The following is a 56,746-nucleotide window of genomic DNA, read 5'->3' on the forward strand; positions in this document are numbered from 1 at the left end:
GACCGCGCCGCGCGCGAGCGCGCCGGAGGCGCCGCGCGCGAGCGGCTCGCCGCGGCACAGACGGAAACAAAAAGCTGGAAGAATCGCGCCGGAGACGCCGCCCGCCGCATCGCCGACATGGCGAAACGCGAGCGGGAGATCGCGCAGGATCGCGAAACGCTCGCCCCCCGCCCGTCCGTGCTGGCGGCTGAAATCGCTGATCTTTCCGCCCGGCATGACGCCGCGCGCACCGCCGCCGACACGCTTGCCGCAACCGAGCGCGAGGCCGAAGCCGCGCTCCGCCGTTGCGAGGAAGCCGCGCGTATCGCGGGCGAGGCGCTGGCCGCGATGCGCGAGGCCCGTGCGGGGGCATTGGCGCGGGCCGAGAATCAGGAAATGCGCCGGGTGGAACTGGGCCGGCTCGCGGGGGAAAGGTTCGAATGCCCCGCCCCCGTGCTGCCCACCAGGGCCGGGTTCGACAGCGCGACCGTCCGCACGCCGCAGGATGAATCGAGCGCGCACGAAAAGCTGACGCTCGATCGCGAGCGGATCGGCCCGGTCAATCTCGTCGCCGAGCAAGAACTCGCGGAACTGGAGGCCGGCGCGGTCGGCAATGCGGTGGAGCGCGAGGAATTGGGTCAGGCGGTCAATCGCCTGCGCGGATCAATCGGCACGCTCAATCGCGAAGGGCGCCAGCGGCTGCTCGCCGCGTTCGAGGCGGTCGACGGGCATTTCCGGCGGCTGTTCACCACATTGTTCAACGGCGGGCAGGCGCATCTTGAGCTGGTCGATTCGGATGATCCGCTCGAAGCCGGGCTGGAGATCATGGCGCAGCCGCCGGGCAAGCGCCTGCAATCGCTCACTTTGCTATCCGGCGGGGAACAGGCGTTGACGGCGGTGGCGCTGATCTTCGGGCTGTTCCTCACCAATCCCGCGCCGATCTGCGTGCTGGATGAGGTCGATGCGCCGCTCGACGATGCCAATATCGAGCGTTTCTGCGATCTTCTCGATCGCATGACGCGCGAAACGCAGACCCGCTACCTGATCGTCACCCATAATGCGGTGACGATGAGCCGGATGCATCGGCTGTTCGGCGTAACCATGGTCGAGCGCGGGGTCAGCCGCCTGGTCTCGGTCGATCTTCAGGCGGCCGAAACCCTGCTCGCGGCGGAATGAGGGCGCGGCCTGGCCATCCGCGGCGGCCCATTCATCCCCGGATCCCCCGGCCTCGCCGTCAGGCTGATCCGGTTCCTGCCGTCGTGCTTGGCGCCGTACATCGCGAAGTCCGCGTTGCGCAGGCTCTCGCTCACCGCCATGCGGCGATCGGCTTGCGCCAGCCCGATGCTCACCGTCAGCGTGATGCCCATCGCGGCGAACTCGGCGGCGCTTTCCACGTTGCAGCGGACACGCTCGGCGATCTGCATCGCCTTTTCCCGCCCGGCGCCGGGCAGGTAGATGCCGAATTCCTCGCCGCCCAGCCGACCGACAAGATCGCCCGAACGCAGCGATTCGCGCAACACGTCCGCAACATGCCGTAGCGCGCGATCGCCCATTTCATGCCCGAAACCATCATTGATCGCCTTGAAGTGATCTATGTCGAGCAACAGCATCCAGCCATCGGTATTCGTGTGATGCGCCTCGGCGCGCTTCAGGAAAGCGGTGCGGTTCAGCACGGCGGTGAGGTGATCGGATTCGGCGGCGCGCTTGAGCTGCGCTTCGGCCGATTTCAGTTCCTCGTTGAGCCGGCGCAGCCGCTCGCTCTGCACCGTAAGGCGCAAGGCAACCAGGAACGAGACCCCGCCCGAGGTGAAGCTCGCGAAAATCCAATAAGGCAACGGAACCCTCAGCCCCGGAATATGCGACAGACCGTACATCGGAATCACGGTAACCAGGAGCGATACAACCGCCCAGAACAACGCTTTACGAACCGCCCCCATGGCCTCCCCGCCTAGCAAATCATGCCCATCATCCTCCGACAACGAGCGATCGCGGATTCAGTCGCATCAGTTTGATCTAATATTATCGAATTCCCCCGTCCGATCCGGCTTTTCGGGATGAGAAGCGGCGGATTCGCGATATGTCGCGCCAAATTCACCACTTTTCGCGCACGCCAAGATTGTTACCGTTCGTTGCCGCGCACCGCCGGCGATTGACCGACACGAGCCCTTCGCCCATGCGCAATGCCCATGATCGAAAAGATTCTGGCCATACTCGCCACCTTTGCCGTCACCGTCATTTCCGCAATGGGTTACTGGGGCATCGTGCTGCTGATGGCGATCGAAAGCGCGTGCATCCCGCTGCCTTCGGAAATCATCATGCCGTTTGCTGGCTATCTCGTTTCAACCGGCCAGTTCGATCTCTATCTCGCCGCGACCGCCGGGGCGATCGGATGCAACCTTGGCTCGATCGTCGCTTATGAGATCGGCAAGCGCGGTGGCCGCCCGGTCGCCGAGCGTTGGGGCCGCTATGTCCTGATCGGGCCGGGGGAACTGGACATGGCCGATCGCTTCTTCAATCGCTGGGGGTCGCTTGCGATCCTGATCGGGCGAATGCTGCCGATCATCCGCACGTTCATCGCCTTCCCCGCCGGGGTCGCGCGGATGAAGCTGATCCCGTTTCACCTCTATACCTTCATCGGCTCATGGCCATTCTGCTTCCTGCTGGCCTGGGTGGGCATGAAGCTCGGCACCGCGTGGAACAGCGATCCGCGGCTCAAGGCGTTCTTCCATCAGGCGGATCTCGCGATCGGGCTGGTGATCGTTGCCGCCGGCGGCTTCTATCTGTGGCATCGCGTGCGCGGGCTGAAGAAGCGCTCTCAGGCGTAACCGCGCATCGCCGCCAGCCGGCGCAGCTTTTCCTCCCGCCCCGGCGCCAGTTCGGCGACACGGCGCTGATAGGCGGCGACCAGCGCCGCATCCGCGCGATCGGGGGAGCCCGAATCGAACGGCGGATCGGGATCATATTCGAGGCTGAGCTGCACGAACCGCGCGCGCTCCTCGCCCCGGATCAGCGCGATCAGGCGGAAGGCGAAATCTATCCCCGCCGTCACGCCCGCGCCGGTCACCCGGTTGCGATCCACCACCACCCGCTCGGCGACGGGCGTGGCGCCGAACAGCGGGAGCATGTGGCGCTGCCCCCAGTGGCAGGTCGCGCGATAGCCCTCGAGCAAACCGGCAGCGCCGAGCACCAGCGATCCGGTGCAAACGCTCGTCACCCACTGCGCGCGCGTCCCCACGTCGCGCACCCAATCCATCGTCCGATCGTCCGCGATCGCAGCATTGGTGCCAAAGCCGCCGGGAACACACAGAATGTCCGCGCCGGTCACATCATCGAAAGTGGCGGTGGGCAGGATCGCGAAGCCCGCGTCGGTCGGCACGGGATCGGGCGTGGCGGCGACCAGATCGAGCTGCGTACCCTCGCCCATCCGCGACAGTACCTGCGCCGGCCCGGTCAGATCGAGCTGGGTGACGTTCGGAAACAACAGAAAAGCGATACGCATATAGCCGGCTCCTTTCGCAAATCGAAGGGTGCCCAGGCGCGCGGCGTCTATCGGGTCGCGCTCCCTCGTGGTGCTCCACGGCTGCGCCAGTCACGCGACGGGCGGGAAACTAACGCATAACGCGCCCGCCCGCCATCCCCGTCAGTTCGGCAGATCGGGATTGGCCTCCTTGGCGCGCGCCTTCGATTCGGCCTTTGCCTGCCGCGCGCTCTGGATGAAGCAGCCGGATGCTCCCCCGACGCCGACCGCCGAACAACTGCCGATACCCGCCGCGCCGACATCGGCGTTGCCCTTTTCGCGCACCGCCCAGGCCGCGTTTTCCGGCGTCACTTCGAAATTGCGCAATTCCTTGGGGATACGGAACTGCTCCTCGGCGGAGCGGCGGACACACACCACCACCTCCGCGCCTTCCTTGTTCGTCGGGCAGCGTTCGTTGCCATACAGCGTCAGCACGCCGTTGATCGGCGCATTGCGCGAGATGGCGGTGGAAACACTCTGGTGGCTGACGCGCGGCGCACCGGGCAACGCCACCTCCTTCGCGGAGGGCGGCGGGATGATGAGCGGCGGCGGCGCGGGGTTCGCTGGCGCGGGCGCGGTCTGCGCCGCGAGCGGGGCGGCGACAGTTGCCAGCACCGCGATGATGATCGAACGCACAGGCATCCTTCTCTCCCGTCAGATGCGTTTTGCCGTGGCGATTGCGATGCGACAACCGAGCCGGATCACGCCCGACAACAAGGGGTAGGCGGGCGCGTTTTCCGCGCCGCTGGCAAGCGCGGTTTCCTTGTGTTCGACCTCCTCGGCCTGAAACTCGCGGATCGCATCGGCAAGCTCGGGATCGTCGTCGCCCAGCCCCTCCAGTTGCTCCTCATAATGCCTGTCGATTTCGGTTTCGACCGCCGCGGTGCACGCCATCGCGGCTTCCGGCCCGATCGCCGCCGTCGCCGCCCCCAGCGCGAAGCCCGCGACATTCCAGAATGGCTGGAGCAACGTCGGCCGCACGCCGCGCTCGGCGATCAGCCGGTCGAAGAAGGCGCGGTGGCGCTCCTCCTGCATCGCCATCCCGCTGATCTTGCGCGCGGCGGGCGAACGATGCCCCATGATCGCGAGTTGCCCGGCATAGATGCGGGTCGCGCCATATTCACCCGCCTGATCGACGCGGATCATTGATCTGGTGTCGTGGCGGCGATCGCCCGGTTTCCAGCTCATCCCCGCCTCCGGATCAGCCAGGCGATCACCCCCGCGCCGCCCAGCGAGAAAAGCGCGTTGAACCCGGCGAGCGAAACGCCGAACAACGTCCATTGCGCCGCGTCGCAGCGCACCACCGGCGCGGCGAGAATTCGGCGCAGCATCTCATCGGTGCTGATCCCCTCACCCGTCACGCTGGTGGAACACGCCGTGATCCCCTGCCACCAATGATATTCGACACCGGCGTGAAACACGCCGATCATGCCCGATACCGCGATCATCGCCGCCGCGCCCGCGATGAGCGTGAGCTTCACCGATCGCCCCGGCACGATGAAGGCGAAAGCGGCGGCGGCGAGCGCGCCGTAATGCGGCCAGCGCTGCCAGTGGCACATCTCGCACGGTTGCAGCCCGCCGATCAGTTGCGATCCCCATGCGCCGGCGAGCAACGCCGCGGGAAGGAGCAGCGCGATGGCGCGGGCCAGATTTTGGGAACGGTTCACTTGGCCGCTACGTCCTTCGTGTTCTTGAAATCTTTCTGCAACGCGGTGGTCGCGGCGGCAACCTGCGTGGGGCCGCCCAGCCGCGCGATCGTCTTCAACGCATACCAGAGCTGGAAGTCGTCGATCCGTTCCTTCTTCAGCATATCCGGCGTGGCGGAGAGGCGCGGATCCTCCTTGGTATCCTCCTCCAGCACCTTGTTGTCGGATTTCACCTCGTTGATGAGGTGACGCCGCAGATCGGCTTCGCGGAACACCGGGCGCGCCTTGTAATCCGGATCGGAAAGCTGCGGCACGATGATATCCGGCTCGATCCCGCCTTCCTGCACCGACCGGCCCGACGGCGTGTAGTAACGCGCCGTGGTGAGCCGCAGCGCGGTGGTCGGGCCGAGCGGCAGCAGCGTCTGGACCGAGCCCTTGCCGAACGTGCGCTCGCCCATGATGAGCGCGCGATGATTGTCCTGCAGCGCGCCCGCGACGATCTCGCTCGCGCTCGCGGTGCCCGAATCGGTCAGCACGATGACCGGCAGGCCGTGCGCATCGTCTCCGGGCTTGGCGAAATAACGCTGGTTCTCGCGCGGATCGCGGCCCCGCTGCGAGACGATCTCGCCATGATCGAGGAAGGCATCCGACACTTCGATCGCCTGCGTCAGCAGCCCGCCGCCGTTCGAGCGCAGATCAATGACATAGCCCAGCGGGCGATGCCCCAGCGCCTTGTCGATCGCGAGCAGCGCGGCGCGCGTATCGGCGCCGGTGGTTTCGGAGAAGGTGTTGATATCGACATAGCCGACATCGCCCATCAGCTTCCACTTCACCGGGCGCTGGACGATGATTTCGCGCGTCAGCGTCACGTCGAACGGTTTGTCGCGGCCAGGCCGCACGATCGTCAGCGTAAGCTTGGTTCCCGGCTTGCCCCGCATCTGCGCGACGGCATCGTCCAGCGTGCCGCCATACAGCAGCTTGCCGTCGATATGGGTGATGTAGTCGCCGGGCTTGATCCCCGCCTTGCCCGCCGGCGTATCCTCCTGCGGCGCGATCACCTTCACCGCGCCGTCTTCCATCGTAACGGATAGGCCAAGGCCGCCGTAATTACCCTCGGTCTGGATGCGCAGATTGTCAAAATCGCGCCCGTCGACATAGCTGGAATGCGGATCGAGCGAGGCCAGCATCCCGTCGATCGCGCCGCGAATAAGCTGTTCGTCGCTCACCTTGTCGACATAATCCGCCTTCACGCGGTTATACACGTCGAGGAACTTGTCCATCTGCCGATAGGTGTCCGTATCGACAGCGGCCATCGCGCCGGTCGCGACGGGCACCAGCGCGAGGGTCGCGACAAGGGCGGTGGCCTGAAACAGCTTGAACTTCATCTGGACGTCCTGACGAGAGGGGCCTTGCGTCATTAGCCCCATATCGCGAGGCGAGCAAAGCGCCAGCGCGACTGAACAAGGGCTGAGCGGCGGGTGGGCAATCGCGGTCAGCCGATCAACGCGGTGATATCGACCGGCTGGTCGCGGCGACGCAGTTCCACGGTGACGCGCGGCTCCTCGCCATCGCCCGCACGACCGAGCAACTGCCCGGCGGCGAGCGCCTGCCCGCGCTTCACCGCGATCGTGCCGAAGCCGGTGACGAGCGTGCTCCAGCCCGCGCCGTGATTGATGATGACGATGCCGCCATAACCACGAAACGACCGGGCGAAGACCACGATGCCCGCCGCCGGCGCCGCCAGCGCGGCAGCGGGCGGAACGGCGAAGGTGAGGCCGCGCGCGCGCACGCCATTGTCGGAAATCTCGCCCAGCCCGGTCACCAGCCGCCCCACCGCCGGCAGGCGATACGCAGCCGGCGGCCCCGCGGGTGCCGGATCGGTCACCGGCGGGCCGGGCAAACGCGCCAGTGTCGCCAGCGTCAGCCGCTCGTCGCTGATCGCCGTCATGCGATCGACCAGATCGCGCGCTTCCTCGCCCATTGCGATCGCCTGGTCCGTAGCGGCGCGGGAATCATGATCGAAGCGGCTGGCGGCGCTGTCGTGGCGGTCGCGCAGCGCCGCCAGCCGCCCGCGTTCGGCGATCAGGCTCGCGCGCCCATCGCGCAATCCGGTCTCCGCCAGCGCCGCCGCGCGCTCCAGCCGGCGCGATTCCGCCAGCCCGGCGCGAACCGCCGCGGTGCGCGCGTCGATCGCCGGCACGGCGGTGGCGAGCGCGGCGCGAAGGTGCACCATGTCGGTGATCGACCCCGGCTGTGCCACCGCGACGATCGCGGGTCGCCCCGCCAGTGAGGCGAGCGCGGCAAGCAAGCGTGCGACCGGCTCCTGCGTGCGGGCCAGTTCATCGCGCTGACGTTCCCGCAGCCGCGCGACGATCGCGACTCGCGCCTGTGCGGCGGAAAGATCGGCCTCGGCCCGCGCGATCCGCGCCGAAACCGCCTGTTCCTCCACCCGGAAGCGCGCGGAGGCATCGCGCTCCGCCGCCGCTTGCCGATCGAGCGACGCTGCGCGCTTGTTCGCCTCGTCAGCAGCCGCGCGGGCTTGCGCCAGCCGCGCGCGCGCGACCGCCAGCGAATCCTCCGCCGGCGCGGCCACCGGCGCGGCGAGCAGCATCGCCGCCAGCGCCCCCAGCATCGCCCCCCTGCCCCTCATGCGTTCAACCTTCGCGATGATAAGGGTGATTGGCAAGGATCGAGGTGGCGCGAAACAATTGTTCGGCCAGCATCGCGCGCGCCAGCAGGTGCGGCCAGGTCGCGCGACCGAAGGAGAGCAGCAGATCCGCCCCGCGCCGCGCACTGTCGTCGAAGCCGTCCGCCGCGCCGATCATGAAGCGCGTCTCGCGCACGCCATCATCGCGCCAGCGCCCGATGAGGGTCGCGAAGGCCAGCGAACCCATCACCTCCCCGCGCTCGTCTAGCAGCACGCGGCGCGTCTGCGGCGGCACATCCGGCACGCGACCACCCGTATCGGGCAGTTCGGTGATCTTCGTCGGCCAGGCGATCCGCTTCAGATAGCGATCGACCAGTTCAGCCTCGGGCGAGCGACCGATCCGGCCGCGCGCGACGATATGCAGCAGCAGATCAGGCGTTCCCGGCTGGCGCCGGCGGCGCATCCCCGAACGACCACATACGTTCCAGATTATAGAAGGAACGCACCTCGGGCCGGAACAGGTGAACGATGATGTCGCCCGCGTCGATCAGCACCCAGTCGGCGGTCGGCAGCCCCTCTATCCGTGGCGAGCGCCCCGTCGTGCCCTTGATCTTCTCGGCCAGCTTGGCCGCCATCGAGGCGACCTGGCGGGTCGAGCGGCCGGACGCGATCACCATATGATCGGCGATCGACGATTTCCCGGCGAGCGGGATGGAAATCATATCGGCGGCCTGATCGTCGTCCAGGCTGTCGAGCACGAGCTTATGGAGCACCGCGACGCTGTCTGCGTCGGGCGACCTATAGGCGTTGGCGGATGCGGGCAAGTTTACTCCTGGGTACGGGGTTTGGCGTTGGCGCCGGTATAGCGGCGATGCCAGGCAGGGTCAGCAGCGCGAAGCTGCGTCGCGGAAGTCGGGTCGGGTCGGAAACGCAGCAACACCAGTGCTGGTACACTCCACTCGGTCCAGTTCCTCGCCTGGCTCGCGGGCCTCTGGAAGCGCCGTAGCCAGCCCATCGCGGGGGCCGCGTGGGCCGGGGCATCATATCCGGGTCGGGCGATCACCGCAATCGGAACCGTCCGCGCGATCCGTCGCCAGTCGCGCCAGCGGTGAAACTGGGCGAGATTGTCCGCCCCCATCACCCAGATGAACTGCCGACGCGGATAGCGGCGGACGAGTGCGGCTAGCGTATCCACGGTATAGCGCGTGCCGAGCCGCGCCTCGATATCGGTCGGCCGGATCGGGGCGTGGCGCGCCATCGCGCGCGCCGAAGCGAGTCGCGCGGGCAGCGGCGCCATGCCGTCCGCCGGCTTCAGCGGGTTGCCCGGCGAAACCAGCCACCACATCTCATCCAGCCCCAGCGCCGCGATCGCCGCGAGACTGATCCCACGATGACCGCGATGCGCCGGGTTGAACGACCCGCCGAGGAGGCCGGTGCGGATCAAACGCCGCACCGCAACCGGCCATCCATCATGTCAGAGCGGCTCGCCGGTGATCGGCGGCGCAGGCGGCGGATTGCCGGCAAGGCTGCGATAGAAAATGCCCGCCAGCACCGCGCCGACAATCGGCGCGATCCAGAACAGCCAGAGTTGCTGCAAGGCCAGCCCGCCCACGATCAGCGCCGGGCCGGTGCTGCGCGCCGGGTTCACCGACGTGTTAGTCACCGGGATGCTGATAAGGTGTATCAGCGTCAGCCCCAGCCCGATCGCGATCGGCGCGAAGCCGCTCGGCGCGCGGGTATCGGTCGCGCCCATGATGATGGTGAGGAAGCCGAAGGTCATCACCACTTCCATGATAATGGCTGCGTGCAGGCCATAGCCGCCGGGCGATTGCTCGCCATAGCCGTTCACCGCAAGGCCGTTGGGCGCGAGCATGTAACCCGCCTTGCCGCTGGCGACGCAATAAAGCAGCCCCGCCGCGATGATCGCGCCGATCAGTTGCGCGATGATATAGGGGATGATGTCCTTCGTCGGAAAACGCTTGCCGGCCCACAGCCCGAGCGTCACCGCCGGGTTGAGGTGGCAGCCGGAGATATGGCCGATCGAATAGGCCATGGTGAGGAGCGTCAGCCCGAACGCAAGCGCGACGCCCGCGAACCCGATGCCGACTTCCGGGAATTTGGCGGCGAGGACGGCGCTGCCGCAGCCGCCGAACACCAGCCAGAAGGTTCCGAACAATTCCGCGATGCAACGCTTGTGAATTGGCACCATATCCCCGTCCTCCTTGCGATAGTTAAATCCCACCTCTTTTGAGCGAGGCAGAGGATAGTGCGGGAACATGATCCCTGACAAGCGTGCAGCGCCGCGGGCTTTATCGCCTGTTATCAGCGATGTGCGCAGCGAAGGAAAGAATGCGCCTCAACCGCGCACCTGCCCCGTGCCCAGCCCGATCCATTTATAGGTGGTGAGCCCCTCCAGCGCGACAGGCCCGCGCGCGTGCAGCCGCCCGGTCGCGATGCCGATCTCCGCGCCCAGCCCGAATTCGCCGCCGTCGGCGAATTGGGTGGAGGCGTTCCACAGCACGATCGCCGAATCGACCTCGGCGAGGAAGCGGTGCGCGATATCCTCATCGGCGGCGACGATCGCATCGGTGTGATGGGAGCCGTGGCGCGCGATATGCGCAAGCGCGCCCTCCAGCCCGTCCACCACCGCCGCCGAGGCGATGGCATCCAGATATTCGGTATCCCAGTCCGCATCATCGGCCTGCGCGATCCCCGGCGTCATCGCGCAGGCACGCCCATCGCCCCGCACCTCGCAGCCGGCTGCCGACAATGCCGCGAGCAGTGCCGGCGCCGCGGGATAGGCGGCGTCGACAAGCAGCGTCTCCATCGCGCCGCAAACGCCGGTGCGCCGCATCTTCGCATCCACCACGATCCGCTCGGCCATCGCCTGATCGGCGGAGGCATGGACGAAAATATGGTTGATCCCATCGAGATGCGCGAGCACCGGCACGCGCGCTTCTCCCTGCACCCGCGCGACCAGGCTCTTGCCGCCGCGCGGCACGATCAGGTCGATCAGCCCGTCCGCCGTCAGCATCGCGCCGACCGCCGCGCGATCTGTGGTCGCGACACGCTGTACCGCGCCCGCCGGCAACCCGGCCTCCGCCAGCCCGGCGACGAACGCCCGGTGGATCGCCGCGTTGCTCTCCACCGCTTCGGAGCCGCCACGCAGCACCACCGCGTTGCCGGACATCACACACAGGGCCGCGGCGTCAGCCGTCACATTGGGGCGGCTTTCGTAGATGATGCCGATCACCCCGATCGGCACGCGCACGCGGCGCAGCACGAGGCCGTTGGGCCGTGTCGCCTCGTCGATCACCGCGCCCACCGGATCGGGCAGCGTCGCGACGGTCGCCACGCCATCCGCCATCGCCGCGACCCGCCCGGCATCGAGCCGCAAGCGATCGAGCATCGCCGGGGTCAGCCCGTTGGCGGCGGCGCGCGCCATATCCGCCTCGTTCGCGGCGAGGATGGCTGGCGTCGCGGCGCGCAAGGCCCCGGCGGCGGCGCGCAGCCCGGCGCGGCGCTGTTCGGTCGAAAATTGCGCGAGCGCATGTGCGGCGGCACGCGCTTCGGCGGCCATGGCGGCGATCATCGCGGCGGGGGAAGGAATATCCAGCATCACGCTGGCGCGCCTATCACGCGAGGCCGCCGCTGCCGAGTCGATTAGGCCGTTCACGTCCGGCATTTTTCCACCGGCAGCGGGCTGCGCGATGAAACGAGGGGCGGGCCATGCTATATCGCGATGGCCGGGATGCAGGAACTCGCCCGATGACGATGCACGACAGACGCGAAACATTGTTCGTTCTCCTCGCCGCCGGGCTGGCGGGGCCGATCGTCGCCGCCTGCCGCGCAACCCCGGCGGAGGCGGCGCCCGAGCGGTTCGAGATCAACCTCAGCGACGCGCAATGGAAAGCGCGGCTGTCTCCCGCCGCCTGGCGCGTGCTGCGCCATGACGGCACCGAGCGCCCCTTCTCCAGCCCATTGGATGATGAGCACCGCCCTGGCCGCTATCTCTGCGCCGGTTGCGCGCTGCCATTGTTCGACGCGCGGACGAAATTCGACAGCGGCACGGGCTGGCCAAGCTTCTGGGCGCCGCTCCCCGACGCGGTCCGCACGCGCACCGACAGCACGCTCGGCATGTCGCGCATCGAAGTCCACTGCCGGCGTTGCGGCGGCCATCTCGGCCATGTGTTCGACGATGGGCCAAAGCCCACCGGCAAACGCTATTGCATGAACGGCGTGGCGCTCATCTTCCGCCCGGCGTGAGGTTGCCGATCGCGCCCGCGCCCCGTAAAGGCTCCGCCATGTCCGAAAAGCCTGTGCTCGACCTGCTGATCGCCGCCCCGCGCGGCTTTTGCGCCGGGGTGGATCGCGCGATCCGCATCGTCGAACTGGCGATCGAGAAACATGGCGCGCCGGTCTATGTCCGGCATGAGATCGTCCACAACAAGTTCGTCGTGGACAGCCTGAAGGCGCGCGGCGCGATCTTCGTCGAAGAATTGACCGAGGTGCCGAACGACGCACCCGTGGTATTTTCCGCGCACGGCGTGCCCAAATCGGTGCCCGCCAATGCCGAGGCGCGCGGGCTGGACTATCTCGACGCGACCTGCCCGCTGGTGAGCAAGGTTCACCGGCAGGCGGAACGGCTGGTCGCCGCCGGCCATCACATCATCTTCATCGGCCACGCCGGCCATCCCGAGGTGATCGGCACGTTCGGCCAGGTGCCCGAAGGCGCGATGACGCTGGTGGAGAATGTGCGAGACGCGGAGGCGTTGACGCCTGCGAACCCCGACAATCTCGCCTTCCTCACCCAGACCACTTTGTCGGTGGACGATACCGCGGAAGTGGTCCGCACGCTCCAGCGCCGTTTCCCGTCGATCAGCGCGCCGCGCGGCGAGGACATCTGCTACGCCACCTCGAACCGTCAGGCGGCGGTGAAGGCGATCGCCGCGACGTGCGATGCGGTGCTGGTGATCGGCGCGCCCAATTCGTCCAACTCGGTCAGGCTGGTCGAGGTGGCGGAGCGTGAGGGCATTCGCGCCGCGCTGATCCAGCGCGCCACCGATCTCGACTGGTCGTTTCTCGATGGCGTAGCGAAGCTCGGCCTCACCGCCGGCGCCTCCGCTCCGGAATTGCTGGTGCGCGAACTGGTCGATCATCTCGCGACGCGCTTCACCGTCAACGAAAGCGAGGTCGAGACGACGCGCGAATCAATCGCGTTCAAGCTGCCGCGCGGGCTGGAAACCGCTGCCTGACGCTGGCATTGCCGCGACCCAAGCCAACGCGACCACGGGGAAAGAATGATGCGCCTGTCCGATAATCCGCCGCGCGCAGGCGCGCGCTGACATGGCCGTTTACACGCAGGTTTCAGCCGAGGTGCTGGCCGCGTTCCTTACGCGCTATGATGTCGGCGAACTCGTCTCCGCCAAGGGCATTGCGGAAGGGGTGGAGAATTCGAACTTCCTCGTCGAAACGACGCGCGATCGCTTCATTCTGACGCTGTATGAAAAGCGCGTCGCCGCCACCGACCTGCCGTTCTTCATGGCGCTGCTCGATCATCTCGATGAAAAGGGCCTGCCCGTCCCGCCCGCGATCAAGGATCGTGGCGGCGTGGAGATTCAGGAACTGGAAGGCCGCCCGGCGTGCCTGATCCGCTTCATGCCCGGCGTATCGCTGTCACATCCCACGCCGGCGCAGGCGCTCGCCGCCGGCAAGGCGATGGGGGAGATGCACCACGCCGTCGCCGATTTCGCGCCGACGCGCGAAAACTCCATGGGCGTCGATACCTGGCGAGCGTTGTTCGCGCGTTGCGGCCACAGCCTCGATCAGATCGCGCCCGGCCTATACGACGATCTTGGCCGGGCGCTCGACAAGGTGGAGGCGGCGTGGCCGCGCGACGGGTTCGATCGCATCGCCATCCACGCCGATCTGTTTCCCGATAACGTGCTGATGCTGGGCGATCGCGTCACCAGCCTGATCGACTTCTATTTCGCGTGCACCGATATCCGGGTGTACGATCTGGCGATCATGCACAGCGCATGGTCGTTCGACAATGCGGGCCGCAATTATGACGCGGCGGTCGGCGATGCGCTGGTCGCCGGCTATCAACACCATTTCCCGCTCACCGAAACGGAACGCGCGCTATTCGCCACGCTCGCCAGCGGCGCGTGCATCCGTTTCGCGCTGTCACGCGCGTGGGATTGGCTCAACACGCCTCCCGATGCCCTTGTCATGCGTAAGGATCCGCTCGCCTACATGCGCCGCCTCCATCACTATGATCCCACACTGGCGGCGCGCGCCGCATGACTGAAATGCCGAAGGTAGAGGCGTTCACCGATGGCGCGTGCAAGGGCAATCCCGGCCCCGGCGGCTGGGGCGTGGTGCTGCGCATGGGCGATCGCGAAAAGGAATTGTCCGGCGGCGATCCCGCCACCACCAACAACCGCATGGAAATGACCGCCGCGATCGAGGCGCTCAACGCGCTGACGCGGCCCTGCCAGGTACGGCTCTGCACCGACAGCCGCTATGTCATGGACGGGCTGACCAAGTGGATTCACGGCTGGCAACGCAACGGCTGGCGCACCGCCGACAAAAAGCCGGTCAAGAACGCCGAATTATGGCAGGCGCTGCTCGCGGCGGCGAAGCCCCATCGCGTTGAATGGCATTGGGTGAAGGGCCATGCCGGCCACCCCGAAAACGAGCGCGCCGACAGGTTGGCAAGCGACGCCGCCATCGACGCCGGGCGAGCCGGGCGCAGGGCCTGACCTCGCCCGGCGGCGCGCTTATTCTTCTTCGATCGTCGGGGCGCCCACCCCGTTCTTCTTGATCGATTCGATGGCGTTGATCGCGCTCGCCTTGTTGCTGTAGCCTTCCGTCCAGAAGATCGTTTCGCTGTTGTACTTGAAGTACGCCACGAACTCGCCGGCCTTGTTCTTCTTGATCGTGAACTTGTGTGCCATCGAAACCTCCCGCTCTAGTTGGGCGGGGTGAGCTTATCGACGAAACGCGCGGGCGTATAGCGGGCGATATCAATGCCCGGAGGCGGCGTATCGCCCAGCAGGAGCGCCGCGCCGATCCGCGCGGCGGCGGGCGCGGTCTGGATGCCGAAACCGCCCTGCCCCGCGAACCAGAAGAAGCCGGGGATATCGTGGGCGAAGCCGTAAACCGGCAGCCGATCCGGCGCGAAGCTGCGCAAGCCCGCCCATTTCCGCTCCACCTGCAACACCCGCCAGTCGACCGCCTGCTCCATCCGATCGATCGCGATCGCGACATCGAGTTCCTCGGGCTGGACATCGCACGGCTCGACCGGGGTTTCGTCATGCGGCGAAAGCCACAGCCGCCCGCCTGCTTCCGGCTTGAAATAGAATGAGCCGTCGAGATGCGCGACATGCGGTATCCCGGCGGGCACCGCGGGATCGGTGCGTAACTGCGCCAGCGTGCGGCGATAGGGCTGGATGCCGATCGGCGCCGCCCCCGCGGCCAGCGCCACCTTGTCCACCCATGCGCCCGCCGCGTTCACGAGCACGGCGGCCTCGTGCGGGCCGCTGGTCGTCTCGATCCGCCACCGCCCATTTTCCCGCCGCGCGGATTTCAGCGCGCAACCAAGCTTCAACGTCGCGCCGGCCCGCCGCGCGTTCGCCAGCGCATCGGCGTGAAGCGCGGCAACGTCGATATAGGCGCAACTCGGCTCATATACCCCGACGGTCCAGCCCGCGCGCAGGCCGGGGATATGCGCGGCGGGGTCCACCCGCTCCAGCGCCACGCCGGAACCGGCGAACTCCGCCAGAAACGCATCGGCGAGGGTCGCGTCACCCGACCGTCCGATATGCAGCGATCCCAGCGGCTGAAGGAAGCCGCCCGCCTGCAGGATCGGCCCGGACAGCGTGGTCAGCGGCTGTATCCCCGGCCCGCCATAGGTTTCGGACCAGAAGGCCGCCGAACGCCCCGTGGCGTGATAACCCGCGACGTCCTCCGCCTCGAGGATCAGCACCCGCGCGCGATCCCCGATCGCGGCAGCAAGGGTGGCGCCGGCGATCCCGGCGCCGATGATCGCGATATCGTAGCTCATCGCGCGTGCGATGCGAGGAAAGCGTCGATCGCCGCAAGCGCGCGATCGCGCACGGGATCGGCCTCGCGCAATATTTCATGCGCCGATTCGGGGCCGAAACGCGCCACCTCCGCCGCCGGCAGCCGATCGGCGATGCTGAGCGCCGCGCGCGGATCGACCAATGCATCGGCCTCCGCGACCAGCATCATCACCGGCGTGGCGAGCGCCGCGAGCCGCGGATCGGATGCGAGCGCGCGCGTGCCGGCGAAGGCCTGCGCCAGCCACGCCCAGCTCGGCGGCCCGAGCTGGATTTCAGGCTTCTGTTCGTACCAGAAACCCTCATCGTCATAGCGCCCGGCATCATGGGTAAGCAGCTTCTGCCGGTCGAGTCGCGCGCCGGGCCGCTCATGCCCCTTCCACGCCGCGCGCGCCGGGTTGCCGAGCCGGCACATCAGCCGCGCGACCTGCTCGCCCAGCCACGGGCCAACGGGCGCGCGCAGCCCCAGCATCGGCGCGACAAGCACCACCGCCGCCGGGTCCACCGCGCGTTCCACCAGCGCGCGCAGCACGAGATAGCCGCCCATCGAATGGCCCATGACGACGCGCGGGCCGGGCACGTCCCATGCTTGCCAGAAGGCGGCGAGATCGGCGATCCACGGCGCGAAATCGCTTGCATGGCCAACATGTTGATCGGGCGACAGCCGCCCCGATCCGCCCTGCCCGCGCCAGTCGAACGAAGCGATCGTCCAGCCCGCGTCATGCCAGTGGGCGAATGTTTCCAGATACTTTTCGAACACGTCGCCGCGCCCGCCCTGAAACAGGATCGCGCCACGCGCCGCCCCTTCCGCCGGCCAGTCGAAGCGGCGGATCGACCAGCCGTCAGGCGCCGCCCAATGGGAAATCGAGGCGCCGGCCGGAATTGTGCGGCGGATGGGCGATACGATGGTCATCGGGCATGGTTACGGTTTGGAAAGCCATTCCGTCTAGTGCGTGTCGGGATGGACTGGACCATTCTCCACTGGCTGCTCCCCGCGATCCTCGTGCTGCTGCTGCTGTCGGCGGGCGTGGAGGATGTGCGCACCCGTGAGATCGCCAATTGGAAGACCGGCGGAATCGCGCTGCTCGCGCCGCTGTGGTGGGTGGCGACCGGGCTGCCGGCCTGGCCAGGGATGGCGACGCAACTGGGCGTGGCGCTGGCGGTGTTCGCGCTGTTCTGCGTCGCGTTTCATTTCGGCCAGATGGGCGGCGGCGATGTGAAGCTGATCGGCGCGCTGGCGCTGTGGCTGCCGCTCGTGCCGCTGATGCAGATGCTGATCGTGATGTCGCTCGCCGGCGGCGCGCTCACGCTCATCATGCTCGCCGATCACCGCATCAGGAAAAACGGGCGAACGCTGGAAGTCCCCTACGGTGTCGCGATCGTCTTCGCGGCACTCGCCGTTCTTCACCAACCTGTTCTTAACCAGTTTGCGTAATCATAGCCGGGAATACCTCGGACCGCCGAACGCTTGAAAGGCACGTTGAGTCATGGACACTCGGAAGGTTGTATTGCTGGTCGGCGCGCTATTCGTCGCTGCCATCACCGCATTCTTCGCGCGAACGCTGATCGCGGGAAGCGCAGCGCCGCAGGCGAACGCGATGGCTGGCGCCCCCGCCGCTATCGACGGCCCCAAGGTGCTGGTCGCCACGCGCGCGCTGCCGGTCGGCACGATCATTGATCCAGCGGCGGTGAAATTCCAGCCGTGGCCGAAGGAACTGGTGGAGGGCGCCTATTTCCAGGAGGGCACCGGCTTCGACATGAAGAATGTCGTCGGCACGGTGGTGCGCAATGCGATCACCGCCGGCCAGCCGATCACCCAGGGCGCGCTGGTCAAGCCGGGCGACCGCGGCTTCCTCGCCGCCGCGCTCGGGCCGGGGATGCGCGCGGTGACCGTGCCCGTCTCCACCCAGTCGTCGGTCGCGGGCTTCATCTTTCCGGGCGACCGCATCGACCTGCTGCTGACGCAGACCGTGGCCGGCGGCGGTGACGGCCCCCCGCTCAAGACCTCGGAAACGATCATGCGCAACCTGCGCGTGCTGGCGACCGATCAGCGCACGTCCGACGAGAAGGACGAAAAGGGCAACACCGTGGTTCACACCTTCTCCACCGTGACGATCGAGGCGACGCCCAAGATCGCCGAGGAGATCGCGGTGGCGCAGACGCTCGGTTCGCTCTCCCTGTCGCTGCGCTCGATCGCGGACAATCAGGCGGAACTGGATCAGGCGATCGCCTCGGGCGCGGTGAAACTCCCCGTCAACGGCGATCCGAAGGCGGAAAAGGCGCTGATGGTGCAACTCGCCAGCCAGCCGCAGAACGGCAATTCGACCTTCTCGGTCGGCGCGGATGTCTCGCGCTTCCAGCGCCGCACCGTGCCCGGCAAGGCGCAGGATAACAGCTCACCCGCCGATCCGGGCGCCGGGGGGGCAATTCCAGGAGGGGCGCTGGCGATCGGCCCCGTCGTGCGCATCGCGCGCGGCAACACGGTGACCGACGTTCCGGTCGGGGGGAAGAAATGATGCGCATTCGCTCAACGCCGATCGGGGTGCCGCTCGCCGCCGCCCTTGCCTCCGCCGCGGTCGTCGCGACCCCGGCTGCGGCGCCCGCCCAGTCCGCGCCCGCCGCAAACGCGCCCATCGTCCAGCTCGCCACCAATCGTGGCCGGCTGATAACGCTGGCCCGCCCGATGAGCGATCTGTTCGTCGCCAATTCGGACATCGCGGATGTGCAGGTGCGTTCGCCCACGCAGCTTTATATCTTCGGCAAGAAGGCGGGCGAAACGACTGTCTCGGCCACGTCGAAGACCGGCCAGGTCGTCTATTCGACCACGGTTCGCGTCGGCAACAATTTCGACTCGATCGGCCAGATGCTCAAGCTGGCGATGCCCGAGGCCGCGATCACCGCGACGACGATGAACGGCGTGGTGCTGTTGACCGGCACCGTCGCGCAGCCCGATGACGGCGCGGAGGCCGAACGCCTCGTCACCGCCTTCGTGGGTGAAGGCACGAAGGTAATCAGCCGCTTGCGCACCGCGACCCCGTTGCAGGTGAACCTTCAGGTGCGCTTCGCCGAGGTGAGCCGCAGCTTCGTCAAGAATATCGGCTCGAACATCCTGACGCGCGACACCTCCGGCGGGTTCACGTTCGGCGTGGCATCCGGGCGAAATCCCGGCACGATCACCGGCAGCAGCACGAATACAGCCGGCCTGCCGCTTGTCGATCCTTCGACCCGGTTCGGCTTTCCTCCCGGCACCATCCCGCCGCAGCCATTCGATCCGCGAACCGGGCTGTTCGCCACCGGCACGCAATATACGTTCACGCAAAGCACCACGGATCGCACCACGCTTGGCCTCGCGGGCCGATTGTTCGGGCTGGACGTGCTTCAGGCGCTCGATCTCGGCGAGCGGCTCGGCCAGGTGACGAGCCTCGCCAATCCCAACCTCACCGCGCTTTCCGGCGAGACCGGCACGTTCCTCGCGGGCGGCGAAATCCCGATCCCGATCGCGCAGGGGCTTGGCGCGGTGTCGATCGAATATAAGCAATATGGCGTCAGCCTCGCCTACACCCCCACGGTGTTGGCGGACGGGCGGATCAGCCTGCGCGTGCGCCCCGAGGTATCGCAGCTTTCGTCCGACGGCGCGGTTACCTTCCAGGGCACGTCGATCCCGGCGATCACCACGCGGCGCGCGGAAACCACGGTGGAGCTTGGCTCCGGCCAGAGCTTCATGATCGCGGGCCTGTTGCAGAACACGCACAACAACTCGATCGACAAGACCCCCGGCGTCGGCGATCTGCCGATCCTCGGCGCGCTGTTCCGCTCCAACGGGTTCCAGCGCAACGAAACCGAGCTGGTGATCGTCATCACGCCCTATCTGGTGAAGCCGGTCAACGCGAACGACATCGTGCTGCCGACCGACGGCTACAAGGCGCCGACCGATCTCGATCGTATCCTGTTCGGCCAGCTTGGCGGCGGGACGAGCGGCGGCGCGCGCCCGAAGCCGTCGATGGAGGCCGGGCCGCCCGCCCAGCCCGCCGTCGGCGCAGCCGCGCCGGTCGCCCCGATCCCCACGCCCGAACCACGTCGTGACGACGCGGATCGCAAGGCCGCGATCAAGCCCAAGGGCAAGGCGGCGCCCGCCGCCGTCGCCCCGGCCCCCGGCTTCTCGATCAATTGACCCGCCAACCCGAGGACATGAACATGGTCAAGCGCACCCTGCTCCTCGCCGTTCTGCCCGCCATCGTTCTTGGCGGTTGCAGCGGCACCAAGAATCGCGGGCTCGAATCCGTCCACCAGCCGGTGGTCAGCCGCACCGATTACAGCTTCGACGTTGCCACCGCCCCCGGCGGGCTGGCGCCCGGCGAGGAACAGCGGCTTGCCGGCTGGATGAATTCGCTCCGCCTCGGCTACGGCGACAGCGTGGCGATCGACGATCCCGCCGGGGTCAGCCCGGCGGCGCGCAACGCGGTGACGCGTTCGGCGGCGCGCTTCGGCCTGCTCGTCGGGGAGAGCGCCGCGATCACCGGCGCCCCCGTCGTTCCCGGCACGTTGCGCGTGGTGGTCAGCCGCACGCGCGCGCGCGTTCCCAATTGCCCTGATTTCTCGCGCACGCGCCAGCCCGAGTTCGAGAGCAACACCTCGTCCAACCAGGGGTGCGCGATCAACTCGAACCTTGCCGCGATGGTCGCCAATCCGCTCGATCTGGTGCGCGGGGAGCCGGGCACGCAGGTCTATGACGCGGCGACCGGCACGCGCGCGATCACCGAATATCGCCAGGCGAAGCCGACCGGAAACGGCGGCACGACGCTGAAAACCGAAAAAGCCGGGAGCAAGTAAGATGAATGCCCCATGGAAGCCCGCCGGCGTGGCGCATCGCGAACCGTTCGTCGCCTTCGTCTGCGATGAAACGACGGCGGAGGCGATCCGCCCCGTCGCCACCGAAATGGGCTGGTCGACGGACAAGGTGAACAAGGGCGGGCTGCGCAACGCGGTCCAGTCGCTGTCCGTTTCGGCTAGTCCGCAGATACTGTTCGTCGATCTCGCGGAATCCGGCGATCCATTGAGCGACATCAATTCGCTGGCGGAGGTCTGCGAGCCGGGAACCGTCGTGATCGCGGCGGGCCAGATCAACGATGTGCGGCTGTATCGCGATCTCGTGGCAAGCGGCATCCAGGATTATCTGCTGAAACCGATCAGCCCGGACGCGCTGCGCGAGGCCTTCAGCCATGCTCAGGCGATGCTCAACGCGCCAAAGGCCGTCGAAGGCGGCGCCGTCGATCGCCCGCATCATGCCGTGGCGGTAATCGGCACACGCGGCGGCACCGGCGCCTCGACCATCGCAACTTCGCTCGCCTGGCTGATGAGCGAGAAACAGCAGCGCACCACCGCGATGCTCGATCTCGACGTGCATTTCGGCACCGGCGCGCTCGCGCTCGATCTGGAGCCGGGACGCGGCCTCACCGACGCGATCGAGAACCCCAGCCGCATCGACGGCCTGTTCATCGAACGCGCCATGATCCGCGCCTCGGACAAGCTTTCCGTCCTGTCGGCGGAGGCCCCGATCAGTTCGCCGATCGTCACCGATGGCTCCGCCTTCTTCCAGTTGCAGGAGGAGATGCGCGCCGCGTTCGAATGCACCGTGGTCGATCTGCCGCGCAACATGCTCGTCGCCCATCCGCATCTGGTCAGCGACATGCAATGCGCGGTGATCGTTACCGAGCTGACGCTGGCGGCGGCGCGCGATACGATCCGTATCCTTCCATGGCTGAAATCCAATGCGCCGCACATGTCGGTGATGCTGGTCGCCAATCGCGTGCATCCGGGGCAGCAGCTCGAAATCTCGCGCAAGGATTTCGAAGGCTCGATCGAGCGCAAGATCGACTTCGTCGTTCCGTTCGATCAGAAGCTCGCGGCGCAGGCCGCCAAGCTGGGCAAGCCGCTTGCCGAGGCCGGCAAGGGCTCCAAGACGATCGTGCCCCTCGCCCAACTCGCCACCCGTCTCTGTGCGGCGGGCGATGCCGAAGGGGAGAAGAACACCCCGGACAAGGGCACGAAGGGCGGATCGCTGATGGAGCGATTCACCGATCTGAAATCCCTCCTGCCCAAGAAGCAGGCCGGAGCGAAAGCGAAGTGATCGCGACCGCGCGCCTTCCCGCGCGCGGTCGCCGTCCAGGATAAGTGAGGGCGCGATGCCGTTGATGCCGATTGCGATGCTTGCACTGGGCGCGCTGTGCGTGATGGGGATGATCGCGTTCGCCTTCGCCGGCCCCTCCACGGCGCGGGCCAGCGGGCGCCGGCTGAGCGCGCTGCGCGAGCGCCACTCCACCTCTCCCGCGCTCGCGGTCGAGGCGCAGATGCGCAGCATCACCGGCAAGAACGCCACCAAGGCGGACAAGGCGGCGATGCGCTTCCTGCCGAAGCCCGCCGAGCTGAAAAAGCGCCTGCACCGTTCCGGCAAGAGCTGGACGCTCGGCCAATATGGCATCGCCACGCTCGGCATCACCGCGGTCATCACGCTCCTGCTTTCGCTGAAGGGGCTTCCGCTGCTGCTTTCGCTGCTGGTCGGGCTGGGCTTTGGCGCGGGGATACCGCATTATATCGTCGGCTATTTCATCAAGCGCCGGCTCGCGCAGTTCAACGCGAAATTCCCCGATGCGATCGAACTGCTCGTGCGCGGCCTGCGCTCGGGCCTGCCGATCACCGAAACCATGTCCGTCGTCGGAAGCGAGGTTCCCGGCCCCGTCGGCGAGGAATTCCGCACCGTTTCGGACAAGATGAAGATCGGCCGTTCGATGGAAGTGGCGTTGCAGGAAACCGCAGACCGGATCAACACGCCCGAATTCCAGTTCTTCTGCATCACCATCGCGATCCAGCGCGAAACCGGCGGCAACCTCGCCGAAACCTTGCAGAATCTCGCGACGGTGCTGCGTCAGCGCGGCCAGATGAAGCTGAAGATCAAGGCCATGTCCTCGGAATCCAAGGCATCGGCCTATATCATCGGCGCGCTGCCGTTCATCGTGTTCATCCTCATCTGGTTCATCAACGGCGCCTATATGCAGACCTTCTTCGTCGATCAGCGGCTAATGGTCGCAGGCGGCGGTGCGATGGTGTGGATGAGCATCGGCGCGTTCATCATGGCCAAGATGATAAACTTCGAGATCTGACGCGATGGAAACGGTACAGAATCCGACACTGCTTGGGGTCGATGTCTATCTCGCCGCGACGATCCTGTCGGGCATTGCGACATTCGCCGTGCTGGTCGCGATCTACGCGGCGCTCAGCGTGCACGATCCGATGGCCCGTCGCGTCAAGGCGCTGAACGAGCGCCGCGAACAGCTGAAGGCCGGCATCACCGCGTCCACCGGCAAGCGCCGCGCGAAGCTGGTGCGCCGCAGCGAAGGGGCGGATCGCATTCGCACCCTCCTCGCCTCGCTCCAAGTGTTGCAGGATAGCCAGTTGAAGGAAGCGCAGCGCAAGCTGCTTCAGGCTGGCATCCGTTCGAAGGAATGGGCGGTCGGCGTGATCTTCGGTCGGCTGGTGCTGCCGATCGTGCTTGGCGGCATCATCCTGTTCATCGTTTACGGCACCAACAGTTTCGCCGACTGGACCCCGCTCAAGCGCTACGGGCTGGTCGCGGCCACGTTCATCTTCAGCTACAAAGCGCCGGATATCTTCCTGCAAAACAAGATCACCAAGCGTTCGGCGGCGATCCGCAAGGGCCTGCCCGACGCGCTCGATCTGCTGGTGATCTGCGCCGAGGCGGGGCTGACGGTCGACGCAGCCTTCCACCGGGTCGCGAAGGAACTGGGCAAGGCCTATCCCGAACTGGGCGACGAATGCGCGCTGACCGCGATCGAACTGGGCTTTCTCACCGATCGGCGCCAGGCGTTCGAGAACTTCGCGAACCGCATCGCGCTGGATGAGGTGAAGGGCATCGTCACCACGATGATCCAGACCGAGAAATACGGCACCCCCCTCGCCTCCGCATTGCGCGTGCTGTCCGCGGAATTCCGCAACCAGCGCATGATGCGCGCGGAGGAAAAGGCCGCCCGCCTGCCCGCGATCATGACGGTGCCGCTGATCCTGTTCATCCTGCCGGTGCTGTTCGTCGTCATTCTCGGGCCGGCGGCGTGTTCGATCAAGGATGCCTTCATCAACGGGCCTGTCTGATCCCGCACGCGGACAGGCCCGTCGACCCGGCCATAATCGCGTGCCCGACGCGATTGGGCCAAGCTTCCGCCGCAATCGCTTGGCAAGGCCGAGCCTGACCGATTAAAGGCCGGGACATGAGCGACCGCGATACCATCCTCACCGCCATCAAGGCGCAGATCGAAGCTTTCAACAAGAAGGGCATCGCGATCACCGATGCGACCACATTTCAGGGCGATCTGGAATGGGACAGCCTGACGGTGATGGATTTCGTCGCCGCGATCGAAGACGAATTCGACATCATCATCACGATGAACATGCAGGCGGAAATCGAGACGGTCGGCCAGCTCGCCGACGCCGTTGCCAAGCTGAAGGCCTGAGATGAGCGATAGCGGATTGCAATCCGACGTTTCCCCGGCAGGCGCGCCGATCGCCGCCGAAAGAGACCTGTTCGACAAGTTCAATCCGCTGATCGCGGAACGGGAGGCGCTGCTGTCATCCGGCCTGCGCGATCCGTTCGGCATCGTGATGGAGGAGGTGAAATCCCCCACCGTCGCGGTAATCAAGGGCCGCGAGACGATCCTGCTCGGCACGTATAATTATATGGGGATGACGTTCGATCCGGACGTGATCGCCGCGGGCAAGGAAGCGTTCGACAAATTCGGCACCGGCACCAACGGCAGCCGCGCGCTCAACGGCACCTTCCACGATCATATGGAGGTGGAACAGGCACTGCGCGAATTCTACGGCATGTCCGGCGCGATCGTCTTCTCCACCGGCTATCAGGCCAATCTCGGCGTGATTTCCGCGATCGCCGGCAAGGGCGAATATATCATCCTCGATGCCGACAGCCATGCCTCGATCTACGATGGCTGCGCGATGGGCAATGCGGAGGTGGTGCGCTTCCGTCATAATTCGGTCGAGGATCTCGACAAGCGGCTGGGGCGCCTGCCGAAGGAGCCGGGCAAGCTCGTCGTGCTCGAAGGCGTCTATTCGATGCTCGGCGATGTCGCGCCGCTTAAGGAAATGGTCGCCGTCGCCAGGAAGCATGGCGCGATGGTGCTGGTCGACGAGGCGCATTCGATGGGCTTCTTCGGCGCGCACGGGCGCGGGGTTTACGAGGAACAGGGGCTGGAGGATCAGGTCGATTTCGTGATCGGCACCTTCTCCAAGTCGGTCGGCACGGTCGGCGGCTTCTGCGTTTCGAACCATCCGAAATTCGATATCCTGCGCTTCGTCTGCCGCCCGTATATCTTCACCGCCAGCCTGCCCCCGGCAGTGATGGCGAGCGCCGCCGTCTCGATCCGCAAGCTGATGCACGCGCACAACAAGCGCGCGCATCTGTGGGAAAACACGCGGCAATTGCACGGCGGGCTGCAGCGTCTTGGCTTCCGCCTGCCGACGGAGGAGCCGCAATCCGCCGTGGTCGCGGTACTGCTCGACGATCAGGAACAGGCGGTGGCGATGTGGCACGCGCTGCTGGAGGCGGGGCTTTACGTCAACGTCGCGCGCCCGCCCGCCACCCCCGCCGGGACGTTCCTGCTGCGCTGCTCCGTCTGCGCGGAGCATACGAGCGAGCAGATCGCGCGGGTGATCGCGATGTTCGAGGGCGCCGGCCGCGCGACGGGGGCGATCGCCTGATATTCCCGGTGCGCCCGGTCGGTCGATCCGCCGGGCGCGCTTTTCCAGCGCCGCATCGTCTGATAGTGATCCGCTGGTGAGCGCGAACCTCGGGGGAACCATTCCGAAAGGATCGGTAGCGAAGCTGCGCACCGTCATGCTGGCCGTGATGGGCGTGCTGGGCGTCGCCGTGCTTTTCGGCCTGATCGTCACGCTGGGCGAAGCGAACCGCCAGCGCGATCGCGCGATCCGGCTCCAGTCGCACAGCTATGACATCATGGTGCTGGCGCGGACGCTGGGGGGCACCATCGCCCAATCCGAAGCCTCGCTCGGCCGCTTCGTCATCTCCGGCGATAAGCAACTCGGTCGGCTCTATTACGACGACTGGCAATTCGCCGGAAAGCAGATCGACCGGCTGGGGACGCTGACCCGGCAGAACGACAGCCAGGCGAAGCGCATGGACGAGTTGCGCCGCGCCTATGACGAGCGCGGCAAGGAACTGTCGCTGATCGCGCTCAACACCAATTACGGCAAGAACAGCCAGGCATTGTCGCTCTATTATCGGGCGCGCGAAGCCCCGTCGCTGGCGGCGATCAACCGCGCGCTGGAGGAGATCACCCGCAGCGAACGCGATCTGCTCGATCAGCGCACGCGAGAGACGCGCGCGGCGATCGAGCGATCGGCGAAGCTCGCCCGGATATTGTCCGCCTTCGGCATCCTCATCTTGCTCGGCGCGATCACGCTCGGCGCGCTCACCGTGCGCGCACTGACCGAGCGCGGCGTCGCGCAGGCAGAGGCCGCCGCCCAGCGCGAGCGGGCGGATGGGTTCGCTGCCGCCGTGGCGGTCGCCACCGCCGAACTGCGCGACCAGGAGGCCCGGCTGCGACAGGTGCAGAAAATGGAAGCGGTGGGCCAGCTCACCGGCGGCATCGCACATGATTTCAACAATATGCTTGCCGTAGTGATGGGCGGGCTTGAACTTGCCCAGCGCGGCTTGGCCGACGCCAGCGCGAACGCGGAGAGCCGCCGCCACATCGACAGCGCGATGGAAGGCGCGAAGCGCGCCGCCGCGCTGACCGGCCAGTTGCTCACCTTCGCCCGCGAAACCGCGATCAATCCCGAGGTGATGGCGGTCGACGATCTGCTGCGCGGTATGTCCGAACTGCTCGACCGGACGCTGGGCGACGCGATCACCGTCACCATCCACGATCGCAGCGCTGGATGGCGGCTGCGCGCCGATCGCGTCCAGCTCGAAAACAGCCTGGTCAATCTCGCGGTGAATGCGCGCGATGCGATGGACGGGCGCGGCACACTGACCATCGCCGCCGGCACCGCGACGCTGGCGGAAGGCGAGCGCGAATGCGCGCCGGGCGATTATCTCACCATCGCGGTTACGGACACCGGCTGCGGCATGACGCCTGAAACAGCCGAGCGCGCCTTCGAGCCGTTCTTCACCACCAAGCCGGTCGGCAAGGGCACGGGGCTTGGCCTCAGCCAGATATTCGCCTTTGTCCGGCAACAGCGTGGCGCGATCGCGATCGCCTCGGCACCCGGCCAGGGCACGACGATCACGCTCTATTTTCCGCGCGACGCGAGCGCCCTTGCCACAACACCCCCCGCCCAGCCCATTCAGCGCGCGCCCGCGGCAGTGACAGCCGCGCTTGAGGTGCTGGTGGTGGAGGACGATCCCCGCGTGCTTGCGGCGACCGTAGGCGCGCTCAAGGAACTGGGGCATGATCCGATCCCCTGCGATGATCCGCTGCTTGCCCCGAGCGTGCTTGCCAAGCATCAAACCGTCGGCCTCATCATCTCCGACGTGCTGATGCCCGCCCGCACCGGGCCTGAGATGATCGCGGCGCTCGATGCGCGCCATGCCCATATTCCTGTGCTGTTCGTTACCGGCTACGCCGGCGAACTGGCGGAGACGGGCGGATTCGGTGGCCACCATGTGCTGCGCAAGCCCTTCACGCTGGCCGCGCTCGAACGCGCGATTTCCGCGGCGACCAGCGCGGATCGCGCGCTTGCGGCCCCAGGCGTTCCGGCGGAATAGTCGCCATGGGCGCGGGGGCCGATATTTCGGCTGACGCCCGGCGTTCGGCCTCCTATACCGCCCCGATAGTCCAGCAGCGACGAGTGACCGTTACCCGCCCATGAAATCGATCGACCGCTACATGGCCCGGCTGATCGCGCTGCCGCTGTTCTCCACGCTCGTGCTCGCCGCGATGCTGCTGGTGCTCGATCGCATGTTGCGCCTGTTCGATTTCGTCGCGACCGAGGGCGGGCCGGTTTCGGTGGTGTGGCGGATGCTCGCCAATCTGCTGCCGGAATATCTCGGCCTCGGCATTCCGATCGGGCTGATGCTGGGCATCCTCCTCGCCTTCCGCCGACTCGCCACCTCGTCCGAACTGGATGTGATGCGCGGCGTGGGGATGAGCTACGGTCGGCTGCTGCGCGTGCCATATATGTATGCGGTGGGGCTTGCGCTGCTCAATCTGGCGATCGTCGGCTATGTCCAGCCGAAAGCGCGCTACGCTTATGAGCAACTGCGCTTCGAATTGCGCACCGGCGCGCTCGGCGCGTCGATCAAGGTCGGCGAATTCACCCATCTCGGCGATCGCACCACGTTGCGCATCGAACAGAGCCGCGACGACGGGCGCCAGCTTTCCGGCATCTTCGTCCACACCCAGACGCAGAAGGGCGACTGGATCGGCGTGACGGCGCAGCGCGGCCAGTTTCTCGCCACCGACGATCCGGACGTGATTATCCTGCGCCTGACCAGCGGCACGCTGGTGCACAACCGCAGCGATTTCAGCACCCCACGCGTACTGACCTTCAGCAGCCACGATCTGCCGATCAACCTGCCGAAATTCGAGCAGTTCCGCGTGCGCAGCGGCGAAAGCCTTGAGGCCACATTGCCCGAACTCGCCAGCACCGGCCGCCACGGGCAGACCGAGCAGGAACGCGACGCCAGCCGCGCCGAATTCCATTTCCGCGTCGCCGAAGTGGCCTCGATGTTCCTTCTGCCGCTGCTCGCGGTGGCGCTGGGCGTGCCCCCGAAGCGATCGACTTCGGCGCTGGGAGTTTTCCTGTCGATCGTAATCATCGTGACCTATCACAAGGTCAATCAATATGCCGCCTCGGTCGGCCATTTCGGGCGGATTGATCCGTTCTTCGCGCTATGGGTGCCGTTCGCGATCTTCGCCGCGCTGGTGCTGTGGATGTATCGCACGATCGCCTTCGTCCCCGGCGGCCAGCCGATCGGCGCGCTCGAACGCGTGGCGGGCAAGGCATGGAAATCCGTGGTGCGTCACCTGCCGGGCCGGCGGCATCGCGCGGGAGCCCCGGCATGACCTCGTTTTTCCCGTCGCGCACCATCTCGATCTACATGGGGCGGATGTTCCTCGTGCGGACGTTCGGCATTCTCGCCGGGCTGGTCCTCGTCCTCCAGGCGCTGGATTTGCTGGGGGAATCGGGCAAGATCCTCGCGGTGCCGGGCAATGGCGATGCCCAGGTGTGGCATTATGTCTCGCTGCGCGTGCCGCAGATCATCGCGCGCTTCCTGCCGTTCTCGGTGCTGCTCGGCACGATCCTCACGCTGATTACGATGAACCAGAACAGCGAGGTGATCGCGCTGAAGGGCGCGGGCATGTCCGCGCATCAGGTGCTGGCGCCGCTGATCGTCGCCAGCATCGGTGTCGCGGCGCTGAGCTTCGCCTTCAACGATCGCGTCGTGCCGCGCGCGACAGCGACGCTCAACCGATGGGAGAAGGTCGATTACGGGCCGATGCCGGTCGATCGGGGGGATCGAACGAACGTCTGGGTGCGTTCCGGGCCTGATCTGATCGAGGTCGATCGGATCAGCGGGCGCGGTGCTGCGGCGCAACTCGGCGGCATCACCGTCTATGATCGCAACGGCGGCGAATTGCGCGCCATCGTCACGGCGCGGTTCGGCAAGCGTTCGGGCGATGGCTGGGCGATCTGGCCGGCGCAACGCTTCGATGTCGCCAGCGGCAAGGTGACGCAGCTTGGCGAAACCATAATCGCCACCGGGGTGACGCCGGATCAGTTCACCCTTTCCTCGGTCGATCCGGACGAATTGTCGTTCCGCGCGCTGAAGGAGGCGATCGACGATCTCGGCGCGGCGGGCCGCCCGACCAAATCGCTGGAAGGCGCGCTGTGGCACAAATTGTCCGGCCCGCTCTCCTCCGTGCTGATGCCGCTGCTCGGCGCGGTGGCGGCGTTCGGCATCGCGCGATCGGGCAAATTGTTCGTCCGCGCGGTGATCGGAATGGCGCTGGGCTTTGCCTATTTCGTCGCGGACAATTTCGCGCTGGCGATGGGCAATCTCGGTGCCTACCCGCCGTTCCTCGCGGCCTGGGCGCCGTTCCTGCTGTTCCTGTTCATCGGCGAGACGGTGCTGCTGCGCACCGAGGAATGATCCCGGCTCAGGCTCAGCCGCGCGGCAGCATCGTGCTACGCGCGATCTTGCCGATCAGATAGGGCAGGCTGCGATAATTGGCGTTGTGATAGGGCGACGCCGGCTCCAGCGCCGCCGTCAGCCGCCGATGCGCCTCGCCCAGCGAGTGATAGGGCAGCCCCGGCAACAGGTGATGCAGCGCATGATAGCGCAGGCCCACCGGCGCCCACAGCGCAGGCAGCAGGCCCGGCGGCGGCACGTTGACCGAATCGAGATATTGCGCGGTGACGGTCATCGCCTCGCCCTCATTCTCCCACAGATGCGCGACAAGCGTGCGGACCTGATTGAGCACCGCAACGCCCGATGCCACCGCCAGCATGATCGCAAACGCGCGCAGCGGCAGCGTGCCCGTTGCGACCAGCACGATCAGCGCCACCGCCCAGACCGCGCAGGCGGCCTCGATCCGGTTCCACTGGGTACGAAATTCGCCCTCCGGCATCCGGCGGCGGAACGACGGGTTGATGGTGAGCGCGGAATAACGCTCCACCACGGCGCGGCGCAGCGGCGGGATCACCAGCGAGAGCGGCGACAACACACCATAGCGAAAGATCAGCGCCACCGGCGCCAGCGCGGCGACGATGATGAAGGCCGGCAAGGTCCACGGCTTCATCAGCGCGAGCGGCAGATATTCGGGATCGTCCACCGTGCCGTAACGGGTGCGGGCGTGATGCAGGTTATGCACGCCCTCATACATGAACGACGGCACCAGCATCGGCACCCCGATGAACAGATTATAGGCGAAGCGGAAACCCGGCAGCGCGGCGTGGCGCACATGCGTCAACTCATGAATGAAGCTGAGCGCGCGATAGAGCGCCAGCACCGCGATCACCCCGGCGGCGATCGTCCACGCGGTGGAGTGGAGCGCGATCGCCGATACCAGCCCGGCATAACCAAGCGCCACCGATCCTAGGAAATCGCCCCAATAGACGCGGGCGCGCGGCGCGTTGATATCGCGCGTGAGGTCCGCTGCGGCTTTCAGCATCGCGCGGTCATCCGCGATCGGCGCGCGGGGCGCGTCCGCCGCCGTGGCATCCCGCTCAAAAGTGATGGTCGTCATGATCTGGCCCATTGCCGCAAGATAGTGGCGAGACGGTGGCCTTTACAGGCCGCCTCCAGCCCCAATCATAACGGAAACGTCACTCGCCATGATCGCTCGGGGTGATTATTGCGCTTGATCCATGGCATCCCCGCTCACCATCCGCCCCGTCCTGACGAAGCGCGATCGCAAGGCCTTCGTCGATTTCCCCTTCCACCTCTATCGCGACGATCCGAACTGGGTGCCGCCGCTTAAGGGCGAGGCGCTGGGGCTAATTACGCCCGAGAAGAACGGCTGGTATAGCCATGCGAAGGCCCAGCTTTTCCTTGCCGAGGAAGGCGGCCGGGCGGTCGGGCGCATCTCCGCGCATATCGACACGCTCGCGCTGGAAATGCCGCCCGAGCAGGGCTTTGGCCCCGGCACCGGCTTCTGGGGGCTGATGGAGGCCGAGCGCGAGGACATCTTCGTCGCATTGCTCGCCGCCGCCGAGGCGTGGCTGCGCGAACAGGGCACGACCCGTGTGATCGGCCCGGTCTCGCAGTCGATCTGGGAGGAGCCGGGGTTGCTGATCCAGGGCTTCGATCATCCGCCCACGGTAATGATGGGCCACGCCAGGCCGGAATATCAGGGCTGGGTGGAGCGCGCCCGCTATCGGCCCGTGAAGCAATTGCTCACGTATGACCTGCCGATCGCCGACGGCTTTCCGCCGATCGTCAACCGCATCGTCGCCTCCGGCGAGAAGAATCCGCGCATCCGCATCCGCAATGTCGACAAGACGAAGTTCGATGAGGAGGCCGCGATCATCCTCGCCATCCTCAACGATGCCTGGTCGGACAATTGGGGCTTCGTCCCGCTCACCCCGCCCGAGATCGCGGATGTCGGCGTCAAGCTGAAGCCGATCGTGTACAACGATCTGATCCGCATCGCGGAGGTGGACGGCAGGCCGGTGGCGTTCATGATGACGCTCCCTGATCTCAACGAGGCGATCAAGCCGCTCAAGGGCAATCTGCTGCCGTTCGGCTGGGCGAAATTGCTGCTGTGGCTACGCAAGCCCAAGGCGCGGACGATGCGCGTGCCGTTGATGGGCGTACTGAAGGAGCTTCAGGCGTCGCGCCTCGCCAGCCAGCTTGCCTTCATGATGATCGAGTTCATCCGTCGCGACGCGGTGGCGCATTATGGCGCCACCCGCGCCGAGATCGGCTGGGTGCTGGATGACAATCAGGGAATGAATTCGATCGCCGAGGCGATCCAGAGCAAGGTCAACAAGGCCTATCAGATCTACGCGCGGGATTTGTAACGGGTGCAGGCGACCCGTGGCGAGGATGCCACGGATCGCCTGCCCGCCGTCACTTGGCGAACGGGTCGATCCCCAGATTGCTCCATTGCGCGCGGGTATGGCACACTTTCGTCGGAACGTTCGTGCCGATCATCGTATCGACGACGCAGATGCGCTGCTTTGGCGATGGCGACGGCGTGGTTGACGGCATGGTAGCCGGCGCGGCGGGCGGCTGCGCGACGGTGCGCGCGCCGGCCGGAACAGCAGCGACAATGGCGGCGGCGATCGACGTGGCGGCGATCAGGAACAGGGTCTTCATGGCTTCCTCCTTCCGAAAATCCGAACAGCGCTTTCGTGCTGCGATTTCGGAATTGCATCAGCCGTGCCAAACAAATAATTTGTTGTTATTCAATATGTTAAAATGAAATCGTCACCATCCCGCCGCCGGATGTTGGCGGAATACGCGCCTTATCGGCATAATACACCAACACGCAATGCTATAGCTCGGTGCGCACCCGCCACAGCTCGGGGAACAATTCCACCTCCAGCATCTTGCGGAGATAGGCCGCGCCCGCGGTGCCGCCCGATCCGCGCTTCAGCCCGATGATCCGCTCCACCGTGGTGACGTGATTGAACCGCCAGCGCCGGAAATAATCCTCCAGATCGACCAGCTTTTCCGCCAGCTCATACAAATCCCAATATTTCTCCGGCGCTTCATAGATCCGCCGCCAGGCTGCGATCGCCGCCGGATCGCACGGGCGTTGCGCGCGCCAGTCGCGGGCAAGCTCGCCCGCGGGGATGCCGCGCCGCGCGACGAGCATCAGCGCTTCGTCATAAAGGCTTGGCGCGGCAAGGATCGCGTCCAGCCCGGCCATCACCTCCGCCCGGTGCGCGTGAACCGAAAGCGTCGCCATGTTGCGATTGCCGAGCAGGAATTCGATCGCGCGATATTGCCATGACTGGAAACCCGAAGACTGGCCGAGCGAGGCGCGGAATTCGGTATATTCGCTCGGCGTCATCGTGCGCAGCACATCCCACGCGCTGTTGAGCTGCTCGAATATCCGCGCGACGCGCGCCAGCATCTTGAACGCGGGCTGCAAGCGATCCGCGCGGATCGCGGCGACCGCGCTCGTCAGTTCATGCACCGCCAGCTTCATCCACAATTCGGATGTCTGATGCTGAATGATGAACAACATTTCGTCATGCGCGGCGGAAAGCGGGTGCTGCGCATCGAGGATGCGATCGAGCCGCAGATAATCGCCGTAAGACATCGCATCGGAAAAATCGGTACGCGCGCCGCTGGCCGGATCGTTGTCAGTCACTCGTCTTTCCTATCCTGAAGCAGCGTCCTTTAGGGCAAAGCGCGCGGGCACGCGATGGTGGACATGCCCGCCAAAGCCGCGCACTGACGGTTTGGTAACATTCATCGGCTCCGGAAAAAGAATCTGTCATGAACGCGCCGTCCCCGATCATTCCCCACCGAGATATCGTGCGCGATTCAGCCGCGCATCGCGCCTGGCTCACCGATGCGGTCCGGCGGATCGAGGCGGATTTCAACCGTTCGGCCGACACGCACCTGATCCGCGTCGATCTGCCGCGCCATCCCGGCATCACTCTGTATCTCAAGGATGAAAGCTCGCATCCCACCGGCAGCCTGAAGCACCGGCTGGCGCGCTCGCTGTTCCTCTATGCGCTGTGCAACGAATGGATCGGGCCGGATACCTGCGTGATCGAGGCATCATCCGGCTCGACCGCGGTGAGCGAGGCCTATTTCGCGCGGATGCTGGGCTTGCGCTTCATCGCCGTGGTGCCGGCCACGACCGCCGCGCCCAAGCTCGACGCTATCCGCTTCGAAGGCGGCGAAATCCATACCGTCGACGATCCGCGCACCGTTTATGACGTGGCACAGCGGCTCGCGGCGGAAACCGGCGGCCATTATATCGACCAGTTCACCTATGCCGAACGCGCGACCGACTGGCGCGGCAACAACAATATCGCCGAAAGCATCTTCTCGCAGATGGCACGCGAGGAACGCCCTATCCCCGATTGGGTGGTGTGCGGCGCGGGCACCGGCGGCACCTCGGCCACGATCGGGCGCTTCATCCGTTATCAGCGCCATGACACCCGGTTGCTGGTCGCCGATCCGGTCAATTCGGTATTCCACCGGCACTATGCGGATCATGCGGTGGAGGAACTGCCGGAGGGCTGCGGCTCGTGCATCGAGGGGATCGGTCGTCCGCGCGTCGAGCCGAGCTTCGTGCCCGGCGTGATCGATCGGATGATCGCGGTGGACGATGCCGAGAGCATCGGGGCGATGCGCGCCCTGTCGGCGCGGCTTGGCCGGCGGGTCGGCGGATCGACCGGCACGAACCTGTGGGCCTGCGCGAAACTCGTCGAGGAGATGGCCACAGCCGGCGAGCGCGGCAGCATCGTCACTCTGCTGTGCGACGGCGGCGAACGCTATGGCTGCACCTATTATGACGACGCCTGGCTCGCGGAGCGCGGGATCGACTGGCATCGCGCGGCGGAGCGGGTCGCCTCGCTCTGGCGCTGACGGCGGGATAGCTACGCAAGGTGCCCGCCCTCACGATCCTCGCGACGGCCAGCGATGGCGCCCATAGCGGCACGATCCGCCAGCGCACCGCGCCCGAGCTTTCGGACATCGCATTGTTCGCCCTCGCCATCCTTGCGGTGGCGCTGACACGCCGGGCGTTGCGCCGACGGATGCGAAAACCGCCGCCGGACGGTTGACCGCGCGCGCGCCACGCGGCACCGCTGCCGCCATGGCCGACGATATGCTCGATCGCCTCGAGGCGACGATCCGCGCGCGCAAGGACGCCGCGGCAATGAAATCCTATACCGCGAGCCTGTTCTTTCAGGGGCGCAAGCGGATCGCGCAGAAACTGGGCGAGGAGGCGGTGGAAACCGTTATCGCCGCCTGTTCGGGCGACGATGCGAAGATCATCCCCGAGGCCGCGGACCTGATTTTCCACCTGCTCGTCCTGCTCGCCGATGCCGATCTCACCCTTGACGACGTGCGCCAGGAACTGGAACGCCGCGAGGGCCAGTCGGGCCATGACGAAAAGGCCGGTCGCCCGCTTTCCTTCCGCCCCGAATAGGAGCCAGCCCAATGGCCGTCGACGCCACCCTGCCCTATGACGACCAGAATATCTTCGCGAAGATCCTGCGCGATGAAATTCCCGCGCGCCGCGTGTATGAGGATGAGTTCGCACTCGCCTTTCACGATATCGCGCCATGGTCGCCCACGCATATCCTGGTGATTCCCAAGGGGAAATACGTCTCCTGGGATGATTTCACCGCCAAGGCATCCGATGCGGAGATCGCGGGCTTCATCCGCGCGGTGGGCAAGGTGGCACGCGATTCCGGCCTCGTCGCACCGGGCTATCGCGTACTCGCCAATACCGGGCTCAATTCCCATGCCGAAGTGCCGCATCTCCACGTTCACATCCTCGCCGGGCGGCCGCTCGGGCCAATGCTGGTGCAGAACGACAGCCGCCGTTGACCGCATCGGGGCATGTTGAGACTTTGCGGATGGGCCATTCGCGGCTAGGTTCCGTCAATTAACGTATTATGGCCGCCGGGGGGTGGTCGAGGGAGGATTATGGCAACTAGACCCGCAGGAGGTCTTATCGGGCGAATGCTGCTCCGCAAGACGGTGGAGCAGATTCAGCGCGAGACACAGGCAAGTGAACTCAAGCGGACGCTGAGCGCCGCCAATCTCGTTTTTCTCGGGATCGGATGCATCATCGGCGCGGGCATTTTCGTCCGCACCGGCAACGCCGCCGCGCTCCATGCCGGGCCGGCGGTGCTGATCTCGTTCGTCGTCGCGGGCATCATCTGCGGGCTCGCGGGCCTGTGCTATGCCGAGCTTTCGTCCACGCTCCCGGTTTCGGGATCGGCCTACACCTATTCCTATACCACGATCGGCGAGTTCGCCGCATGGGTGATGGGCGCGCTACTGCTGCTCGAATATGGTCTTGCCGCATCGGTGGTGGCGGTCGGCTGGTCAGGCTATGTCGTGTCGCTGCTGCGCGATTACAGCATCATCATCCCCATCGAGCTTACCGGCCCGAGCGGACATGCGATCATGCAGAATGGCGCGGCGGTGCTCGGCGCGAACGGCGCGCCGATGACCTATCTGTTCAACCTGCCCGCTTTCGCGATCTGCGCGCTGCTCGGCGCGCTGCTCGTCGTGGGCGTGAGCGAGAGCGCGAAGGTCAACAACGCCATCGTGGTGGTCAAGATGGGCGTAATCATCGCCTTCATCCTGATCGTCGGCTGGTTCGTGATCCAGAATTTCGGCACGCTGAAGACGAACTGGGAACCGTTCATTCCGCCGGCGACAGGCGAAAAGGGTGAGTTCGGCTGGGGCGGCATCCTGCGCGCCGCGTCGATCGTATTCTTCGCCTATATCGGGTTCGAGGCGGTCTCCACCGCCGGGCAGGAAGCCAAGAATCCATCGCGCGACATGCCGATCGGCATCATCGGCAGCCTCGTCGTCTGCACCGTGATCTACATGCTGGTATCGGTGACGATGACGATGATCGTCAATTACAAGCTGCTCAACGTGCCCGATCCGGTCGCGGTGGCGGTCGATGCGCTCGGTCCGCAATGGGGGTGGTTCGCCAAGATCGTCAAGGTCGGCGCTATCGTCGGCCTCACCTCGGTCGTGCTGGTGCTGATGTACGGCCAGACGCGCATCTTCTACACGATGGCGCGTGACGGATTGCTGCCGCGTGTGTTCGCCTCCGTCCATCCGCGCTTCAAGACGCCGTGGGTCAATACGATCCTCGTCGCGATGATCGTCGCGTGCGCGGCGGGCTTCTTCGACATCAACACGCTGGGCGACATGACCTCGGTGGGCACGCTGGCGGCGTTCGGCATCGTCTGCCTCACGGTGGTGTGGCTGCGCCGTTCGCACCCCAATCTGCCGCGCGGGTTCAGGGTGCCGCTCTATCCGGTGGTGCCGATCCTCGGCATCCTGTTCTGTTTCGGGCTGATCTTCTCGGTCGAAACGCGGGTGCTGATGTTCTTCCTGTGGTATTCGATCGGCGCGATCGTGCTGTATTTCGTGTACGGGATGCACAATTCCCGCCTCTACAAGGGCCTCGACGAGATCGAGGGCAAGGACATGGGCGAATATGTCGCGCCCGTGGGCGAGCAGCCCTAATCCGAGCCTGTGGCCCGTTCGCCCTTCGCAACCGGGGGGGGAACGGGTTAGAGGGCGATGATGACCGCCCTGCCCGCCACCGAAGCCGAAGCCGAAGCCGCCGCCGAACTGGAGCGGCTCGCGCGCGAAATCGCCTATCACAACCGCCGCTATCATACGGACGACGCGCCGGAGATTTCCGATGCGGATTATGACGTGCTCGTCCGCCGCAACAATGCGATCGAGGCGGCCTTCCCCCACCTCGTCCGCGCGGATTCGCCGTCCCGCCTGATCGGCGCGGCGCCCGCCTCGCATCTCGCCAAGGTGCGGCACGCCAGGGCGATGACCAGCCTCGACAACGCCTTCTCCGACGAGGATGTCGCGGAATTCGTCGCGCGCCTGCGCCGTTTCCTGCGCCTCGCGGACGACACGGCGATCGCGCTCACCGCCGAGCCGAAGATCGACGGCCTGTCCTGCTCCCTGCGCTACGAAAATCGCCGGCTGGTGCAGGCGCTGACCCGCGGCGACGGCACGACCGGCGAGGATGTCACCGCCAATGTCGCCACGATCGCGGACATTCCCAAGGCGCTGCCCGCCAGCGCGCCCGAATTGTTCGAGGTGCGCGGCGAGGTTTACATGGCGAAAGCCGATTTCGCCGCGCTCAACGCCCGGCTTGCCGCCGAAGCGGCGGAGACTGGCAAGGAGGCGCGCCAGTTCGCCAATCCGCGCAACGCCGCCGCCGGCTCGCTGCGCCAGAAGGACGCGAGCGTCACCGCCAGCCGCCCCTTGCGCTTCCTCGCGCATGGCTGGGGCGAGGTGTCGGCGCTCCCCGCAGACACGCAAGCTGGCGTGATGGCCGCAATCCACGGCTGGGGCATCCCCACGCGCTTCCCGTTGAACGCTTTCGATACGGCCGCCGGCCTGCTCGGCGAATATGCCGCGCTTCAGGCTCTGCGCGCCGATCTCCCCTTCGATATCGACGGCGTGGTGTACAAGGTCGATCGGCTCGACTGGCAGGAGCGGCTGGGCTTCGTCGCGCGCGCGCCGCGCTGGGCGATCGCGCACAAATTCCCCGCCGAGCGCGCGCAGACCACGATCGAGGCGATCCATATCCAGGTCGGCCGCACCGGCAAGCTCACCCCGGTCGCGCGGCTCACGCCGGTTACGGTGGGCGGCGTGGTCGTCTCCAATGCTACGCTGCACAATGCCGACGAAATCGCGCGGCTCGATGCGCATCCCGGCGATCGCGTGGTGATCCAGCGCGCCGGGGACGTGATCCCGCAGATCGTCGAAAACCTGTCGCGTACGGAAGGCCGCGCGCCATGGCCCTTCCCCGCCCATTGCCCCGAATGCGGCAGCGAAGCGGTGGCGGAGGAGGACGAGGTCGATGTGCGCTGCACCGGGGGGCTGGTCTGTCCAGCCCAGCGCCTCGAACGGCTGAAGCATTTCGTTTCGCGCGGTGCGCTCAACATCGACGGGCTTGGCGAGAAGACGCTGGTGGAATTTCTCGATCTCGGCTGGATCGCGGAGCCGGGCGACATCTTTCGCCTGGCAACTCACCGCGACGAGTTGATCGGGCGCGAGGGGTGGCAGGCGAAATCGGTCGATGCGCTGCTCGCCGCGATCTCCGCCCGTCGCGAGCCGGATGCCGCGCGCCTGCTGTTCGGGCTGGGCATCCGCCACATCGGCATCATCACCGCGCGCGATCTGCTGAAACATTACGCCGCCCTGCCCGCGATCCGCGCGCTCGCCGGGGAAATCATCGCGCTGCGCGATGCGGCGACGCCGGCGCTCGGCGAGGAGCAGGCCAAATTCCGCAATCGGCTGGACAAGGCGATCGCGGAACGGATCGGTGTTGAGAATGTTGGCGCGGCGGTGGGCCACGCGCTCGCCGACTTCTTCCACGAAGCGCACAACCGCGCGGTGTGGGATGATCTGCTCGGCGAGGTAACGCCGCCGCCGTTCGTCGTCGAAACCCGCGCGTCGGAAGTGTCGGGCAAAACCGTCGTCTTCACCGGCTCGCTGGAAACGATGAGCCGCGAGGAGGCGAAGGCGCAGGCCGAATCGCTCGGCGCGCGCGTCGCGGGATCGGTGTCGGCGAAGACGGATCTGCTCGTCGCAGGCCCCGGCGCGGGATCGAAAGCCAGAAAAGCCGCCGAACTGGGCATCCGCGTGGTCGACGAGGCCGGATGGCAGGCGATTGTCGCCGCCGCCGGCTGAATTCCGCGCGTGAAGTGTCGCCTTTTTGCAACGCATCATGATGTGAGTCGAACATTAATTCGGAATCGACTCGCGACTGTCATCGAAGCTTAATATTGCAGGGGCACGGGCTCGGCGGACGGTCAGGGAACCGCCGGGAACCTGAGCACAGGCTCACAAGGGGACTTTAAGACGATGCGAAACAACCTGTTTCTGGGCGTGGCTGCGGCTGCGCTCCTCGCGCCGGTTGCGGCCATGGCACAGGAAACCACCTCGACGATTCGCGGCTCGGTAACGGCGGGCGGCGCACCGATCGCGGGCGCGACGGTGACGATCACCCATGTCCCCTCGGGCACCACGGCGAACACCGTCACCGCCGCGAACGGCAGCTTCAACGCATCCGGCCTGCGCGTCGGCGGCCCCTTCTCGGTTTCGGTAACCGCCCCCGGCTTCCCGACGACGACGGTGACGGACATCTTCACGGTCGTCGCGCAGACCTATGATCTCCCGATCGAGTTGCAGCCGGCAGCCGAAACCGCTGGCACCGGCGACGTCGTCGTCACCGCTTCGCGCATCGCGAACGCCCGCACGGTCAGCCAGGGGCCGGCGATGGTCCTCTCCGCGGCGCAGATCGCGAATGTCGCCACGCTCAACCGCGACGTGCGCGATCTGATGCGCCGCGATCCGCTTGCCCGCCTTGACGACACCCCCTCGGGCGGTCGCGCGGTCAGCTTCGCGGGGCAGAACGCGCGCTACAACCGCTTCTCGATCGACGGCGTTCCCGTCACCGACAATTTCGGCCTCAACCCCGATGGCCTGCCGACCCGCCGCTCGCCGGTGCCGCTCGACGCGATCGGCCAGTTCCAGACGAAGGTCGCGCCCTATGATGTGCGCGAGGGCAATTTTCAGGGCGGCGCGATCAACGCCATTCTGAAATCGGGCACCAACCAGTTCCACGGCACGGGCTTCTACGCTTATTCGGGTGATGGCCTGACCGGCAAGCGCACCAAGGCCGGCCCCGGCGTCCCCACCGGTCGCGTGACCCTGCCGAGCTTCAAGGTGGAGAATTACGGCGCCGAGATTTCCGGCCCGATCATCAAGGACAAATTGTTCTTCATGGTCGCGGGCGAGCGCATTCGCGCCGGCACGCCGATCCCGGAAGGCACGGCGGAGAATAACGCCGGCACGGTGATCCCGAACATCTCGCAGGCGCAGGTCGATCAGATTTCGCAGATCGCCAAGAGCAAATACAATTACAACACCGGCGGCATCCTGAACAATTCGCAGGATAGCGACGATCGCCTGGTGGCGCGCATCGACGCGAATATCTCGGATACGCAGCGCGCATCGCTGACCTATTTGTACACGAAGGATTCGATCCGCTTCAACCAGAACACCTTCGTGACCGGCAACCCCGGTCTCGGCCTGGAATCGGATGGCTATATCGCGTCGAACCGGCTGCACACCGGCGTTTTCCAGTTGAACTCGGACTGGACCGACGAATTCTCGACCGAGGTGCGCGCCTTCTACAAGGATTATAAGCGCGGTCAGGATCCGATCCTGGGCCGCGGCTTCGCGCAGGTGCAGGTCTGTACCGCGCCGACCTCGGATCGCAGCAACCCCGGCAGCGCCGGCTCGGGCGCATCCACATCGTGCCAGCCCGGCTTCGGCACGGTCACCTTCGGCCCGGATTCCTCGCGCCAGACCAACGCGCTGACCAGCCGCACCTATGGCGGCCTGGTGCAGGCGCGCCTGAACCGCAACGATCACAATCTGCGCGTATTCGTCGATTTCCAGGATACGAAGATCTTCAACGCGTTCCTGCAGAACAGCGCAGGCAATTATTATTTCGATTCGATCGCTGATTTCCAGGCGGGCAATGCCCAGCGCCTGCGCTATCAAAATGCCGTGCCGTCACTGAACCCGAACGACGCGGCGGCGCAGTTCCGCTATCAATCCTATGCGTTCGGCGTTCAGGATACCTGGACGATCAGCGATATCTTCACGCTGAATTACGGCATCCGCTTCGATATGTATGGCGGCCATACCCGCCCGGCACTCAACCAGAGCTTCGTGAACCGGATCGGCTATGCCAACACGGCCTATATCAGCGGTCGTTCGGTGGTTCAGCCGCGCATCGGCTTCGATTTCAAGCCGACCACCACGGTCAGCATTCGTGGCGGCATCGGCATCTTCTCGGGCGGCTCGCCGGACGTCTATGTCTCGAACAGCTTCTCGAACACCGGCTTCCTGTCGAACTCGATCGACATCCGCCAGAACAACGACGGCAGCTATTCGGCGCCCGGCGCGGCCAACGCGCTCGCGGTCGGCACCGCGGCGCTGACCAACGTGAACGGCACGACCATCGCGGGTTCCGTCAACGATTATCTCAAGAGCATCACGGGTTCGGCAACCTCGCCGGCGCCGACCAACGCGCTCGATCCGAAGTTCAAGTTGCCGTCGCAGTGGCGCGGCACTTTGTCGGCTGACTGGTCGCCGCGTTTCGGTGACTCGGGGCTGGGCACGGGCTGGAATTTCGGCGCGGACTTCTTCTGGTCCAAGGTTCGCGACCAGGTGTTCTTCACCGATGCCCGCGTGCGCGCCAACGGCCTGATGACGCCGGACGGTCGCACCCGCTACAGCCCGGTGACGAGCTTTGGCGATACCAATTACGACATCATCCTCACCAACACGCATCGCGGCCGCAGCCTGATCGGGGTTCTGCGCGCCAACAAGACGTTCGACTGGGGGCTGGATGCCGGGATCAGCTACGCTTTCCAGAGCGTGAAGGATCAGGCGCCGGCAACCTCGTCGACCGCCACTTCCAACTATGCCAATGGCGCGTTCCTCGACGCGAATGGCGCTGCCTATGGCACGTCGAACGACGAGGTGCGGCACAGCATCAAGTATAGCCTGACCGTAAACCCGGCGCTGTTCGGCGATTACAAGACCACGTTCGCGCTGTTCGGCGAAACGCGGATCGGTCGCCCGTACAGCTTCACGATGCAGGATGCGGCAAGCGCGCGCAGCCCGATCTTCGGCACCGTGCAATCGGCAAGCCGCTATCTGCTGTACGTGCCGACCGCGAACGATCCGCTGGTGTCGTATGACACGCAGGCGACGAAGGACACGTTCGAGGCGCTGATCCAGTCCAGCGGCCTGTCGAAATATCGCGGGCGGATCGCGCCGCGCAACGCCTTCAACTCGAAGTGGTTCACCCGCTTTGACCTGCATCTGGCGCAGGAAATCCCGGCGTTCGTGGGCAAATCCCGGATCGAGGTGTTCGCTGACATCGAGAATGTCACCAATCTCATCAACAAGAATTGGGGCCAGATCCGCGAATACACCTTCCCCTATGTCGTCCCGGCGGTGCGCGCGCAGTGCCTGACGGCGCCGGTCCCCACCGGCACGCCCGCGACCGGCTTCGTGGCGGCGACTTCCACGGACAAGTGTGTCCAGTATCGCTACCTTTCGCCGAACGCGGCCCCGACCGATACGATCTATCCGCGTCAGTCGCTGTTCTCAGTCCGCATCGGCGCGCGCTTCTCGTTCTAAGCACCCGTCGATCGGCAAGCTTTGGGGCCGTCGTTCCTTTCCGGAACGGCGGCCCTCTTGCTTTGCACCGCGGCGATCAGGCGTGTAAGGCGAGCGCGATGGCGACCACGTTTTCCGCCCCCGCAACCGGCACGCCGCCGGCAAATGGCGCGCGCTCCCCGCTCCCGTTCGGGGGCGTATCGGTGCGAACCTCGCCAATGTTCGCCCGCCCGTTCTTCGAGGATAAGGCGCGCGCCTTCTGGTTTCTCCAGGCGGCGGGCTGGTCGGGCTATCTGATCCTGCGCACCGTATCGAGCATCTCGAACGGCTTTTCCATGCAGGGCGTGGTCACCAATATCGTCGAAACGATCGTCGGCTATTGCATCACGCTGCTGCTTTCGACGCTCTACGGCTATTATCGCGGCTTCCCGCGCATCGCCGGCATCATCCTGACGCTGCTGACATTGGGCGCGGCGACGTTCCTCTATGCGCTGCTCGATACATTCTCGTTCAGTTTCATAAAGTTCGCTGCCCCTGGCATCGACGTGAAGCTGCTGATCGGCGCATTATTTCTCAATTTCACCGTGCTCGCCGGGTGGTCCGCGCTCTATTTCGGGATCAATTTCTATCTGATTATCGAGGATCAGATAGATCAGATGCAGCATCTGGAAACCCAGGCATCATCGGCGCAACTCGCCATGCTGCGCTATCAGCTCAACCCGCATTTCCTGTTCAACACGCTCAATTCGATCTCCACGCTCGTGCTGCTGAAACAGACGGATCGGGCCAATGCGATGCTGTCGCGCCTCGCCTCGTTCCTGCGCTACACCCTCATCAACGAGCCGACCGCGGACGTTACGCTGGCGCAGGAGATCGAGACGCTGAAGCTCTATCTCGAAATCGAGAAGATGCGCTTCGAGGATCGGCTGCAACCGAAATTCGATATCGACCCAGCGGTGGAGAACGCGCATCTGCCCTCCCTGCTGCTTCAGCCGCTGGTCGAAAACGCGATCAAATATGCGGTCACGCCGCAGGAAGAAGGCGCCGAAATCCGCATTACGGCGCGGCTCGCCGGGGATCGCGTGCAGATCGCCGTATCCGATACGGGTCCGGGGTTGCAGGGAACGAAAAACCGGCCGAGCCTTTCAACCGGCGTCGGCATCGCTAATATCAGGGAGCGTCTGGCGCAGGCCTATGGGGCGGATCATCGTTTCGAGATCCAGGCCATGCCGCTGGGCGGGTTCGGGGTCGAAATCGAAATCCCGTTCCAGAACGAGTGAGTGAAACAACAGGGGTGTGGAAAAATGAAAGCGGCGCGCCGAGCCGAATGAACAAGGCCCGACGAACCGATTGGAGACTACCAAGGCAATGACCATCCGCACCATTTTGGTCGACGACGAACCGTTGGCGATTCAGGGCCTCGAACTGCGGCTTCAAGCCCATGACGATGTTGAAATCATCGCCAAATGCCAGAACGGGCGCGAGGCGATCAGCGCGATCAAGACGCACAAGCCCGATCTCGTTTTCCTCGACATCCAGATGCCCGGCTTCGACGGCTTCTCGGTCGTTCAGGGATTGCTCGAGGTGGAGCCCCCGCTGTTCGTATTCGTCACCGCTTATTCCGATCACGCGCTGCGCGCATTCGAGGCGCAGGCGGTGGATTATCTGATGAAGCCGGTGGAAGAAGCCCGGCTCGCCGACACGCTCGATCGCGTCCGGCAGCGGATCGGCGAAAAGAAGGGCGCCGAGGAAACCGAGAAGCTGAAGGAAGCGCTGGCCGAGCACGCGCCGGAAGCGGCAGCGGAAATCGCCGGCGGCGATGGCGATCACGTCAACGCCAACCGCTTTGAAAAGCTCATCAACATCAAGGATCGCGGCCAGATTTTCCGCGTCGATGTCGATACGATCGAGCTGATCGAGGCGGCTGGCGATTATATGGTCATCAAGACGGGCGACAATTCGCTCGTGCTGCGCGAAACGATGAAGGATTTGGAAAAGCGGCTCGATCCGCGCCGCTTCCAGCGTGTTCACCGCTCAACGATCGTCAATCTCGATCTGGTCAAGCAGGTGAAGCCGCACACCAACGGTGAATGCTTCCTGGTGCTCGATTCGGGCGCCCAGGTGAAGGTCAGCCGTTCCTATCGCGACGTGGTGGCGCGGTTCGTTCACTAACGGGGAAGGAGTGCGCGGGGCCTGAAGTAGGCGCGCGCATTCCCCGTTACGGTCGGTGTGGCGGCATCCGCCCCGTTCTGCTAGGCGCGCGGCCATGCTTACCCTCAATGCCATTACCGTCCGTCTTGGCGGGCGCGCGATCCTCGACGGCGCCAGCGCCTCGCTTCCGCCGGGCAGCCGTGTCGGGCTGATCGGGCGCAACGGCGCGGGCAAATCGACCCTGGTGAAGGCGATCGCCGGGATGATCGAGCCGGATGGCGGCGCGATCGAGATGCCGCGTGGCGCGCGCGTCGGCTATATCGCGCAGGAGGCGCCGGCAGGAAAGACCACGCCGTTCGAAACGGTGCTCGCCGCCGATGTGGAACGCGCGCGCCTGATGCACGAGGCCGAAACGGTGACCGATCCCGATCGGATCGGCGAGGTTCACGAGCGGCTGATCGCGATCGACGCCCATGCCGCCCCTGCCCGCGCCGCGCGCATCCTCGTCGGCCTTGGCTTTGACGAAGACGCGCAACAGCGCCCGCTGGACAGCTTCTCCGGCGGCTGGCGGATGCGCGTCGCGCTCGCCGCTTTGCTGTTCTCGCAACCCGATCTGCTGCTGCTCGACGAACCTTCGAACCACCTCGATCTCGAAGCGGTGATGTGGCTGGAGGATTTCCTCAAATCCTATCGCGCGACGATCGTGGTGGTCAGCCACGAGCGCGATTTCCTCAACAATGTCGTCGATCACATCCTGCATCTGCAAGGCGGAAAGACCACGCTCTACGTCGGCGGCTATGATTCGTTCGAACGCCAGCGCGCCGAGCGCCTGGCGCAACTGGCCGCCGCCCGCGCCAATCAGGATGCGCAGCGCGCCAAGTTGCAGGATTATGTCGCGCGCAATTCCGCCCGCGCCTCCACCGCGAAACAGGCGCAGAGCCGCGCCAAGATGCTCGCCAAGCTCCAGCCGATCGCCGAGGTCGCCAACGATCCCACTTTGTCGTTCGACTTCCCCGATCCCGAGCCGCTGCGCCCGCCGCTCATCACATTGGATCATGCCGTGGCGGGCTATGGCGACACGCCGGTGCTCAAACGGATCAACCTGCGGCTCGATCCTGATGATCGCATCGCGCTGCTCGGGCGCAACGGCAACGGCAAGACCACGCTTGCCCGTCTGATCGCCGCGCAGCTCGCGCCGATGGAGGGGGATATGGCTTCCTCCAACCGGATGAAGGTGGGCTATTTCACCCAATATCAGGTGGAGGAGCTGGACGCCGACGATACGCCGCTCGCGCATATGACGCGGGTGATGCCGCGCGCCACGCCGGCGGCGGTGCGCACGCAGCTTGGCCGTTTCGGCTTTTCGGGCGATCGCGCGACGGGCAAGGTCGGCAAGATGTCCGGCGGGGAACGTGCGCGGCTGGCGCTGGCGCTGATTACGCGTGACGCGCCGCACCTGCTGATCCTCGACGAACCGACCAACCACCTTGATGTCGATGCGCGTGAGGCGCTGGTGCAGGCGCTCGCCGGCTACAAGGGCGCGGTGCTGATCGTCAGCCATGACCGGCATATGGTGGAGCTGACGGCGGACCGGCTGGTGCTGGTCGATGGCGGCACCGCGCATGAATTCGACGGCAGCCTCGACGATTATGTCGCGATGGTGCTGGCGAAGGAGCCAAAGACCGAAGGCTCGAAGGCCAATCGTAAGGAGGAGCGCCGCGCCGCCGCCGAAAAGCGCGAAGCGGCCAAGGCGATGCGCAAGGCAGCACAGGCCGCCGAAACCGAATTGGCGAAGCTGACGAACGAGCGTTCGGCGATCGACCGCGCGATGTTCGACCCATCCGGCGCGGAGCCGGCGCTCGCCAAACTCACCATGACAGAATTGATGAAGCGTCGCGCCGCGCTCACCGAGCGGATCGACGCCACCGAGGCGCGCTGGCTGGAGGCGAGCGAGGCGCTGGAGGACGCATAAGCCGCGCCCCTTCCATACGCGGGAAGGGGCCAAGCCCGGCCAGAACCTATTTGATCGGGATCGCCGTTCAGCCGGCGATCCCCCGGTATCAGGCTTCCTCGCCCTCGTTCGTTTCTTCCGCCGGGCGCTCGAACCATGCCTCGACCGGGCCGGAAAGCTTGATCGTCAGCGGGCGGCCATGGCGATCAACCTTCTTGCCCAGCGCAACGCGGATCCAGCCTTCGGAAATCGAATATTCCTCCACATCCTTGCGCTCGACACCCTTGAAACGGATGCCGACGCCGCGCTCCAGCGCGTCGCGGTGGAAATGCGGGCTGCGGGGGTCGATCGACAGATGGTCGGGAATGGTATCGCTCATGCGCCGCGCGCTTAGCGGATCATCGCCGCCGAACCAACGCAAAAACGGCGCGGGGGGAACCCCGCGCCGTCGCTGCGTGACATCGTTCAGCGCGCGCCCGATCAGCGGCAGACGCGTACCGGCACATCGCGGCCCCAATAGGGATCCCAGCGAAAACTGGTCCAGCAGCGCGGATAATAGGGCCGATAATTGTCGTAATAATATGGCTCGGGCGGCGGCGCGTAATAATAATCGCGATCATAATAGCGGCGATCATAATAGCGATCGCGGTTGCTCGACGCGATCGCCGCGCCGACGCCAAGGCCGATAATGCCGCCGACGATCGCCGCACCGGCAGCGTCACCGCCGCGATGCCCGTAGTGGCGATAACCGCCCCACCGCTGCGCCTCCGCAGGCGCCGCGGAAACGAGCGCGGTCGCGGCCAGCGCGACCCCAAGGCCCGCCTTTTTCAGAAAGCCATTCATATCGAACCTCCAAATACTCATACAGCGGTCCGCCTGACCAACGCACAATGATGCGACCGTGTTGCCTTTGCTAGGCGAGTCGGGCTGAATGGGGCCGGAATATGACATTCACCCCCGGTTTAGGTGCGCGATCATGCCCCATTGGCTGCTGAAATCAGAACCCGAAAGCTATTCGTGGGACGATCTGGTGCGCGATGGCGCCACCGAATGGGATGGCGTCCGCAACCATGCCGCCGCCGCGCATCTGCGCGCGATGCAGCCGGGCGACCATGCGCTGATCTACCATAGCGGGAAGGACAAGGCCGCGGTCGGCATCGCGGAGGTGACGCGCGGGCCGCGGAAGGACGGCGCGGAAGGCAATTGGGTATCGGTCGCGATCAGGCCGGTCGCCCCCCTTCCCTTTCCCGTTACGCTCGCCACAATGAAGGCGGCGCCGGGGCTTGCCAGCCTGGCGATGCTCCGCCAGTCACGGTTGTCGGTGTCACCCGTCGGCAACACCGAATGGGAAATCATCACGGCGATGTCCAAAGGTTGATGCAAGCGCCCGGAATGCGGCGGCATTTCATCTTTCGGACACAAACCGCCTCTAGCGGCCACCCCCAGCAGGTTCACAGCGGCATTAAGACGGAGAACGCAATCGCGCGCGCCCATCAGGGGAGCGCCGTTCGCGTCTTTCGTGCTGCGGTAAACCCGTCGGATTAAAAGCAAAGAGGGAACCAACGTGTCCATTCGTCATCGCTTCCGCCCCGTGCTGCTCGCGGGCGCGGCTGCCGGCCTCGCCGTTTTCGCGGCCCCCGCATACGCCCAGACCGCCGACACCGCCGCCGCAGCCACCGAAGGCAGCGGGCTGAGCGAAATCGTCGTCACCGCCGAACGCCGCAGCGAGAATATGCAGCGCGTGCCGGTTTCGGTCGCCGCCGTCAGCGGCGCGGATATGCGCAATTTCCAGGCGGCGGGCGAAGACATCCTCGCCCTCTCCGGCCGCGTGCCGAGCCTGTATGTCGAAACGACGACCGGCCGCATCTTCCCGCGCTTCTACATCCGCGGCCTCGGCAACGTCGATTTCTATCTCGGCGCGTCGCAGCCGGTGTCGATCATCCAGGACGACGTGGTGCTTGAACATGTCGTGCTGAAATCGAACCCGGTATATGACGTGGCACAGGTCGAAGTGCTGCGCGGCCCGCAAGGCTCGCTGTTCGGTCGCAACACCACCGCCGGCATCATCAAGTTCGACACGAACAAGCCGACGATGGACTGGGAAGGCCGTGGCACCGCCTCATGGGGCAGCTACAATACCGTGTCGGCGGACGTCGGCATCGGCGGCCCGATCGTCGCCGACAAGCTGGCGTTCCGCGTTTCGGGCCTGTGGCAGCATCGCGATAACTGGGTCGACAACAATTTCACCGGCGTCGGCGCTGATGGCACCACGGGCGGCAAGAAGCAGATGGGCGGTTTCAACGATCGCAACGCCCGCCTCCAGTTGCTGTTCACCCCGACCGACAATTTCTCGGTCGACGTCTCGGGCCATGTCCGCGATTATGACGGCACCTCGACGCTGTTCCATCGCGCCGCGCTGAAGAAGGGCTCGAACAATGTTCAGGCCGAGCCGCGCAACGCCGTTGCCTATGACGAAGCCGCCGGCAATCCGCAGGCATACAAGACGCAGGGCGCGTCGGTGCGCGCGGCGTGGAATTTCGGCGGCGCGACGCTGACCTCGATCACCGCTTACGAGCATTCCTCGGGCTATAGCCGCGGCGATACCGATGGCGGCGCGGCGGTGAACTTCCCCGTCAACGGCCAACCCAACGGCTTCGGCCAGAGCGAAGGCTATCTGCGCGGGCTCGATCAGTGGACGCAGGAACTGCGCCTCTCGTCGAACAATAGCGGTGCGTTCAAGTGGCAGTTCGGCGGCTTCTATTTCGACAGCCGCGACATCACCGATTTCTATCAGCGCGCCTATTTCCTGACGCCGCCCGCGAACAATCCGAACAACTGGGTGCGGCTGCATGACGTGAACACGTCCTGGGCGGTGTTCGGTCAGGCCAGCTACACGCTCGACAAGCTGACGCTGACCGCCGGTGCGCGCTACACCGAGGATCGCAAGGAAACCACGCTGCTTCAGGCCGCGATGAACGCCGCGGGCACCACGGTGAACTTCCCGGCCAACGCGCCGCGCAACGTGAAGCTCACCGGCAAGGAACCGAGCTGGGATATCTCCGCGCTATATGCGGTCAACCCGGACGTGAACCTCTACGCCCGCGTCGCGCGCGGCTTCCGTGGCCCGACGATCCAGGGGCGTTCGGCGGTGTTCGGCGCGGCCTTCACCACGGCGGATTCGGAAACGATCATGTCGTATGAAGCCGGCTTCAAATCGCAGCCGACCTCGAACCTGCGCTTCAACGCCACGGCCTTCGCCTATACGGTGAAGAACATCCAGCTCAACGGCAACGACGAGTTCGGCAATGGCGTGCTGTTCAACGCCAACCACGCCAATGCCTATGGCATCGAGGCTGAGGCCGAGTGGCGCCCGATCCGCAACATCACCTTCACGCTGGGCGCGAGCGCACTGCACACGAAGATCAAGGACAGCCGCGTCTACGCGCAGGTCTGCGCGCTCAACGGGCAGGTCGTGCGCACCGTGCTCGATCCGATGATTAAGGTCGGCAACAATTATTTCGCGTCGATCAACGGCAATTCGCTGCCGAACGCGCCGACGTTCAACATCGACGGGGCGGTGCGTTATGATATCCCGCTTGGCAATGGCGGCAATTTCTTCGTCGGCGCCGATGCCAATGTGCAGGGCTACACCAACTTCGTGCTCTATCGCACGAAGGAGTTCTACGCGAACGGCAACCTCGAACTCGGCCTGAAGGCCGGCTACACCACGCCGGACAAGAAGTATGAGATCGCCGCCTTCGCGCGGAACGTCACGGGCGAGAAGAACCTGAAGGGCGTGATCGAAAACTATATGGCGGCGGTGTTCAACGAGCCGCGCGTGATCGGCGTGTCGGTTTCCGGCCGCTTCAACTGATCGAACGCCTTGGGCGGGTCGCTGGCCGATCCGCCCAAGGCATCCTGCGTCGGGCGATGCCCGGACGGGCGCACGAAAAAAGGGCGGGATGGCTGATGCCACCCCGCCCTTTTTCTTATTGATTAAGCCCCTCCCCTTCAGGGGTGGGGGATGTCTCACCAAGACTGCTGCCTGCGGCCAGGCCCCACCCCAACGCCTCCCCCAAGGGGGAGGGGCGCTTTCAGGAGGTTACGCCGCCTGCTTCGCCCGCGACGCGCGCTTGCGCTCGTGCGGATCGAGGTGGCGCTTGCGCAGCCGGATCGACTTGGGCGTCACCTCGACCATCTCGTCGTCGTCGATATAGGCGATCGCCTGTTCCAGCGTCATCTTCTTCGGCGGGGTCAGGCGGATCGCATCATCCTTGCCGCCGCTTGCGCGGAAGTTCGTCAGTTGCTTCGCCTTCATCGGATTGACCTCAAGGTCATCCGTCTTGGCGTTCTCGCCGATAATCATGCCTTCGTAGAGCGCCTCGCCGTGGCCGACGAACAGGATGCCGCGTTCTTCGAGCGGGCCGAGCGCATAGGAATTGGCCTCGCCCGCGCCGTTCGAGATCAGCACGCCATTTTTGCGGCCTTCGATATTCCCTTTGTGCGGGCCATATTTCTCGAACAATCGGTTCATGATCCCGGTGCCACGCGTGTCGGACAGGAATTCGCCATGATAGCCGATCAGCCCGCGCGAGGGCGCGCTGAAGGTGATGCGGGTCTTCCCGCCGCCCGACGGGCGCATGTCGGTCAGCTCGGCCTTACGCAGGTTCATCTTCTCGACGACCGTGCCCGAATGTTCCTCGTCCACGTCGATCACGACGGTTTCATAAGGCTCGGTCTTCTTGCCGTCCTCGTCCTCGCCGAACAGCACGCGCGGGCGGCTGATGCCCAGTTCGAAGCCTTCGCGGCGCATCGTCTCGATCAGCACGCCGAGCTGAAGCTCGCCACGCCCGGCGACTTCATAGCTGTCACGGTCGGCAGCCTCGGTCACCTTGATCGCGACATTCGATTCGGCTTCGCGGAACAGGCGATCGCGGATCATCCGCGAGGTCACCTTGCTGCCTTCGCGCCCGGCCATCGGCGAATCGTTCACCGCGAACCGCATCGACAGCGTCGGCGGGTCGATCGGCTGCGCGTGCAGCGGCTCCAGAACGCTGGTGTCCGAGATCGTGTTCGACACCGTCGCCACCGTCAGGCCGGCCATCGAGATTATATCGCCCGCCTTGGCCTCATCGACCGGCACACGATCCAGCCCGCGGAACGACATGATCTTCGACGCGCGCCCGGTTTCGACGATCTTCCCGTCGTTATCCATCGCGTGGATCGGCTGGTTGAGCTTCACCGTGCCCGAATTGACCCGCCCGGTGAGAATGCGGCCAAGGAAGTTGTCACGATCGAGCAGCGTCACCAGGAAGGTGAACGGCGCGTCCTTGTCCAGGTTGGGCGGCGGCACATGATTGACGATCGTTTCGAACATCGGGCGCAGCGTGCCTTCGCGCGCATCCATGTCCGTTGAGGCGTAGCCGTTGCGGCCAGAGGCATAAAGCACGGGGAAATCAAGCTGTTCGTCCGACGCCTCAAGCGTCACGAACAGATCGAACACCTCGTCCAGCACTTCCTGGATACGCGCATCGCTGCGATCGACCTTGTTGACCACGACGATCGGGCGCAGGCCCAGCGCCAGCGCCTTGCCGGTGACGAACTTCGTCTGCGGCATCGCGCCTTCAGCCGAATCGACCAACAGGATCACGCCGTCGACCATCGAGAGGATGCGTTCCACCTCGCCGCCGAAATCGGCGTGGCCGGGGGTGTCGACGATGTTGATCCGCGTGCCTTCCCACTCGATCGAAGTGGGCTTGGCAAGGATCGTGATGCCGCGCTCCCGCTCCAGATCGTTCGAGTCCATGACGCGTTCCTCGACGCGCTGATTCTCTCGAAACGTGCCGGATTGGCGGAAAAGCTGATCGACGAGAGTGGTTTTGCCATGATCGACGTGCGCGATGATGGCGATGTTGCGCAGATTCATCGGTGTTCCTGGAATGGCCGCAGGGCGCGCGGCGTTGCGCGCGCCGATAGCGCATTTGCTGCATTGCGACTAGAGCCAGCGCGCAAAGCGTTTTCAAGCCGCCGCCAGCCCGTCTGAACGGATCGCTCGCCGCGCCACGCCACCGGGCCCGCGAATACACCGCAACAGCGACCTAAGCCATCGCCGCCACGGTTTCTCATTTACGTAACCCGCCCGTCGCCAATGCGTCATCCGCCACTGCGATAGGCCCGCCTGGAACCTGCCAGGAGGGCAACAGATGAATTCGGTGTTTCGTTTCGGATACAGTGGGTTGGTGGTGATTTCGATGCTGGCGATGCCGGCGCTGGCCCATGCCGCCGATGCCCCGCCCGCCAGCGGCGCCCCGGCTCCCGGCGATGACACTGAAACCGCCGACCTCATCATCGTCACCGGCACCCGATCGCAGGCGCAGACGCAGTTCACCGCCCTGTCGCCGATCGACGTTTTCTCCGCCAAGACGCTGCAATCCACCGTCTCCAGCAGCCTGGACGGCAGCCTGGCGCAGTTGATCCCTTCGTTCAGCGTGAAGCGCCTTCCCTCGTCGGATGGCCTGCAGTTCGTCCGCCCGGCGTCGCTCAACGGCCTGTCGCCGGACATGACGCTGGTGATGATTAACGGGAAGCGTTTCCACCGCTCGGCATTCCTCGGCAGCGGCGGCGCGCAGGCCGCCGATCTCGCGCAGATTCCTTCCTATGCGATCAGCCATGTCGAGGTGCTGCGCGATGGCGCGTCGGCGCAATATGGTTCGGATGCGATCGCGGGCGTGGTCAACGTCATGCTCGATGAAAAGCCCGGCTTCTCGGCCTATGCCCAAGGCTCGCAATATTATGCGGGAGACGGCACGCAGTGGCAGGCGGGTGCCCGCGCCGGCTTCAGGCTGCAAGGCGGCGGCCACCTCGTCATCGCCGGCGAATACAGCAATGCGAGCGCAACCTCGCGCACCCGCCAGCGCCCGGACGCGATCGCGTTTCAGGCCGCCAATCCGCAGATCAAGGTGCCCGATCCGGTGCAGAACTGGGGCAACCCGGAGGTAAAGGCGCTGAAGCTGGTGGTGGATGCCGCCACGCCGATCGCGCCGGGGATCGAACTTTACACGTTCGGCACATTCGCCCGCACGCGCGGCATGAACGATATCAACTGGCGCAATCCGTCGACCAACGCGAATATCTTCGGCACCACCGCGATCTTCCCCGGCTGGGATCTCAACAAGCTTTTCCCGGCCGGTTTCACCCCCCATGAGGGCATCCGGGCGAAGGACGGCCAGGCGGTGGGCGGCGTACGCCGCACCGGCAGCGGGAATTTCACCTGGGATTTGAGCGCGTCTTATGGCGTGAACAACACGCAATTCGTGCTGAACAATTCGATCAACGCCTCGCTCGGCCCGAAAAGCCCGTTCAATTTCAATCTCGGCCACCAGATTCAACGCGAGTTCAATCTCAACGCCGATGCCGTCTATCAACTCGATATGGCGGGCCTGCCCCGCCCGGTGAGCATCGCGTTCGGCGCGGAGCGGCGGGTCGAGACCTATCAGGTGATCGCCGGCGATCCGGCCTCCTATGCGGTCGGCCCCGGCGCGGCGGCGGGGCTGGCGGCGCAGTCGAACGGGTTTCCGGGCTTCGGCCCCTCGCAGGCAGGATCGTGGAGCCAGACCGATTATGCCGGTTATCTCGACGTGCAGGTGCCGCTGACCGAGGCGTGGACGATCGAGGGCGCGCTGCGCGACGAGAATTACGACACGTTCGGCAACACGTTCAATTACAAGATCGCGACACGTTATGAGTTCGCGCCCGGCATCGCGGTGCGCGGTGCGTTTTCAACCGGGTTCAAGGCCCCCAGCCCCGGCCAGCTCAACGCGACCAGCATCAGCCAGGGGCTGGATACCAAAACGCTGCAACTGTTCACCACAGGCCGCCTCTCGCCGCTCAATCCCGTCGCGGCGTTCTTCGGCGCGAAGGCGCTCGAACCCGAGGAATCGAAAACCGCGACCGCCGGCTTCGTATGGCGCACCGGCAGCGGCCTGAGCGGCTCGCTCGATATCTATCAGATCAAGGTGACGAAGCGCTTCAGCCTCTCTCCCACCTTTGTCGTGACCCCGGCGATCCGCGCCCAGCTCGTCGCGCTCGGCGTGGCGGGCGCGGGCGATTTCACCAACGTGAACTTCTTCACCAATGATTTCGACACCCGCACGCGCGGGCTGGATTTCGTGCTGTCGTACAATCACCCCGTCGGGCCGGGCCGCCTCAACGCGACCGCTGCTTATTCCTTTACCGATACCAAGGTGATCTCCGGCTCGCTGACCAGCGCGAACAGCGTAACGCAGCGCACGATCTTCGAAAACGGCCTTCCCCGGCACAACGCCACCGGGACGATAACCTATGACATCGGCAAGCTGACGCTGCTCGCCCGCAGCCGTTATTATGGGGCGTGGACGGATTCGAGCGGCAATGCCACCGGCGATATCTTCCAGCGTTTCGGCGGCCTTGCCTTTTTCGACGCCTCGGTCAGCTATGCGGTGAACCAGCGGGTCGCCGTGCGGATCGGCGCGGAGAATATCTTCAACACCTATCCCGACAAGGCGCTGTTCCAGGCCAGCCGCGGCCTCGTCTATTCGCGCAACTCACCATACGATACCAACGGCGGCAATTATTACGCGCGCCTCGAATTCAAATATTGAGGCAGGAGCGAGATGACGAGCAACCCTACGCGCCGGCAGGTGCTGAGCATCACGGCGGCAACCGGGGCGCTTGCCGTCCCGCTTGCCGCGCGCGCCGATGATCTTCCCGCCGGTGGCGCGGCGCCCGATGACGAAGCCTATTGGCGCCGCGTCGCGCGCCAGTTCGATCTGCCCACCGGCATCGTCCAGCTCGAAAACGGCAATTGGGGCGCGATGGCGCGCCCGGTGCTGGCGGCCTATCAGCGCCGGCTGGCGCAGGTGAACACGGATACGTCTTATTATTCGCGACGTGGTTTCGGCGCGGACGCAGCGGCGATCCGCGCGCGCGTCGCCGCCGAACTGGGCACCGCGCCGGCGGAGATCGCCTTCACGCGCGGCGCGACCGAAGCACTCCTTTCGCTGATCGGCGGCTACAACCGGCTGCGACCCGGCGATCAATTGCTTTATGCCGATCTCGATTATGACAGTATGCAGGCCGGGATCCGCTCGGTCGCGCGGCGGCGGGGGCTGGAGGCGATCAGCATCGCGCTGCCCGAGCCAGCGACGTATCAGGGCGTAATCGACGCTTATGCGGCGGCGCTGGCCGCGCATCCACGCGTGCGGCTGATGCTGCTCACCCATGTCAGCCACCGGACGGGGCTCGTCCTGCCGGTGCGCGAGATTGTCGCCATGGCGCGA

53 protein-coding genes, 1 pseudogene and 1 riboswitch (1 of these 55 cut by a window edge) are annotated in these 56,746 nt (G+C 65.6%); of the genes and pseudogenes, 33 read left to right on the top strand and 21 right to left on the bottom strand.

Translation table 11 applies throughout. The features are described from left to right. Positions 1-1,155 (top strand): annotated as a pseudogene (locus tag Q0316_RS09975) (chromosome segregation protein); the annotation flags it as partial. Here the strand turns inward: Q0316_RS09975 and Q0316_RS09980 are convergent. Continuing rightward, a complete protein-coding gene (locus Q0316_RS09980; RefSeq protein WP_298671823.1) occupies positions 1,122-1,916 on the bottom strand; it encodes a GGDEF domain-containing protein in 795 nt (264 codons plus the stop codon). The pseudogene Q0316_RS09975 and the gene Q0316_RS09980 sit on opposite strands and share 34 nt — an antisense overlap. Positions 1,917-2,165: 249 nt before the next feature. Here Q0316_RS09980 and Q0316_RS09985 point away from each other — a divergent pair, with 249 nt between their 5' ends. Next, complete coding sequence (locus Q0316_RS09985) at positions 2,166-2,804, top strand: DedA family protein (RefSeq protein ID WP_298671825.1); 639 nt, start codon at positions 2,166-2,168, stop codon at positions 2,802-2,804. Here Q0316_RS09985 and Q0316_RS09990 read toward each other — a convergent pair. The 11 genes from Q0316_RS09990 to Q0316_RS10040 form a co-directional block, all read right to left on the bottom strand. Next, positions 2,795-3,478, bottom strand: a complete 684-nt coding sequence (locus Q0316_RS09990) for a DJ-1/PfpI family protein (RefSeq protein WP_298671827.1) — start codon at positions 3,476-3,478, stop codon at positions 2,795-2,797. The two genes, Q0316_RS09985 and Q0316_RS09990, sit on opposite strands and share 10 nt — an antisense overlap. Positions 3,479-3,501: 23 nt before the next feature. Further along, a riboswitch (ZMP/ZTP riboswitch) is annotated at positions 3,502-3,582 on the bottom strand. 37 nt (positions 3,583-3,619) lie between these two features. After that, positions 3,620-4,138 (bottom strand): hypothetical protein, encoded by a 519-nt coding sequence (locus tag Q0316_RS09995; RefSeq protein ID WP_298671829.1) that lies wholly within the window; start codon positions 4,136-4,138, stop codon positions 3,620-3,622. Between the two features lie 12 nt (positions 4,139-4,150). After that, complete coding sequence (locus Q0316_RS10000) at positions 4,151-4,684, bottom strand: demethoxyubiquinone hydroxylase family protein (RefSeq protein WP_298671830.1); 534 nt, start codon at positions 4,682-4,684, stop codon at positions 4,151-4,153. Then, complete coding sequence (locus Q0316_RS10005; RefSeq protein WP_298671832.1) at positions 4,681-5,163, bottom strand: disulfide bond formation protein B; 483 nt, start codon at positions 5,161-5,163, stop codon at positions 4,681-4,683. The genes Q0316_RS10000 and Q0316_RS10005 overlap by 4 nt, the downstream gene beginning before the upstream one ends. Then, a complete protein-coding gene (locus Q0316_RS10010; RefSeq protein WP_298671833.1) occupies positions 5,160-6,527 on the bottom strand; it encodes a S41 family peptidase in 1,368 nt (455 codons plus the stop codon). The genes Q0316_RS10005 and Q0316_RS10010 overlap by 4 nt, the downstream gene beginning before the upstream one ends. Before the next feature lie 107 nt (positions 6,528-6,634). Further along, entirely contained in the window at positions 6,635-7,792 is a 1,158-nt protein-coding gene (locus tag Q0316_RS10015) for a peptidoglycan DD-metalloendopeptidase family protein (RefSeq protein WP_298671834.1), read from the bottom strand. Between the two features lie 4 nt (positions 7,793-7,796). Next, a complete protein-coding gene (locus Q0316_RS10020; RefSeq protein ID WP_298672093.1) occupies positions 7,797-8,219 on the bottom strand; it encodes a 23S rRNA (pseudouridine(1915)-N(3))-methyltransferase RlmH in 423 nt (140 codons plus the stop codon). Between the two features lies 1 nt (position 8,220). Further along, positions 8,221-8,613 carry a ribosome silencing factor gene (rsfS, locus tag Q0316_RS10025; RefSeq protein ID WP_298671836.1) on the bottom strand — a complete coding sequence of 131 codons (393 nt, stop codon included), beginning with the start codon at positions 8,611-8,613 and terminating at the stop codon, positions 8,221-8,223. A 2-nt stretch (positions 8,614-8,615) separates the two neighbouring features. Continuing rightward, positions 8,616-9,233, bottom strand: coding sequence for a nicotinate-nucleotide adenylyltransferase (locus Q0316_RS10030; protein WP_298672096.1), 618 nt, complete (start codon positions 9,231-9,233; stop codon positions 8,616-8,618). Positions 9,234-9,263: 30 nt separating this feature from the next. Continuing rightward, positions 9,264-9,998, bottom strand: a complete 735-nt coding sequence (aqpZ, locus tag Q0316_RS10035) for an aquaporin Z (protein ID WP_298671838.1) — start codon at positions 9,996-9,998, stop codon at positions 9,264-9,266. Between the two features lie 147 nt (positions 9,999-10,145). Continuing rightward, a complete protein-coding gene (locus tag Q0316_RS10040; RefSeq protein ID WP_298672098.1) occupies positions 10,146-11,408 on the bottom strand; it encodes a glutamate-5-semialdehyde dehydrogenase in 1,263 nt (420 codons plus the stop codon). Between the two features lie 155 nt (positions 11,409-11,563). Here Q0316_RS10040 and msrB point away from each other — a divergent pair, with 155 nt between their 5' ends. From msrB to rnhA, 4 genes are all read left to right on the top strand, one after another. Continuing rightward, positions 11,564-12,055 (top strand): peptide-methionine (R)-S-oxide reductase MsrB, encoded by a 492-nt coding sequence (gene msrB / locus Q0316_RS10045; protein ID WP_298671840.1) that lies wholly within the window; start codon positions 11,564-11,566, stop codon positions 12,053-12,055. 38 nt (positions 12,056-12,093) lie between these two features. After that, complete coding sequence (gene ispH, locus Q0316_RS10050; protein WP_298671842.1) at positions 12,094-13,044, top strand: 4-hydroxy-3-methylbut-2-enyl diphosphate reductase; 951 nt, start codon at positions 12,094-12,096, stop codon at positions 13,042-13,044. Positions 13,045-13,135: 91 nt separating this feature from the next. Beyond that, a complete protein-coding gene (gene thrB, locus Q0316_RS10055) occupies positions 13,136-14,095 on the top strand; it encodes a homoserine kinase (protein WP_298671843.1) in 960 nt (319 codons plus the stop codon). Beyond that, complete coding sequence (rnhA, locus tag Q0316_RS10060; protein WP_298671844.1) at positions 14,092-14,553, top strand: ribonuclease HI; 462 nt, start codon at positions 14,092-14,094, stop codon at positions 14,551-14,553. The genes thrB and rnhA overlap by 4 nt, the downstream gene beginning before the upstream one ends. 18 nt (positions 14,554-14,571) lie before the next feature. Here rnhA and Q0316_RS10065 read toward each other — a convergent pair whose 3' ends face one another. The 3 genes from Q0316_RS10065 to Q0316_RS10075 are packed head-to-tail and all read right to left on the bottom strand — an operon-like array spanning position 14,572 to position 16,786. Further along, positions 14,572-14,748 (bottom strand): DUF1508 domain-containing protein, encoded by a 177-nt coding sequence (locus tag Q0316_RS10065; protein ID WP_298671845.1) that lies wholly within the window; start codon positions 14,746-14,748, stop codon positions 14,572-14,574. A gap of 14 nt (positions 14,749-14,762) precedes the next feature. Continuing rightward, entirely contained in the window at positions 14,763-15,857 is a 1,095-nt protein-coding gene (locus tag Q0316_RS10070; RefSeq protein ID WP_298671846.1) for an FAD-binding oxidoreductase, read from the bottom strand. After that, on the bottom strand, positions 15,854-16,786 hold the full coding sequence (locus tag Q0316_RS10075; protein WP_298671848.1) for an alpha/beta fold hydrolase: 933 nt from the start codon (positions 16,784-16,786) through the stop codon (positions 15,854-15,856). The genes Q0316_RS10070 and Q0316_RS10075 overlap by 4 nt, the downstream gene beginning before the upstream one ends. Positions 16,787-16,834: 48 nt before the next feature. Here Q0316_RS10075 and Q0316_RS10080 point away from each other — a divergent pair, with 48 nt between their 5' ends. The 12 genes from Q0316_RS10080 to lptG all read left to right on the top strand — a co-directional run bounded on the left by Q0316_RS10080 (position 16,835) and on the right by lptG (position 30,073). Then, positions 16,835-17,308, top strand: coding sequence for a prepilin peptidase (locus tag Q0316_RS10080; protein ID WP_298671850.1), 474 nt, complete (start codon positions 16,835-16,837; stop codon positions 17,306-17,308). Between the two features lie 52 nt (positions 17,309-17,360). After that, on the top strand, positions 17,361-18,389 hold the full coding sequence (gene cpaB, locus Q0316_RS10085; RefSeq protein WP_298671852.1) for a Flp pilus assembly protein CpaB: 1,029 nt from the start codon (positions 17,361-17,363) through the stop codon (positions 18,387-18,389). Continuing rightward, complete coding sequence (locus Q0316_RS10090) at positions 18,389-20,044, top strand: type II and III secretion system protein family protein (RefSeq protein ID WP_298671855.1); 1,656 nt, start codon at positions 18,389-18,391, stop codon at positions 20,042-20,044. The genes cpaB and Q0316_RS10090 overlap by 1 nt, the downstream gene beginning before the upstream one ends. Positions 20,045-20,061: 17 nt before the next feature. Continuing rightward, entirely contained in the window at positions 20,062-20,703 is a 642-nt protein-coding gene (locus Q0316_RS10095; RefSeq protein ID WP_298671857.1) for a CpaD family pilus assembly protein, read from the top strand. Position 20,704: 1 nt separating this feature from the next. Beyond that, entirely contained in the window at positions 20,705-22,000 is a 1,296-nt protein-coding gene (locus tag Q0316_RS10100) for a pilus assembly protein CpaE (RefSeq protein WP_298671859.1), read from the top strand. Between the two features lie 55 nt (positions 22,001-22,055). Then, complete coding sequence (locus Q0316_RS10105) at positions 22,056-23,030, top strand: type II secretion system F family protein (RefSeq protein ID WP_298671861.1); 975 nt, start codon at positions 22,056-22,058, stop codon at positions 23,028-23,030. Between the two features lie 4 nt (positions 23,031-23,034). Then, complete coding sequence (locus Q0316_RS10110; protein WP_298671863.1) at positions 23,035-24,036, top strand: type II secretion system F family protein; 1,002 nt, start codon at positions 23,035-23,037, stop codon at positions 24,034-24,036. Between the two features lie 116 nt (positions 24,037-24,152). Further along, a complete protein-coding gene (locus Q0316_RS10115; RefSeq protein WP_298671864.1) occupies positions 24,153-24,395 on the top strand; it encodes an acyl carrier protein in 243 nt (80 codons plus the stop codon). Position 24,396: 1 nt separating this feature from the next. Beyond that, positions 24,397-25,656, top strand: coding sequence for an aminotransferase class I/II-fold pyridoxal phosphate-dependent enzyme (locus Q0316_RS10120; protein WP_298671867.1), 1,260 nt, complete (start codon positions 24,397-24,399; stop codon positions 25,654-25,656). A gap of 76 nt (positions 25,657-25,732) precedes the next feature. Beyond that, positions 25,733-27,685: an ATP-binding protein gene (locus tag Q0316_RS10125; RefSeq protein ID WP_367179684.1), complete on the top strand. Its 1,953-nt coding sequence runs from the start codon at positions 25,733-25,735 to the stop codon at positions 27,683-27,685. A gap of 100 nt (positions 27,686-27,785) precedes the next feature. Further along, positions 27,786-28,985, top strand: coding sequence for an LPS export ABC transporter permease LptF (lptF, locus tag Q0316_RS10130; RefSeq protein ID WP_298671868.1), 1,200 nt, complete (start codon positions 27,786-27,788; stop codon positions 28,983-28,985). Next, positions 28,982-30,073 carry an LPS export ABC transporter permease LptG gene (gene lptG / locus Q0316_RS10135; RefSeq protein WP_298671871.1) on the top strand — a complete coding sequence of 364 codons (1,092 nt, stop codon included), beginning with the start codon at positions 28,982-28,984 and terminating at the stop codon, positions 30,071-30,073. Before lptF ends, lptG begins: the two co-directional genes overlap by 4 nt. Before the next feature lie 13 nt (positions 30,074-30,086). On the opposite strand, the gene Q0316_RS10140 is transcribed toward lptG, so the two are convergent. Continuing rightward, positions 30,087-31,169, bottom strand: coding sequence for a fatty acid desaturase (locus Q0316_RS10140; protein WP_298671873.1), 1,083 nt, complete (start codon positions 31,167-31,169; stop codon positions 30,087-30,089). 121 nt (positions 31,170-31,290) lie between these two features. Here Q0316_RS10140 and Q0316_RS10145 point away from each other — a divergent pair, with 121 nt between their 5' ends. Then, positions 31,291-32,445, top strand: a complete 1,155-nt coding sequence (locus Q0316_RS10145; RefSeq protein WP_298671875.1) for an N-acetyltransferase — start codon at positions 31,291-31,293, stop codon at positions 32,443-32,445. 49 nt (positions 32,446-32,494) lie between these two features. On the opposite strand, the gene Q0316_RS10150 is transcribed toward Q0316_RS10145, so the two are convergent. After that, positions 32,495-32,743 carry a hypothetical protein gene (locus Q0316_RS10150; RefSeq protein WP_298671877.1) on the bottom strand — a complete coding sequence of 83 codons (249 nt, stop codon included), beginning with the start codon at positions 32,741-32,743 and terminating at the stop codon, positions 32,495-32,497. A gap of 178 nt (positions 32,744-32,921) precedes the next feature. Beyond that, positions 32,922-33,746: a tryptophan 2,3-dioxygenase gene (gene kynA, locus Q0316_RS10155; protein WP_298671879.1), complete on the bottom strand. Its 825-nt coding sequence runs from the start codon at positions 33,744-33,746 to the stop codon at positions 32,922-32,924. Between the two features lie 128 nt (positions 33,747-33,874). Between kynA and Q0316_RS10160 the strand changes: the two genes are divergently transcribed. The 10 genes from Q0316_RS10160 to Q0316_RS10205 all read left to right on the top strand — a co-directional run bounded on the left by Q0316_RS10160 (position 33,875) and on the right by Q0316_RS10205 (position 47,450). Next, on the top strand, positions 33,875-34,978 hold the full coding sequence (locus tag Q0316_RS10160; RefSeq protein WP_298671881.1) for a PLP-dependent cysteine synthase family protein: 1,104 nt from the start codon (positions 33,875-33,877) through the stop codon (positions 34,976-34,978). 20 nt (positions 34,979-34,998) lie between these two features. Next, positions 34,999-35,175 carry a hypothetical protein gene (locus Q0316_RS10165; protein ID WP_298671883.1) on the top strand — a complete coding sequence of 59 codons (177 nt, stop codon included), beginning with the start codon at positions 34,999-35,001 and terminating at the stop codon, positions 35,173-35,175. Between the two features lie 32 nt (positions 35,176-35,207). Then, on the top strand, positions 35,208-35,543 hold the full coding sequence (locus Q0316_RS10170) for a phosphoribosyl-ATP diphosphatase (protein ID WP_298671885.1): 336 nt from the start codon (positions 35,208-35,210) through the stop codon (positions 35,541-35,543). A gap of 11 nt (positions 35,544-35,554) precedes the next feature. After that, entirely contained in the window at positions 35,555-35,947 is a 393-nt protein-coding gene (locus Q0316_RS10175; RefSeq protein ID WP_298671886.1) for an HIT domain-containing protein, read from the top strand. 135 nt (positions 35,948-36,082) lie between these two features. Further along, a complete protein-coding gene (locus Q0316_RS10180; RefSeq protein ID WP_298671889.1) occupies positions 36,083-37,615 on the top strand; it encodes an amino acid permease in 1,533 nt (510 codons plus the stop codon). A 60-nt stretch (positions 37,616-37,675) separates the two neighbouring features. Continuing rightward, positions 37,676-39,814, top strand: a complete 2,139-nt coding sequence (gene ligA, locus Q0316_RS10185) for an NAD-dependent DNA ligase LigA (protein WP_298671891.1) — start codon at positions 37,676-37,678, stop codon at positions 39,812-39,814. 174 nt (positions 39,815-39,988) lie between these two features. After that, positions 39,989-43,348, top strand: a complete 3,360-nt coding sequence (locus Q0316_RS10190) for a carboxypeptidase regulatory-like domain-containing protein (RefSeq protein ID WP_298671894.1) — start codon at positions 39,989-39,991, stop codon at positions 43,346-43,348. A 197-nt stretch (positions 43,349-43,545) separates the two neighbouring features. Further along, positions 43,546-44,607, top strand: coding sequence for a sensor histidine kinase (locus tag Q0316_RS10195; protein WP_298672103.1), 1,062 nt, complete (start codon positions 43,546-43,548; stop codon positions 44,605-44,607). 88 nt (positions 44,608-44,695) lie between these two features. After that, positions 44,696-45,499: a LytTR family DNA-binding domain-containing protein gene (locus Q0316_RS10200; RefSeq protein ID WP_298671898.1), complete on the top strand. Its 804-nt coding sequence runs from the start codon at positions 44,696-44,698 to the stop codon at positions 45,497-45,499. A gap of 94 nt (positions 45,500-45,593) precedes the next feature. Beyond that, positions 45,594-47,450: an ABC-F family ATP-binding cassette domain-containing protein gene (locus Q0316_RS10205; protein ID WP_298671900.1), complete on the top strand. Its 1,857-nt coding sequence runs from the start codon at positions 45,594-45,596 to the stop codon at positions 47,448-47,450. Positions 47,451-47,538: 88 nt separating this feature from the next. On the opposite strand, the gene Q0316_RS10210 is transcribed toward Q0316_RS10205, so the two are convergent. Next, the gene (locus Q0316_RS10210; protein WP_298671903.1) at positions 47,539-47,808 is read right to left on the bottom strand and encodes a DUF3297 family protein; all 270 of its coding nucleotides are present in this window, start codon (positions 47,806-47,808) and stop codon (positions 47,539-47,541) included. Positions 47,809-47,909: 101 nt separating this feature from the next. Beyond that, positions 47,910-48,272: a hypothetical protein gene (locus Q0316_RS10215; protein ID WP_298671905.1), complete on the bottom strand. Its 363-nt coding sequence runs from the start codon at positions 48,270-48,272 to the stop codon at positions 47,910-47,912. Positions 48,273-48,405: 133 nt separating this feature from the next. Here Q0316_RS10215 and Q0316_RS10220 point away from each other — a divergent pair, with 133 nt between their 5' ends. Beyond that, positions 48,406-48,807: an EVE domain-containing protein gene (locus Q0316_RS10220; RefSeq protein ID WP_298671907.1), complete on the top strand. Its 402-nt coding sequence runs from the start codon at positions 48,406-48,408 to the stop codon at positions 48,805-48,807. A 192-nt stretch (positions 48,808-48,999) separates the two neighbouring features. Further along, entirely contained in the window at positions 49,000-51,303 is a 2,304-nt protein-coding gene (locus Q0316_RS10225; protein WP_298672106.1) for a TonB-dependent receptor, read from the top strand. 228 nt (positions 51,304-51,531) lie between these two features. Here Q0316_RS10225 and typA read toward each other — a convergent pair whose 3' ends face one another. Then, a complete protein-coding gene (typA, locus tag Q0316_RS10230) occupies positions 51,532-53,355 on the bottom strand; it encodes a translational GTPase TypA (protein ID WP_298671909.1) in 1,824 nt (607 codons plus the stop codon). A gap of 277 nt (positions 53,356-53,632) precedes the next feature. Between typA and Q0316_RS10235 the strand changes: the two genes are divergently transcribed. Further along, the gene (locus Q0316_RS10235; RefSeq protein WP_298671911.1) at positions 53,633-56,068 is read left to right on the top strand and encodes a TonB-dependent receptor; all 2,436 of its coding nucleotides are present in this window, start codon (positions 53,633-53,635) and stop codon (positions 56,066-56,068) included. A 12-nt stretch (positions 56,069-56,080) separates the two neighbouring features. Then, positions 56,081-56,746: the 5' portion of an aminotransferase class V-fold PLP-dependent enzyme gene (locus tag Q0316_RS10240; protein ID WP_298671913.1), read on the top strand. The gene runs 615 nt beyond the window's last position; 666 of the gene's 1,281 nt are visible here — the first part of the coding sequence; it begins with the start codon at positions 56,081-56,083; its stop codon lies off the right edge, out of view.

The organism is uncultured Sphingomonas sp. (assembly GCF_937871615.1).
GTDB lineage: Bacteria > Pseudomonadota > Alphaproteobacteria > Sphingomonadales > Sphingomonadaceae > Sphingomonas.

What these genes read in the sequence shown, in the direction of transcription:
- Q0316_RS09980 (WP_298671823.1), bottom strand. Translation starts at nt 1,916, where the DNA reads ATGGGGGCGGTTCGTAAAGCGTTGTTCTGGGCGGTTGTATCGCTCCTG.
- Q0316_RS09985 (WP_298671825.1), top strand. Translation starts at nt 2,166, where the DNA reads ATGATCGAAAAGATTCTGGCCATACTCGCCACCTTTGCCGTCACCGTC.
- Q0316_RS09990 (WP_298671827.1), bottom strand. Translation starts at nt 3,478, where the DNA reads ATGCGTATCGCTTTTCTGTTGTTTCCGAACGTCACCCAGCTCGATCTG.
- Q0316_RS09995 (WP_298671829.1), bottom strand. Translation starts at nt 4,138, where the DNA reads ATGCCTGTGCGTTCGATCATCATCGCGGTGCTGGCAACTGTCGCCGCC.
- Q0316_RS10000 (WP_298671830.1), bottom strand. Translation starts at nt 4,684, where the DNA reads ATGAGCTGGAAACCGGGCGATCGCCGCCACGACACCAGATCAATGATC.
- Q0316_RS10010 (WP_298671833.1), bottom strand. Translation starts at nt 6,527, where the DNA reads ATGAAGTTCAAGCTGTTTCAGGCCACCGCCCTTGTCGCGACCCTCGCG.
- Q0316_RS10015 (WP_298671834.1), bottom strand. Translation starts at nt 7,792, where the DNA reads ATGAGGGGCAGGGGGGCGATGCTGGGGGCGCTGGCGGCGATGCTGCTC.
- aqpZ (WP_298671838.1), bottom strand. Translation starts at nt 9,998, where the DNA reads ATGGTGCCAATTCACAAGCGTTGCATCGCGGAATTGTTCGGAACCTTC.
- Q0316_RS10040 (WP_298672098.1), bottom strand. Translation starts at nt 11,408, where the DNA reads ATGCTGGATATTCCTTCCCCCGCCGCGATGATCGCCGCCATGGCCGCC.
- msrB (WP_298671840.1), top strand. Translation starts at nt 11,564, where the DNA reads ATGCACGACAGACGCGAAACATTGTTCGTTCTCCTCGCCGCCGGGCTG.
- ispH (WP_298671842.1), top strand. Translation starts at nt 12,094, where the DNA reads ATGTCCGAAAAGCCTGTGCTCGACCTGCTGATCGCCGCCCCGCGCGGC.
- thrB (WP_298671843.1), top strand. Translation starts at nt 13,136, where the DNA reads ATGGCCGTTTACACGCAGGTTTCAGCCGAGGTGCTGGCCGCGTTCCTT.
- rnhA (WP_298671844.1), top strand. Translation starts at nt 14,092, where the DNA reads ATGACTGAAATGCCGAAGGTAGAGGCGTTCACCGATGGCGCGTGCAAG.
- Q0316_RS10065 (WP_298671845.1), bottom strand. Translation starts at nt 14,748, where the DNA reads ATGGCACACAAGTTCACGATCAAGAAGAACAAGGCCGGCGAGTTCGTG.
- Q0316_RS10070 (WP_298671846.1), bottom strand. Translation starts at nt 15,857, where the DNA reads ATGAGCTACGATATCGCGATCATCGGCGCCGGGATCGCCGGCGCCACC.
- Q0316_RS10075 (WP_298671848.1), bottom strand. Translation starts at nt 16,786, where the DNA reads ATGACCATCGTATCGCCCATCCGCCGCACAATTCCGGCCGGCGCCTCG.
- Q0316_RS10080 (WP_298671850.1), top strand. Translation starts at nt 16,835, where the DNA reads ATGGACTGGACCATTCTCCACTGGCTGCTCCCCGCGATCCTCGTGCTG.
- cpaB (WP_298671852.1), top strand. Translation starts at nt 17,361, where the DNA reads ATGGACACTCGGAAGGTTGTATTGCTGGTCGGCGCGCTATTCGTCGCT.
- Q0316_RS10090 (WP_298671855.1), top strand. Translation starts at nt 18,389, where the DNA reads ATGCGCATTCGCTCAACGCCGATCGGGGTGCCGCTCGCCGCCGCCCTT.
- Q0316_RS10095 (WP_298671857.1), top strand. Translation starts at nt 20,062, where the DNA reads ATGAACATGGTCAAGCGCACCCTGCTCCTCGCCGTTCTGCCCGCCATC.
- Q0316_RS10100 (WP_298671859.1), top strand. Translation starts at nt 20,705, where the DNA reads ATGAATGCCCCATGGAAGCCCGCCGGCGTGGCGCATCGCGAACCGTTC.
- Q0316_RS10105 (WP_298671861.1), top strand. Translation starts at nt 22,056, where the DNA reads ATGCCGTTGATGCCGATTGCGATGCTTGCACTGGGCGCGCTGTGCGTG.
- Q0316_RS10110 (WP_298671863.1), top strand. Translation starts at nt 23,035, where the DNA reads ATGGAAACGGTACAGAATCCGACACTGCTTGGGGTCGATGTCTATCTC.
- Q0316_RS10115 (WP_298671864.1), top strand. Translation starts at nt 24,153, where the DNA reads ATGAGCGACCGCGATACCATCCTCACCGCCATCAAGGCGCAGATCGAA.
- Q0316_RS10120 (WP_298671867.1), top strand. Translation starts at nt 24,397, where the DNA reads ATGAGCGATAGCGGATTGCAATCCGACGTTTCCCCGGCAGGCGCGCCG.
- lptF (WP_298671868.1), top strand. Translation starts at nt 27,786, where the DNA reads ATGAAATCGATCGACCGCTACATGGCCCGGCTGATCGCGCTGCCGCTG.
- lptG (WP_298671871.1), top strand. Translation starts at nt 28,982, where the DNA reads ATGACCTCGTTTTTCCCGTCGCGCACCATCTCGATCTACATGGGGCGG.
- Q0316_RS10140 (WP_298671873.1), bottom strand. Translation starts at nt 31,169, where the DNA reads ATGACGACCATCACTTTTGAGCGGGATGCCACGGCGGCGGACGCGCCC.
- Q0316_RS10145 (WP_298671875.1), top strand. Translation starts at nt 31,291, where the DNA reads ATGGCATCCCCGCTCACCATCCGCCCCGTCCTGACGAAGCGCGATCGC.
- Q0316_RS10150 (WP_298671877.1), bottom strand. Translation starts at nt 32,743, where the DNA reads ATGAAGACCCTGTTCCTGATCGCCGCCACGTCGATCGCCGCCGCCATT.
- Q0316_RS10160 (WP_298671881.1), top strand. Translation starts at nt 33,875, where the DNA reads ATGAACGCGCCGTCCCCGATCATTCCCCACCGAGATATCGTGCGCGAT.
- Q0316_RS10170 (WP_298671885.1), top strand. Translation starts at nt 35,208, where the DNA reads ATGGCCGACGATATGCTCGATCGCCTCGAGGCGACGATCCGCGCGCGC.
- Q0316_RS10175 (WP_298671886.1), top strand. Translation starts at nt 35,555, where the DNA reads ATGGCCGTCGACGCCACCCTGCCCTATGACGACCAGAATATCTTCGCG.
- Q0316_RS10180 (WP_298671889.1), top strand. Translation starts at nt 36,083, where the DNA reads ATGCTGCTCCGCAAGACGGTGGAGCAGATTCAGCGCGAGACACAGGCA.
- ligA (WP_298671891.1), top strand. Translation starts at nt 37,676, where the DNA reads ATGACCGCCCTGCCCGCCACCGAAGCCGAAGCCGAAGCCGCCGCCGAA.
- Q0316_RS10190 (WP_298671894.1), top strand. Translation starts at nt 39,989, where the DNA reads ATGCGAAACAACCTGTTTCTGGGCGTGGCTGCGGCTGCGCTCCTCGCG.
- Q0316_RS10195 (WP_298672103.1), top strand. Translation starts at nt 43,546, where the DNA reads ATGTTCGCCCGCCCGTTCTTCGAGGATAAGGCGCGCGCCTTCTGGTTT.
- Q0316_RS10200 (WP_298671898.1), top strand. Translation starts at nt 44,696, where the DNA reads ATGACCATCCGCACCATTTTGGTCGACGACGAACCGTTGGCGATTCAG.
- Q0316_RS10205 (WP_298671900.1), top strand. Translation starts at nt 45,594, where the DNA reads ATGCTTACCCTCAATGCCATTACCGTCCGTCTTGGCGGGCGCGCGATC.
- Q0316_RS10210 (WP_298671903.1), bottom strand. Translation starts at nt 47,808, where the DNA reads ATGAGCGATACCATTCCCGACCATCTGTCGATCGACCCCCGCAGCCCG.
- Q0316_RS10215 (WP_298671905.1), bottom strand. Translation starts at nt 48,272, where the DNA reads ATGAATGGCTTTCTGAAAAAGGCGGGCCTTGGGGTCGCGCTGGCCGCG.
- Q0316_RS10220 (WP_298671907.1), top strand. Translation starts at nt 48,406, where the DNA reads ATGCCCCATTGGCTGCTGAAATCAGAACCCGAAAGCTATTCGTGGGAC.
- typA (WP_298671909.1), bottom strand. Translation starts at nt 53,355, where the DNA reads ATGAATCTGCGCAACATCGCCATCATCGCGCACGTCGATCATGGCAAA.
- Q0316_RS10235 (WP_298671911.1), top strand. Translation starts at nt 53,633, where the DNA reads ATGAATTCGGTGTTTCGTTTCGGATACAGTGGGTTGGTGGTGATTTCG.